This is a genomic window from Pseudomonas sp. (assembly GCF_035277045.1).
GTDB lineage: Bacteria > Pseudomonadota > Gammaproteobacteria > Pseudomonadales > Pseudomonadaceae > Aquipseudomonas.
Genome location: NZ_DATELE010000275.1, coordinates 55,926 through 113,596 on the forward strand (window position 1 = coordinate 55,926; position 57,671 = coordinate 113,596).

Below are 57,671 nucleotides of genomic sequence, written 5' to 3' on the forward strand. Positions count from 1 at the left end.
GCGGCACCTCCACGCCGGGGGTGAACCAGCGGATACGAAAGCCTTGCGCCTCGCGCACCACGAACGCGGTTTCGGACAGATTGTGCTCGGCGGCGATCTGCTGCATCAAGGCGTCGTCGAGCCAGGCTTGCAAGCGATAGATGATGGCGGGGTTGCCGGCGAAGGGGCGCTGGGTGAACGCGTCGACCTGGTGGAATTCAAGCTGCATGGCAATTCTCTTGTGTTGTGAATCGCCAGCATGCCCGCAACAGGGTTTCGTAAAACAGTGACAGAAGCTGTCTATTTCAACCGGTACAGCGCTCAGCCCCTGCCAATGCTGGCAAACTTGCCTTGCGTATTGGCCGCCAATACCTCGGCGGCCAGCTCGACCTCCAGGCCGCGCCGCCCGGCACTCACATGTATGGTCTCGAAAGTGTGCGCGGACTGATCGATAAAGGTGCGCAGGCGCTTTTTCTGTCCCAGGGGACTGATCCCGCCGACCAGATACCCGGTCGCGCGCTGCGCCACGGCCGGATCCGCCATCTCGCATTTCTTGACCCCCGCTGCCTGGGCCAGGGCCTTCAGATCAAGGGTCCCGACCACGGGCACCACGGCCACCAGCAGCTCACCCTTCTCACTGCTGGCAAGCAGCGTCTTGTAGACCCGCAGAGGGTCAAGCCCAAGCTTCTCAGCGGCCTCGAGGCCATAGGAGGCAACTTTCGGGTCATGCTCGTAACTGTGGACACGATGTTCGGCGCGAACTTTTTTCAACAGGTCCAGTGCGGGCGTCATGCAAAGGCTTCCTTCATCGGCAGGCCAGGATTTGCAGGTACTGTAGGACAAAATACTTTGGCCGGACAGTCAGCAACCGCTACGCCAAGTAGCGAATGAAGTCACTTTGCCATCCAATAGTCAGAATATGGCCCGCGGTTCACTTTCGACCTTTGACATAAGCGTTTCTTGTCTATATTTTTTCGTTTCTGAAGAAAGACTGCCCTGATAGGGTGCATTCTTTATAAACTGCCCGGCCTCAGTGGGGACGATGCCGGGTCTTGCTGTCGAGCGCACACGCGCCTCACAACAACAAGAAACCGAGGTCATAAATGACGACTGCACTACGACAACCCACACTTTCCAGCCAATGCATCGCCGAATTCTTCGGCACCGCCTTGCTTATCTTCTTCGGCACGGGCTGCGTCGCCGCGCTCAAGGTCGCCGGGGCCAGCTTCGGCCTGTGGGAGATCAGCATCATCTGGGGCATTGGCGTGAGCATGGCGATCTACCTGACCGCTGGCGTATCGGGCGCGCACCTGAGCCCGGCCGTCAGCATCGCGCTGTGCGTGTTCGGCGGCTTCGAACGGCGCAAGCTGCCCTTCTACATCATTGCCCAGATCGCAGGCGCGTTCTGCGGCGCGGCGCTGGTCTATACCCTGTACAGCAGCCTTTTCTTCGATTACGAACAGGCGCACGCCATGGTTCGCGGCAGCCAGGAGAGCCTCGAGCTTGCCTCGGTGTTCTCGACCTACCCGCATGCGGCGCTTTCCACCGGCCAGGCGTTCATGGTCGAAATGGTCATCACCGCGATTCTGATGGCGGTGATCATGGCACTGACCGACGACAACAACGGCCTGCCGCGCGGCCCCATGGCGCCGCTGCTGATCGGCCTGCTGATTGCCGTGATCGGCAGCGCCATGGGCCCGCTCACCGGCTTTGCGATGAACCCGGCGCGCGACCTGGGCCCCAAGCTGATGACCTTCGTGGCCGGCTGGGGCGAGATCGCCATGACCGGCGGCCGCGATATTCCCTACTTCCTGATTCCGGTGTTCGCGCCGATCACCGGGGCGTGCCTGGGCGCGGCCCTGTACCGCCTGGTGATCGCCCGCAACCTGCCCGATGCCGCGGCAGCGAACACCCAGACCGACGATAATCCTCAGGGCAAGACCCAGGCTTCCTGATGCGGCGCTGAGCCATCGGCTCGCCCATGCCCTGATCTACTCCTTATTTTGTGCAAGGCCAACGACATGACAGACACCCAGAACAAGAACTACATCATTGCCCTGGACCAGGGCACGACCAGTTCGCGGGCCATCATTTTCGATCGTGACGCCAATGTGGTCGGCACCTCCCAGCGCGAGTTCGTCCAGCACTACCCACAGCCTGGATGGGTCGAGCACGACCCCATGGAAATCTTCGCCACGCAAAGCGCGACCATGGTCGAAGCCCTGGCCCAGGCCGGTCTGAGCCATGCCCAGGTCGCCGCCATTGGCATCACCAACCAGCGCGAGACCACCGTGGTGTGGGACAAGGAGACCGGCCGCCCGGTCTACAACGCCATCGTCTGGCAGTGCCGACGCAGCACCGAGATCTGCGAGCAGCTCAAGCGCGACGGCCACCAGGACTACATCCGCGAGACCACGGGCCTGGTCACCGACCCGTACTTCTCGGGCACCAAGCTCAAGTGGATCCTGGACAACGTCGAGGGCGTGCGCGAACGCGCCGAGCGTGGCGAACTGTTGTTCGGCACCATCGATACCTGGCTGATCTGGAAATTCACCGGCGGCAAGGTGCACGTCACCGACTACACCAACGCCTCGCGCACCATGCTCTTCAACATCCACACCCTGGAGTGGGACGAGAAGATGCTCCAGGTGCTGGACATCCCGCGTCAGATGCTGCCACCGGTGCGCCCGTCTTCCGAGGTCTACGGTCACACCAAGAGCGGCATCGCCATCGCCGGTATCGCCGGCGACCAGCAGTCCGCGCTGTTCGGCCAGATGTGCGTCGAGCCAGGCCAGGCCAAGAACACCTACGGCACCGGCTGCTTCCTGTTGATGAACACCGGCGACAAGGCCGTCACCTCCTCCCATGGCCTGCTGACCACCATCGCCTGCGGTCCGCGCGGTGAAGTCGCCTACGCCCTGGAGGGCGCGGTGTTCAACGGCGGTTCCACGGTGCAGTGGCTGCGCGACGAGTTGAAGATCGTCAACGACGCCCACGACACCGAGTACTTCGCCAGCAAGGTCAAGGACAGCAACGGCGTCTACCTGGTGCCAGCCTTCACCGGCCTGGGCGCGCCCTACTGGGACCCGTATGCCCGCGGCGCGCTGTTTGGCCTGACCCGTGGGGTCAAGGTCGACCACATCATCCGCGCCGCGCTCGAGTCGATCGCCTACCAGACCCGCGACGTGCTCGACGCCATGCAGCAGGACTGCGGCCAGCGCCTGAGCGAGCTGCGGGTGGATGGTGGCGCGGTGGCCAACAACTTCCTCATGCAGTTCCAGGCCGACATCCTCGGCACTTGCGTCGAGCGTCCGCAGATGCGCGAGACCACCGCGCTGGGCGCTGCCTACCTGGCTGGCCTGGCGTGCGGTTTCTGGAGCAGCCTGGACGAGTTGCGCGACAAGGCGGTGATCGAGCGCGAGTTCAGCCCGCAGCTCGACGAGGCGCAGAAAGAGAAGCTGTATGCCGGCTGGTTGAAAGCGGTGGACCGCACCCGTGACTGGGAACCGCACGAGGAATAAGCAGGCGCGGAGAGTGGGCAGGTACGGTCAGGTCTTGCAGACGCTGGCCGTCAGCCCCGTCCTACGGCATCATTGCGGCATTTGTCCGGCAGCCTGAAGGACCACCCATGAATCTGCCCCCCCGCCAACAACAAATTCTCGAACTCGTACGCGACCGCGGTTACGTCAGTATCGAGGAAATGGCGCAACTGTTCGTCGTTACCCCGCAAACCATTCGCCGGGACATCAACCTGCTTGCCGAAGTCAACCTGCTACGCCGATACCACGGTGGCGCGGCGTATGACTCGAGCATCGAGAACACCGCCTACGCCATGCGCGCCGACCAGATGCGCGACGAAAAGCAGCGCATCGCCGACGCCGTTGCCAGGCAGATCCCGGATCACGCCTCACTGTTCATCAACATCGGCACCACCACCGAGTCGATTGCCCGCGCCCTGCTCAACCACAATCACCTCAAGGTCATCACCAACAACCTGCACGTAGCGTCGATCCTCAGCGCCAAGGACGATTTCGATGTGCAGCTGGCGGGCGGAACCGTGCGCCGCGATGGCGGCGTGGTGGGCCAGGCCAGCGTCGATTTCATCAATCAGTTCAAGGTGGATTTCGCACTGGTGGGCATCAGTGGGATCGACGAAGACGGCAGCCTGCTGGACTTCGACTACCAGGAGGTGCGCGTGTCCCAGGCGATCATCGCCAATGCCCGCCAGGTGATCCTTGCCGCCGACTCCAGCAAGTTCGGCCGCAATGCCATGGTACGCCTGGGCTCGATCGGCCTGGTCGACTGCCTGGTGACCGACCATGCCCCCTCTCCTGCCCTCGCCGAACGGCTCGCCCAGCACAAGATCCGCCTCGAGGTGGTCTGAGCCTTTTCTCCCGCGCCACCTTCAGCGGTGGCGCTGCTTCATGTTCGTTAATGTTCACTTCAGGTCATCCGATCAATATTTTCTATGGGAACGGACTGGCTACCGCCTGGGCATTGCGCTAATATTTTCGGAAACGAACATTGATGTTCATATTCGATGTGAAATGCCTCAGGAGGCCTTGCCGTGTCCCAGCCTGTTTCGTCCCTGCCGCCCCTTGCTGACTGCTATGACCTTGCCGTGATCGGCGGGGGCATCAATGGCGTGGGTATTGCCGCTGACGCAGCCGGGCGCGGCCTGTCGGTCTTTCTTTGCGAAAAGGACGACCTGGCCAGCCACACGTCCTCGGCCAGCAGCAAGCTGATCCACGGTGGCCTGCGTTACCTGGAGCACTACGAATTCCGCCTGGTGCGTGAGGCGCTTGCCGAGCGCGAAGTGTTGCTCGCCAAGGCCCCGCACATCGTCAGGCCGATGCGCTTCGTGCTGCCCCACCGCCCGCATCTGCGTCCGGGCTGGATGATCCGCGCCGGCCTGTTCCTCTATGACCACCTTGGCAAGCGCAAGCAGCTCGGTGCCTCGCGCGGCCTGCGCTTCGGCCCGGGCAACCCGCTCAAGCCGGCCATCACCCATGGCTTCGAATATGCCGACTGCGCCGTCGATGACGCCCGCCTGGTGGTGGTCAACGCCATGGCCGCCCGCGAACACGGCGCGCATGTCCGTACCCGCACCCGCTGCCTGAGCGCCAGGCGCGTCGATGGTCTGTGGCAGGTGGAGCTCGAGCATGCCGACGGCAGCCGCCAGAGCATTCGTGCCCGCGCCCTGGTCAACGCGGCCGGCCCATGGGTGGCCAGCTTCATCAAGGATGACCTGCAGCTCGATGCCCCGTACGGCATCCGCCTGATCCAAGGCAGCCACCTGATCGTGCCGCGCCTGTACGAGGGTGAACATGCCTACATCCTGCAGAACGAAGACCAGCGCATCGTCTTCGCGATTCCGTACCTCGATCGTTTCACCCTGATCGGCACCACTGACCGCGAGTACAAAGGCGACCCGGCGAAGGTGGCGATCACCGAGCAGGAAACCGACTACATCCTCAAGGTGGTCAACGAGCATTTCAATCACCAGCTCAGCCGCGCCGATATCCTGCACACCTACTCCGGCGTCCGCCCGCTGTGCAACGACGAGTCGGACAACCCCTCGGCAGTGACTCGCGACTACACCCTCGCGCTGTCCGCAAGCCAGGGCCAGGCGCCGTTGCTGTCGGTATTCGGCGGAAAGCTGACCACCTACCGCAAGCTGGCCGAGTCGGCGATGGGCGAGCTCAAGCCGTTCTTCACCCAGATGCGTGGCAGCTGGACCGCCAGCGCAACCTTGCCTGGCGGCGAGCAGATGACCAGCGTGCAAGCCCTGGTCGATGCCATCCTGGCCCGCTACGGCTGGCTACCGGTGGATATCGCCGGGCGCTGGGCGCGCACGTACGGCAGCCGTGTGTGGCGCTTGCTGGAAGGCGTGAACGGTCCGGATGACCTGGGCCAGGCGATCGGTGGCGGGCTGTTCGCCCGCGAGGTGGATTACCTGCGCGCCGAGGAATGGGCCGTGGGCGCTGACGATATCCTGTGGCGCCGCAGCAAGCTTGGGCTGTTCATGAGCGAGGCCGAGCAGCAAGTGCTGCGTGACTACCTGCAGCAGGTCGAGCACAAGAAGGCCGGTATTCAGGCGGCCTGATACCGTCTGTTCGCAGAAATACCTGTGGGAATTGCATGGTTCGATTGAAACCATGGAGCTGCTGTGCCTCTGACGGCCTCTTCGCTGGCAAGCCAGCTCCCACGGGTACAGCGCCAGCCCATTGATTCACCGCTGGCCTGTGAGGGTTTCCCCCGACACTCCAGACGCCTCCATTCGGATTCCCGAATGACTCCACCCTATTCGTTCGGTGCCCCGGACACTTCCCCTCCCCGCAAATCCTTCAAAAAACCTTGATCCCCAGACTTTTCACGGCGTTATGATCCATGGCGGAGCTTGGCACGAGTCATGCTCTACACTCTGTACCCGAATACATCGCTCGCAGAGATGGGTTCGTTGAACGAAAGAGTCCGCCAACGGCTCCATAAAAAAAATAACCGTCGAGGAAAATTAGATGCGTATCGTTCGTCACCTGTTGGGCGCCGCCATCGCGGCAGCTGTCATCAGCTCGCCAGTCATGGCCGAAGAGCTGACCGGCACCCTCAAGAAGGTCAAGGATTCTGGCACCATCACCCTGGGCCACCGGGATTCTTCCATTCCGTTCTCCTACATCGCCGATGCGTCTGGCAAGCCCGTGGGCTACTCCCACGACATCCAGGTCGCCATCGTCGAGCACCTGAAAAAGCAGCTCGACGCGCCTGACCTTAAGGTCCGCTACAACCTGGTCACCTCGCAGACGCGTATCCCACTGGTGCAGAACGGCACCGTCGACGTGGAGTGTGGCTCGACCACCAACAACGTCGAGCGTCAGCAGCAGGTCGACTTCTCGGTCGGCATTTTCGAAGTGGGTACCCGCCTGCTGGCCAAGAAGGATTCCAAGTACAAGGACTTCCCCGACCTGGCCGGCAAGAACGTGGTGACCACCGCTGGCACCACCTCCGAGCGCCTGCTCAAGGCCATGAACGCCGACAAGCAGATGAAGATGAACGTCATCTCGGCCAAGGACCACGGCGAGTCGTTCCAGATGCTCGAGTCCGGCCGCGCCGTGGCCTTCATGATGGACGACGCCCTGCTCGCCGGCGAAATGGCCAAGGCCAAGAAACCCACCGACTGGGAAGTGACCGGTACCCCGCAGTCCTATGAGATCTATGGCTGCATGGTGCGCAAGGGTGACGCACCCTTCAAGAAGGCGGTCGATGACGCCATCGTCGCGCTGTACAAGTCGGGCGAGATCAACAAGATCTACGACAAGTGGTTCACCCAGCCTGTGCCGCCAAAAGGCCTGAACCTCAACTTCCCGATGAGCGACGAGCTCAAGGAACTGATCGCCAATCCCACCGACAAAGCCGCTGACGAAAAGAAGTCCTGACCCGCAGCTAGTTAGTGTCTAACCTTTCATCCGAGGGCGCCAGGCGCCCTTGGATGCTCGAAGGTGCCCGTGAAGCAACCGATCTGAGGGGAAATCCCGATGAATTACAACTGGGACTGGGGCGTGTTCTTCAAGTCCACCGGCGTCGGCAGCGAGACCTATCTGGACTGGTACATCACCGGCCTCGGATGGACCATCGCCATCGCCATCTGCGCCTGGATCATTGCCCTTGCGCTGGGCTCGGTACTGGGTGTCATGCGCACCGTGCCGAATCGCCTGGTATCGGGCATCGCCACCGCCTATGTGGAGCTGTTCCGCAACGTGCCGCTGCTGGTGCAGCTATTCATCTGGTACTTCCTGGTGCCCGACCTGCTGCCCGAAGGCCTGCAGGAGTGGTTCAAGCAAGACCTCAACCCGACCACCTCGGCGCTGATCAGCGTGGTCATCTGCCTGGGCCTGTTCACCGCGGCCCGCGTCTGCGAACAGGTGCGCACCGGCATCCAGGCATTGCCACGTGGCCAGGAGGCCGCCGCCCGCGCCATGGGCTTCAGCCTGCCGCAGATCTACACCAACGTGCTGCTGCCGCAAGCCTACCGGATCATCATTCCGCCGCTCACCTCCGAGTTTCTCAACGTCTTCAAGAACTCCTCGGTCGCCTCCCTGATCGGCCTGATGGAGCTGCTGGCGCAGACCAAGCAGACCGCCGAATTCTCCGCCAACCTGTTCGAGGCCTTCACCCTGGCCACGCTGATCTACTTCACTCTGAACATGGGCCTGATGCTGCTGATGCGCATGGTCGAGAAGAAGGTCGCGGTACCGGGCCTGATCTCCGTGGGAGGTAAATGATGGAAATGGACTTCACTGGCATCGTCCCCGCCCTGCCCGCCCTGTGGAACGGCATGGTGATGACCCTGCAGCTGATGGTGATGGGCGTGGTCGGCGGCATCGTGCTCGGTACGATCCTGGCGCTGATGCGCCTGTCCTCGAGCAAGCTGATGTCGCGGATCGCTGGCGCCTACGTCAACTACTTCCGCTCGATCCCGCTGCTGCTGGTCATCACCTGGTTCTACCTGGCGGTGCCGTTCGTGCTGCGCTGGATCACCGGCGAGGACACGCCGGTCGGGGCCTTCACGTCCTGCGTGGTCGCCTTCATGATGTTCGAGGCCGCGTACTTCTGCGAGATCGTCCGTGCGGGCGTGCAGTCGATCTCCAAGGGCCAGATGGGCGCCGCCCAGGCGCTCGGCATGACCTACGGCCAGACCATGCGCCTGATCATCCTGCCCCAGGCGTTTCGCAAGATGACCCCGCTGCTGCTGCAGCAGAGCATCATCCTGTTCCAGGACACCTCGCTGGTCTACACCGTGGGCCTGGTCGACTTCCTCAACTCGGCACGTGCCAGTGGCGACATCATCGGGCGCTCGAACGAGTTCCTGATCTTCGCGGGTCTCGTGTACTTCCTCGTCAGCTTCTCCGCTTCGTGGCTGGTCAAGCGTCTGCAGAAAAGGATCACCGTATGATTTCCATCAAGAACGTCAACAAATGGTACGGCGACTTCCAGGTGCTGACCGACTGCAACACCGAGGTGAAGAAGGGTGAAGTGGTGGTGGTCTGCGGCCCGTCCGGTTCGGGCAAGTCGACGCTGATCAAGTGCGTCAACGCGCTGGAGCCGTTCCAGAAGGGCGATATCGCGGTCGATGGCACCTCGATCGCCGACCCGAAGACCAACCTGCCCAAGCTGCGCTCGCGCGTGGGCATGGTGTTCCAGCATTTCGAGCTGTTCCCGCACCTGACCATCACCGAGAACCTGACCATCGCCCAGCGCAAGGTGCTGGGCCGCAGCGAGGCCGAGGCGACCAAGAAGGGCCTGGCCCTGCTGGAGCGCGTCGGCCTGAGCAGCCAGGCGAAGAAACACCCCGGCCAGCTGTCCGGCGGCCAGCAGCAACGTGTGGCCATCGCTCGCGCGCTGTCGATGGACCCGATCGTCATGCTGTTCGACGAACCGACCTCGGCGCTCGACCCCGAGATGGTCAGCGAGGTACTGGACGTGATGGTCGAGCTGGCCCACGAGGGCATGACCATGATGTGCGTGACCCACGAGATGGGCTTTGCGCGCAAGGTGGCCAACCGGGTGATCTTCATGGACAAGGGCCATATCATCGAGGACTGCACCAAGGAACAGTTCTTTGGTGACCAGAACGCCCGTGACCCGCGCACCCAGCACTTCCTCAGCAAGATCCTGCAACACTAGAACACGGCCCCGGTCCGTTGCCAGGCAATTGCCAGGCAGCGGGCGCTGGCCGGGACAAGGCCACTGTGATGAAATGCGACCCCGCACTTTTTCGCCCAGCCCAGCCTGCCCTTGCCGTGAAGCCCCGTCTGATCCGCCAACTGCTGCTACCGCCCCTGATCATCCTGCTGATGATCGGATTGGGCGTGGCCGGGTTCCTGATCAGCGAGGGCAACGGCATCCGCACCCTGAGCGAGACCGGCGAGCGCCAGCTCGAGCTGCACGCGCGCACGGTCGAAAGCGAGATCAGCAAGTACACCTACCTGCCGAGCCTGCTCGAACTCGAAGACAGCGTCTCCAGCCTGCTCACCCGCAGCGATGACGCCCACCGCCAGGCGGTCAACGAATACCTCGAAGGCCTGAACCGGCGCAGCCGCAGCCGGGCCATCTTCGTGCTCGACACCAGTGGCCGGGTACAGGCCACCAGCAATTGGCGCGACGCCGACTCCTTCCTCGGCGAAGACCTGTCGTTCCGCGCCTATTTCCAGGATGCCGTGCGCGGCGAGCCGGGGCGCTTCTATGGCATCGGCAGCACCACCGGCGAGGCCGGCTACTTCCTGGCCCACGGCCTCGAAGAGCACGGCAAGATCATCGGCGTGGCGGTGATCAAGGTACGCCTAGATACGCTTGAAGAGCGTTGGCAACGGGCTCGCCTGGAGGCCTTCGTCAGCGACGAGAACGGCATCATCATCCTCTCCAGCGACCCGGCCCGCCGCCTCAAGTCGGTCCGCCCGCTGACCCCGCAGACCAAGGAGCGCCTGGCGCGCAGCCTGCAGTACTACTGGTGGCCGCTCAACGAGCTGCAACCCCTGGCGCGTGAAACCCTGGCCGATGGGGTCGAGAAGCTCACCTTCCCGGCCAACAGCGAGACGGACAAGGGCCGGCACCACGAGGTCGCCTACCTGGCGCAGACCCGTCGCCTGGCCGATACCCCCTGGCATTTCACCCTGCTCACGCCGCTGCAGGACCTGCGCCGCGAAGCGATGGTGCAAGGGGTGCTGGCGGGGGTCGCCTTTGCCTTGCTGGCCATTCTGCTGATTGCCTGGAACGAGCGGCGCAAGGTGCTCGCCACGCGCCTGGCCGCCCGTGAAGCCTTGCAGGAAGCCAACAGCCAGCTGGAGCGCAAGATCGCCGAGCGGACCGCCGACCTGCGCGCCAGCAACGATCGCCTCAAGGGCCAGATCCGCGAGCGCCGGCATGCCGAGCAGACCTTGCGCCATGCCCAGGACGAGCTGGTGCAGGCCGGCAAGCTGGCGGCCATCGGGCAGATGTCCACCAGCATCGCCCACGAACTCAACCAGCCCCTGGCAGCGCTGCGCACCCTGTCGGGCAACACCGTGCGGTTTCTCGAACGTGGCGCCCTGGAGACCGCCAGCACCAACCTGCGCACCATGAACGCGCTGATCGACCGCATGGGCCGGATCACCGCCAGCCTGCGCTCGTTCGCCCGGCGCGGCGACGACCGCGGCCAGGCCTCGCTGGCCAAGGCCGTGGAGGCCAGCCTGCAGGTGCTGGGCAGCCGCATCGCCAGCTGCCACCTGCAGCTGCACAGCCAGTTCGACGACCCACAGCTGGCAATCGACCAGACCCGCCTGGAACAGATCCTGGTCAACCTGATCGGAAATGCCCTGGATGCCATGGCCACCCAGCCACAGCCCGCGCTCTGGCTCGAAGGCGAGGCCCAGGGTGACAAATACCGCCTGCGGGTGCGCGACAACGGCCACGGCATCGATGTCGAGACCCGCAAGCACCTGTTCGAACCTTTTTTCACCACCAAGCCGGGCGAGCATGGCCTGGGCCTGGGCCTGACCCTGTCGGCCAGCCTGGCCGCCGCCGCCAAGGGCACCCTGAACGTCGAGCACCCTGCCGCTGGCGGCACTGCCTTCGTCCTCGCCCTGCCCCTGGCAGCGCGCCCCCCGTCAGACGCGGATGAACGCCCATGAGCAGAGACCCTCTATGAACCAAGCGCCCCTCACCGTCCTGATCGTGGAAGACGACCCGCATGTGCTGCTCGGCTGCCAGCAGGCGCTGGCCCTGGAAGACATCGCCTGCGAGGGCGTGGGCAGTGCCGAGCAGGCACTTGAGCGGATCGGCGATGATTTCGCCGGCATCGTCGTCAGTGATATCCGCCTCCCGGGCATCGACGGCCTCGAGCTGCTCAATCGCCTCAAGGCGCGCGACCGCAGCCTGCCCGTGGTGCTGATCACCGGCCACGGCGACATCGACATGGCCGTCGGTGCCATGCGCAGCGGCGCCTACGATTTCATGGAAAAACCCTTTTCCCCCGAGCGCCTGGTCGAGGTGGTACGCCGCGCCCTTGAGCAACGCGGGCTGTCGCGCGAGGTGTTCGCGCTGCGCCGGCAGCTGGCGGGCCAAAGCACCCTTGAAGGGCGGATCATCGGACGCTCGCCCGCCATGCAGGACCTGCGCGAACTGATCGCCAATGTCGCCGACACCTCGGCGAACGTGCTGATCGAAGGCGAGACCGGGACCGGCAAGGAGCTGGTCGCCCGCTGCCTGCATGACTTCAGCCGTCGCCAGGGCGGGCCTTTCGTCGCGCTCAACTGTGGCGGCCTGCCCGAAAACCTGTTTGAAAGCGAGATCTTTGGCCACGAAGCCAATGCCTTCACCGGTGCCGGCAAGCGGCGTATCGGCAAGATCGAACACGCCAATGGCGGCACGCTGTTTCTCGACGAGGTCGAGAGCATGCCGCTCAACCTGCAGATCAAGCTGCTACGGGTGCTGCAGGAGCGCACCCTGGAGCGTCTGGGCTCGAACCAGAGCATTGCCGTGGATTGCCGGGTGATCGCCGCGACCAAGTCCGATCTCGATGCGCTGGGCCAGAACGGACAGTTTCGCAGCGACCTGTACTACCGCCTCAACGTCGTCACCCTCGAGCTGCCACCGCTCAGGGAGCGTCGCGAAGACATCCTGCAGCTGTTCGAGCATTTCCTGCAGCAATCGGCGCTGCGCTTCGACCGCCAGGCACCCGAGCTCGACAGCCAGACCCTCTCGCGGCTGATGGCCCACGACTGGCCGGGCAACGTGCGCGAGCTGCGCAACGTTGCCGAACGCCATGCCCTGGGCTTGCCTGCGTTCAAGAAGACCGGCGCCGGCGCCAGCCAGGGCCTGGCGTTCGCCGAAGCGGTGGAGGCGTTCGAACGCAACCTGCTCAGCGATGCCCTGCAACGCACGGGTGGCAACCTGAGCCAGGCCAGTCAGGAGCTGGGCATGGCCAAGACCACCCTGTTCGACAAAGTGAAAAAATACGGCCTGGCCTGAGCGCAGGCCAGTCACACCGTTAGACCTGATATTCAGCGGATGGCCCTACAAGGGGCCATGCTGCTCCGGTCCTGCAAGGCCCGCCAACTGGCGAGGCGACTCACGGTGGTCCTTCAGGTAGGGCAACACCACCCCAAGCAACGGCCCCTTGAACGGCGCCTGAAACCGATGCGCCAGCCCCGGTATCAGCCGCAGCTGGCTGCCCTGCACGTGCGCCGCCAGGTGCACCCCGTGCATCACCGGCAGCAGCGGGTCGGCCGTGCCGTGCACCACCAGCGTCGGCAGGCGCAGCTGATTGAGCAGCTCGACCCGGCTCGGCTCGGCAAGGATCGCCATGATCTGGCGCTTGGCGCCCTCGGGACTGAACGCCCGGTCGTAGGCCTCGGCGGCCTCCTGTAGCAACTGGGCGCGGTCATCGCGGACCTGCGGACTGCCCAGCGCGGCCAGCATGTCGGCCTGCTGCTCGATGGCCATCTCGCGGTTCGGCGCGCCGCGCCGCGCCAGCAACCGCACCAGCGCAGGGCTTGGCGCCGGCAGGCCTGCCGCGCCGGAGCTGGACATCACCAGGGTCAGGCTGCTCACCCGCTGGGGCACCATCGCCGCCAGGTGCTGGGCAATCATGCCGCCCATGCTCACGCCCAGCACATGAAACCGCCGGACCTTGAGCGCATCCATCAGGTGCAAGGCATCGCCGGCCATGTCCGTCAGGGTATAGGGCGCCGCCACGGGGAGGCCGAGCTTGTAGCGCAACAGCTCGATCGTCAGGCTCGCCGTGGGCGGCGCCTGGTTCCAGCGTGACAGCCCGACGTCACGGTTGTCGTAGCGGATCACCCGGAAACCTTGCTGGCACAAAGCCTCGACCACGTCACCGGGCCAGTGGATCAGCTGCCCACCTAGCCCCATGACCAGCAGCAGGACCGGATCAGCCGGGTCCCCGACGCTCTGGTAGACCAGGCTCAGCTCACCCAGCTCGGCCCGCAGGACCGGCGCCGAGAGGTCGCAGCGCGGGGCGGCGAACACCCCCGAAGTACTTATCAGGAAACAGAAAACAATCAGAAAAGCCCGCATGAACGAAACACCAGAACGCAGATCCCCAGTAATGCGCGAGTGTGATGAATGGCGTGCGAGCGCGCTGCCACAGTTGCGTGACATTTTGATGACGGCCGCTCAACGGTATCCGCCGTAACTATCTACCGCTGCACCTGCCCCGCCACCAAGCCCAATGTGCCACGCCATTCCTGGCAACGACCCATTGGAGAACGTGCATGAACGACCACCCCCTGGACACCTTGTCAGGCCTGCTTCACCTCACAGGTGCAGGCCCTGCCGAAACGGATGCGCTGCACCACGCCATCACACAGTGCACCCTGCACAGCGCGGCCTTTCACCAGCTCTTGCGAGCGGCCCCGACCCTGCCTGGGGAGCCTTGGGCCGAGTACTGGCGGGAGCGCGCCCAGGGCACCCCGCTGAGCCGGCGCGCCGCTGCCCTGGAGCACTTCACCGGTCACGTGCATGCCAGCCACGATCACGCACTGCACGGCGGCATGCTCGAACGGGGCCAGTTGCGGGCGGTCTCCGGGGTGCTGGCGAACCCCGAATGGCTGCGCTTCGAGGGCAGGCAACTGACGATCGAGACGCCGCTCCTGGCAGGCCGCGCGCTGCCCGGCGCCTTGATCTTCACGATCGAGGGGCAGCCGCAGGCGGCACTCTACCTTCCAGGGCGCCAGCCTGCCTTCAGTGTCCACGCCTCGCGCGAGGCGCTCGAGGTGCAACTGCTGGCGGACACTGAAACCGAGGGGCAGATCAGCTACCAAACGGTGGATTCGCTCACTGCAGGCTTCGACACGCTGATGGATCACCTGGGCCGAACGCCTCCTGACCCCGCGCGTGAAAGCCCGACGGTACTTGCCGCACCGATGCCCCTTGATGCCCCACTGGACGAGCCCAACCCGCCATCACTGCATGATTTCGGCAGCCTGGCCGTGGATGTGCCCCCCTCCATCGCATCCCGGCAAGTGCGACGCCAGCTCGACCTGCTGCAGCCATTCGCCGAAACCCCTGACGCCCTCGACGTGCACCGGGTCGCCGTGCACAGCGCCCGCGCCAGCGCCGGCCAAGCCATCGACCGCTTGCTGCACGACGCCGCCTGGCGGGTGGCCCCTGTCAGCACCGCCGCCCTTGCCGAACTGGCCAACGCCCAGCATGACGGCTTGCGTGCCCATGCCCGCTTCCAGCAGCTGCTTGGAGAAATCAGCGCCCAGGAGCTGGGCTGGATCGAATCGCTGATCGCCCAAGACGACACCTTTCCGGGGCCGGAGGCGCTGATCATTGCGGCGCATCCGCTGCTGTACCGCCCATCGGTCGAGGGACAGGACACCAGCGCGGACCGCCAGCTGATCGAAGAGGCGCTGGTCATCACCCACCGTGCCGCGCTGGACCGTTCCAACACCGACCACGCACTGTTGTTGTACTGGCCTGGCGAGCAAGGCGGGCTGCTGCGCTGCGCCAACCGCGGCGTGCTGGAGCAGTGCCTGGGTGCCGACCCACAGGCCGGTACCGCGGTTGGCCTGAGCCCGGTGCATGGTGATGTGCTCAAGGGCATCCTGGCCCTTCACCTGGATCGCGCGCGCGAGGCCACCGCGGCGGCGCCTGCTGACAACGATGCACTGGCCGCGCACGAAGACACGCTGCGCCACCGCCTGCAGGTACCGCAACACGCAGCTCGCGAAGTCGCACTGGATACCTTGCGCCATGAGCAGGACAGCGCCAGCCTGGCTGAAGTGCTGCCCGATTGGCTCGCCAGGACCCCGCAGGCCACCCGTCTCGTCCTGCGCGAGGTGCTCGACCGGTACACGACGGCGATGCGCCAGGCCCAGGCCTTGCTCGCCCGCGACCTGCCCCACCGCGAGCTGTTCTGCTGGCAACGCATCAACCGGCGTCTGCAGCAGGATTTCGACGGCTACGACGGTGCCCCGGTCAGTCTGGAGCTGCCCCGCAGCACCTCGCGGCGCAGGGACCCCATCGCCGGCAGCGGCGCGCCAGGCGTGCCGTTCCGGGAAGTGCTGGTGCCCAGCGCCGAGCGCGAGCTGCTCTCCATTACGGACGTGTTGCTGGAAAACCTCGACGAGACGATGACCGAACGCCTCAGGTTTCTGACCGTGCACTGCCCGACCGCCGATGACAGCGTGCGCCAGGCACTCGCCACCGGCATCGACAAGGACTACCTGCAGGCATTGGCCACCGAGCTCGACCTGCCTCAAGCCTACGAGGACTGCATACTGGCCAGTTACCGTGGCCTGGACGAGGCCCCCTACGCCGCGCAGTATCGCCGGGAGTGCCTGGTCGAGCCCTGGCGCCTGATGCTTGAGCTGCAAGGCCTGCTGGGCCTGGCCCAGGGCAAGCTGGATGCCGCGGGCCAAGCGATCCTGCGCATTGCCGTCGATGCGGACAGCCCCACGCGCTATCGCACCGAGCACCACGATATCCGCCTTGTCGGCGCGATGCTGTCCACTGGCGGAGAAGACACCGCCCACCAGCCTTCGACACTGGCAGGGGTGACCTTCATCAATGACCAGCGCAGCGGTATCACCCTGCTCTGCCTGCCCGAGCACCCTGACCAGCCGCTCACTCAGCACGCCAGCTTCGAAGCCGCACGGCTGGCGCTCCATGACCTGACAAGGGAAAGCGACGGGCGCAGCTACCTGGCCAGCCGCGCCTTGCAGGGCGACCCCGAGGCCCATGCCTCGCGCATGCTGCAGGCCCTGGAGCATCGATTCGACGGGATCATCGCCCTGGGAAGCGTCTGGCCTGGAGATGTATCGCTGGCTCATCACCTGCTCGATGCGCAAATGGGGCGGGTGGTCGTGGCCCATCGGGCGACATCCCGTTCGAACAGCGACCTGCGCCTGGAGCACTACGCCTACCAGAGCGGCATGGTCTTCAACTACCTGAAGATGGTGCTGGGTTTCGTCCCGGTGGTGGGCACGGTCATTGGTGTCTACGATTTCTTCGCGGCCAGCTGGAACGCGGCCAAAGCCTTGGTGGAGGGACAGGGCTCGCGCGCGCTGGACGAGCTGGAACAGGCATTGCTCGCGCTCATCGATGCCGCCATGGACCTGGCGCCCGGCGTCGGTGTCGCGGTCAATGCTGGCTCGGCGCGACGCCTGGCCCGGCAACGTCCCGTCATCCGCCGCTCGATCAGCGCAGCGCCAGGCCGTGAGCGGTTGTCGCGCTTCTCGGGCTATGAATATCCTGAGCCGCTTTCGCTCAGCGGGGTGCAGCCCGGGACCCAAGGCCGCTTCAAGGGTATCTATCAGCATGGCGAAGGTGATTTCATCCTGGTCGATGATCGCCCGTGCCAGGTGCGGTGGGATGCCACGGCGCATACCTGGCGCCTGGCCGGCACGCCGCGAAAAGGCTGGCAGCGAGCCGTCGCGCTGGACGCGCAGGGCCGCTGGGATACCCACTTCGCGCTCTTCGGCACCCACCTGCAGGGCGGCGGTGCCGGTGGCGGGCAAGTGCTGGGCCATCTGGCCGACCAATTGGACCCTTACTGGCCCGCCGCGATTCGCGACCGGCTGCCGCGCTTCTGGGTCGATCGCCTTTTCCGCCATCAACATACGCTGCATAGCCGGGCTTTGGCAGAGGAGCGTCAGTTGCAGGCGTCCCTGGCTCGGAGCAACGAGCTGTTCGCACGCTTCGACCTCGCCAGCGACAGCAACAAGCTGGACATGGTCGCCGAACTCGAACGGCGCTGCCAGGCGGACGTGGACCACGGCAAGCAACTGTACGAGACCTGGCACGCCTACCAGCAGGTCAGCACCGGGCGCAACCGCCAGGTACCCTTGCGCCAGAAGGCCCGCGTGGCGACGGTGGTCGGTGACCGGCTGGTGCACCTGATGGAGCTCAAGGCACGCCGCAGCCGCCAGCGCCTGGCGGAGATGGGCGTCATACGCGGTCAGATCACGCAGATTCCCGACTTTGCGCAGCAGCTTCCCTGGTGGCGGCAATTGCGCCAGCGGGCCATCGAGCACCTCGACGAGCGCGAGCGGATCTACAGTGCGATCGACCAGCTCGAGATCTGGCACAGCCGCGCGGAAAGTGCCTCAACCCTTAGCCGGGTCCGCGACCGTTATCGCCGGGCCTTCAGTTCCGAGAGTCGCGAGTTCTTCAGCACCCAGCACTTGATGTACGCGGCCAGGCGGTTCGAGGATTCAAGCACCAGCGCGGCGTTTTTCGATCATCGGCTGGAAGAAGTCCTGGAGGCCACCTCCCGCGCCTGCAATACCCTGATCGACGTGCACGACGTCCCCGTCAGCGCTGCGCAACGCACGCAGATCCATGAACAGGTCCGGCAGGCCTACCTGAGCAACAAGCGCCTGTTGCAGAGCACCCAGGCGAGCCTGCCTACGCTGTTCGATGCTGTATATCTCGAGCAGTTGCACAAGAACCTCGACGCCTTGATCGCCCGCGCCGACCGAACGATCCGCCGCGCCACCAGCGAGGTTCGCCCGCCACGCGGCCCCAGCAAAGCGAGGCTGTTCGAGACGGTGGAGGGCCAGCTGTACATCGGTGACTACCTGCCCGCGACATCCGGCCGCCCCGGTCTGATCGTCATGCGCGGTGAGGACGGGACCGAAATCGGCCGGTATGTCAGCGCGGGCGAGCGCTGGCAGCGGCAGGCCGCCAGCCGCGCGGCCCGGCCCCATGAGGTGCGCGACCTGAAAAACACCGCGGGCCGCCTGGTCGCCGACCTGGACAGCTATCGCGCACGCATCGAGGCTTACCAGCGCCAGGGCATGCTGCCGGCCGACCTCGAGCACATGATGGTGATCAAGGCCGAGGACCTGGAAAGCTGTGCCCATCGGTTGCGTGAACTCGACAGCGCCGCGGCCGAGCCCGCGCAACTGCTCACCCATGCGCGTGCACTACGCGCCCAGGGCACCGCGATGCGCGTGGCGCAGGTCAAGCGTGGCGCGCAGCCCAACGAGGGGCATCTGGCCTACCTGGTGGAACAGCAGCAGGTCGAGCTGCGGCGCCTGCCAGGGCGGCGTCAGCTCAAGGCGGGGGATTACCTTGAGGAGTACGTGATCCTCGACAGCCTCGATCCGCAGGGCGCACCGCTGTGGTATGCGCATTTCCACTACCGCGATCCGCAGGCGCCCTTCGACCAGTACACCGCGGCGCACCTGAAGCTTGCCGCGGACCGTCTGCGCGGGCCTGAGACGCAGCAGGGGCAAGCGGGCGCGGCGCCGGTGTGGCGCGGGACGATCAGCCGGCCGGCTGCCAGTCGTTACTTCGCCGGCCTGTAAGCAATGCAATGGCAGGCCCCTGGCCTGCCATTGTCGACAAGGGTTGCCTGCATGAGCGAAACTCACTCCCATCCCTGTTTGTATCAAATGTTGTTCATGGAGCCCGTAGTGCTGGAAATCCGTCACCTGAAAACCCTGCATGCCCTGCGCGAAGCCGACAGCCTGGTCGAGGCCGCTGAGCGCCTGCACCTGACGCAATCGGCACTGTCCCACCAGTTCAAGGAGCTTGAGGAGCGCGTGGGCATGCAACTGTTCGTGCGCAAGAGCAAGCCGATCCGCTTCACCAGCGCCGGCCTGCGCCTGCTGCAACTGGCCGACGCCACCCTGCCACTGCTGCGCGGCGCCGAGCGCGACATCGCCCGGCTGGCGGGCGGCACGGCGGGCCGCCTGCATATGGCCATCGAATGCCATAGCTGCTTCCAGTGGCTGATGCCGACCATCGACCAGTTCCGCGACGCCTGGCCTGAAGTCGAGCTGGACCTGGCCTCGGGCTTCGCCTTCGCGCCCCTGCCCGCCCTGGCCCGAGGCGATCTCGACCTGGTGGTGACGTCCGATCCGCTGGACCTGGCCGGGATCACCTACGTGCCCCTGTTCACCTACGAAGCCATGCTTGCCGTGGCCAACCAGCACCCGTTGGCCAGCAAGCCCTACATCGTGCCCCAGGACCTGCTCGACCAGACCCTGATCACCTACCCGGTCGAACGTGACCGCCTGGATATCTTCACCCGCTTCCTGGAGCCGGCCGACATCGAGCCCGCCGCCGTACGCACCTCTGAACTGACCGTGATGATGATGCAGCTGGTGGCCAGCGGCCGCGGCGTCTGCGGCATGCCGCACTGGGCCTTGCACGAGTACAGCTCGCGTGGCTACGTCAAGGGCAAGCGCCTGGGCGAAAAAGGCCTGTTCGCCACTCTCTACGCCGCGGTGCGCACCGACATGCTCGATGCTCCGTACATGCGCGATTTCCTGCTGACCGCCAAGGACACCTCGTTCGCCACGCTGGATGGGGTGAGCGCGGTACGCTAGACAAGGGCAGGTAGACAAGGGGGCCGTTGCAGCGCCCGACAAACGCCCCTTGCCATTCTCGGCGGCGCCCCCCATAAACAACGGATGAACCTCCCCGCCAGGCATCACCCGGTCCTTGAGCTGTTCCATCCCGCCGTCAGCGACTGGTTCGGCCAGCATTTCGCCACGGTCACTGGCGCGCAGGCGCAGGCCTGGCCGCTGATCCAGCGCGGCGAGTCGATGCTGCTCGCCGCGCCTACAGGCTCGGGCAAGACCTTGAGCGCCTTCCTGGCGGTGCTCGACGAGCTGTTTCGCCAAGGGCTGGACCAGGGCGGCGAACTGCCGGCGCAGACGCTGGTGGTGTATGTCTCGCCGCTCAAGGCACTGTCCAACGACATCCGCCTGAACCTGCAGGCCCCGCTGGACGGGATCAGCGAGGCGCTCGCCGCGCGTGGCCTGAAGGCGCCACGCATCACCACCGCGGTGCGCAGCGGCGACACACCGCAAAAGGAGCGCGCGGCCATGCGCCGCCACGCGCCGCACATCCTGGTGACCACGCCTGAATCGCTGTATGTGCTGCTGGGTTCCGCCTCCGGGCGCCAGGGGCTGGCCCACGTGCACACGGTGATCGTCGACGAGATCCATGCGCTTGCCGGCAACAAGCGCGGCTGCCACCTGGCACTGAGCCTCGAGCGGCTGCAGGTGCTGTCCGGCCAGCCTTTGCGCCGCATCGGCCTGTCGGCGACCCAGCGCCCGGTGGAGCGGGTGGCGCAATTTCTGGTCGGCCATGGCCGGCCCTGCGCCATCGTCGACGTCGGCCACGCCCGCCAGCGTGACCTGGCCATCGAGGTGCCGCCCGTGCCGCTGGGCGCGGTGATGGCCACCGATGTCTGGTACCTGGTCTACGATCGCCTGGCCGAACTTGCCCGCGAACACCGCACCACCCTGGTGTTCGTCAACACCCGGCGCCTGGCCGAGCGCCTGACGCGTCACCTGAGCGATCGGCTGGGCAAGGACGCGGTGGCCGCCCACCACGGCAGCCTGGCCAAGGAGCACCGCCTGGACGCCGAGCAGCGGCTCAAGCGCGGTGCCTTGCAGGTCCTGGTGGCGACCGCGTCGCTGGAACTGGGTATCGATATCGGCGAGGTCGACCTGGTCTGCCAGATCGCCTCGCCGGGGTCGATCGCCGCCTTTCTGCAGCGCGTCGGGCGTTCTGGCCACCAGGTCGATGGGGTGCCCAAAGGCCGCCTGTTCGCCACCTCGCGCGATGACCTGATCGAATGCGTGGCCCTGCTCGACTGCGTGCGCCGCGGCGAGCTGGATACCTTGCGCATCCCGCGGGCGCCGCTGGACGTGGTTGCCCAGCAGATCGTCGCCGAGGTCAGCAACCAGCCCTGGCACGAGGACGCCTTGCTCGCGTGTTTTCGCAAGGCCGAGCCCTTCGCCGGGCTCGATGGGCAACATTACCAGGCCCTGCTGCGCATGCTTGCCGAGGGCTACAACGGCCGTCAGGGCCTGCGCAGCGCCTATCTCCACCGCGACGCGGTGAGCGGCATGTTGCGTGGCCGCCGTGGCAGCCAGCTGACGGCCTTGACCAGCGGCGGCACCATCCCGGAAACCGCCGACTACGCCGTGCTGCTCGAACCCCAGGGCCTGGGCATCGGCAGCGTCAATGAAGATTTCGCGGTGGAAAGCATCGCCGGGGACATTTTCCAGTTGGGCAACGCCTCGTACCGCATCCTGCGGGTGGAGGCCGGGCGGGTGCGGGTCGAGGACGCCCATGGACTGCCGCCGACCATCCCGTTCTGGCTGGGCGAGGCCCCGGCGCGCAGCGACGAACTGTCCGCGGCCGTTGCCCGGCTGCAGGGCGAAATCGATCAACACCTGAGCGCCAGTGGCGGCGGCTTCGGCCCGCTGCTGCACTGGCTGCACGAGGCCTTTGGCCTGGGCGAGGACAGCGCCAGCCAGTTGCTCGACTACCTGGGCCGCACCCGCGAGGTGCTCGGCGCCCTGCCCTCGCAGCAGACCCTGGTGATGGAGCGCTTTTTCGACGAGTCCGGCGGCACCCAGCTGATCATCCATTCGCCGTTTGGCAGCCGTATCAACCGCGCGTGGGGCCTGGCCCTGCGCAAGCGCTTTTGCCGCACCTTCAATTTCGAGCTGCAGGCCGCGGCCAGCGAGGACGCCATCGTGCTGTCGCTGTCCAGCAGCCACAGCTTCGACCTGGACGAGGTCTGGCGCTACCTGTCGAGCAAGACCGCCGAGCCGATCCTGATCCAGGCCCTGCTCGACGCGCCGCTGTTCGGCGTGCGCTGGCGCTGGAACGCGGGCGTGGCCATGGCCCTGCCGCGCTTTGTCGGCGGGCGCAAGGTGGCGCCGCAGATCCAGCGCATGAAGAGCGAGGACCTGATCGCCGCGGTATTCCCCGACCAGATCGCGTGCCTTGAGAACATCGCCGGTGAGCGGCAGATCCCCGAGCACCCGCTGGTCGAGCAGACCCTGGATGACTGTCTGCACGAGGCCATGGACAGCGAAGGCTGGCTGGCGCTGCTGCGGCGCATGGAAACCGGCGATATCCGCCTGCTCAGCCGCGACCTGCCCGCGCCCTCGCCCTTGGCCGCCGCCATTCTCAATGCGCGTCCCTACGCTTTTCTCGACGATGCACCGCTGGAAGAGCGGCGTACCCAGGCCGTGCTCAACCGCCGCTGGACCGAGGTGCGCAGCGCCGACGACCTGGGATCGCTGGATGCCGATGCCATCGCCGCCGTGCAGGCCGAGGCCTGGCCGAATCCCGTGGGCAGCGACGAGATGCACGAAGCGCTGATGAGCCTTGGCCTGATCACCCACGCCGAGGTCATGGCCAATGAGGGGTGGGAGGGCTGGCTCAAGCAACTGGCCAAGGCCGGACGCGCCAGCCGCCTGGCCGGCAAGGAGCACGTGATGTGGCTGGCGCGCGAACGGCTGAACTCGCTGCGGGTTCTGTACCCGGATGTCCCGTTGCAGCCCGCGGTCGATGTTCTGCCCGGCTTCGACCAGGTAGTGGACGCCGACGCGGCGCTGACCGAACTGCTGCGCGCGCGCCTGGGCGGTCACGGGCCGCAGACACTGGCCCAGCTCGCCACACCCCTTGGCCTGCCTGAGCGGGATGTCGAGCAGGCGCTGGCGCGGCTGGAGGGTGAAGGCTATGTGATGCGCGGGCACTTCAGTCCTGGTACCGAAGCCCTGCAGTGGTGCGAGCGGCACCTGCTCGCGCGCATCCACCGCTACACGGTCAAGCGCCTGCGCCGCGAGATCGAACCGGTGAGCCTGCAGGATTTCATGCGCTTTCTGTTCGACTGGCAGCACCTGGCCAGCGACGCGCACCTGCAAGGTCCCATGGCCGTGGCCGAGGTGCTCGGCCAGCTGCAGGGCTTTCCCTCCGCGGCCAGCGCCTGGGAGGCCGACCTGCTGCCCGCCCGGATCAAGGACTACAGCAAGCAGTGGCTGGACGATGCGTGCCGCAGTGGCCAATGGACCTGGAGCCGTCTCGCCGCCACCGCCGCCAGCAGCACCTTGCCCAGCACCCCACTGGTGCTGCTGCCACGCGAGCACCTTGGCCTGTGGCGCAGCCTGGCCAGGCTGCCGGACAGCGACAGCCTTGGCCCCCGCGCGCAGCGGGTGCATGCCGCCTTGCAAGAGCAGGGCGCGCTGTTTTTCGACGAACTAGTCCAGGAAGCCCGCCTGCTGCCCAGCGAGCTTGAAACGGCCCTGCAGGAGCTGGTGGGCGCGGGACTGGTCAGCGCGGACAGCTTCACCGGCCTGCGCAGCCTGATCACCCCGGCGGCCAAGCGCAGCCCGCGCATGAGCCGCCGGGGTCATGCGCCGCTGTCGACCAGCATGGTCCACGCCGGGCGCTGGGCCTTGCTGCGCAAGGGCAGCAGCACCCAGGACGGCGATGAACGCCTGGAGCACGTCGCCCGCAGCCTGTTGCGCCGCTATGGGGTGGTCTGCTGGCGGCTGCTTGAGCGCGAAAGCGACGTGCTGCCGTCCTGGCGCGAACTGCTGCGCTGCTACCACCGGCTCGAAGCACGCGGCGAGATTCGCGGCGGGCGCTTTATCGGCGGGCTGGCCGGCGAGCAGTTTGCCCTGCCCGAAGCCGTCGGCCTGCTGCGCCAGGTTCGCCGCCGCCCGCAGGACGGCAGCCTGGTGCTGATCAGCGCCAGCGACCCGTTGAATCTGGTGGGCACGCTGTTGCCCGGGGCCAAGGTGCCAGCCATCAGCGGCAATCGCGTGCTCTACCGGGACGGCCTTCCGGTGGCGGCGCGGGTGGCGAGCAGGGACCTGTACTGGGTTGAAGCCGATGCCACCGAACAGAATGCCTGGCGCCAGCGGTTGCTCAAGGGCTCTCTCCTGCAGGGGTCGTGATCGCCCCTCTCACGTTTTTTACAAAATTTTCACCGAACTCGGCCAACGTCTAAGCTTCAGACAAGCAAGACGATATCGTGGCCGGGCTGAAGACTATGGGCGTACTGTGGCAATCGGAACCAACCAGAAAGGAAGCACCCGAAGCACCCCAGGCTGACACTCCAATGCCGAAGACACCTCGTCAGCGCCGCCTGTGGTGGCGGCTGTTCTGGCTGATCCTGCTCGTTGGTGCCGTGCTCACGGGCCTGGCGGTGACCGAGGAGGTGCGTTCCTCACGCCTGCAGTCCCGCGAGTTCAGCCGCTTTGCCGCTACCCTGAGCTACTCGATGCAGCCCGGGCCGAGTGATGCGATCGTGTATCCCGGCGAAGGGCCGTTCGACAAGCGCCTGGGCTACAGCTCGCTTGGCGAGTTCCTGCCGCGTCTGCTCAAGCGCGACTACCTGATCAGCGAACAGGTGCAATTCTCGCCCGCGCTGATGCGCTACACCGATCAGGGCCTGTTCGTGCCCTTCATCGAAAAAGGCCAGGCCGGGCTGTCGATCACCGACTGCCGCGGCGCGCCCTTGTACCAGTACAAATACCCGCAGTACCTGTACCCGGAATTCGCCTCGATCCCGCCGGTGATGGTCCATAGCCTGCTGTTCATCGAGAACCGCGAACTGCTCGACCCCAAGGACCCGCAGAGCAACCCCGCGGTCGACTGGCCGCGCTTCGCCAAGGCCGCCTACAGCCAGGTCGCCAAGTACTTCGCGCTACCCGGCCAGTCGGCCGGCGGCAGCACCCTGGCCACCCAGCTTGAAAAATACCGCCACTCACCGGACGGCCTCACCGTGTCGGGCGCCGAGAAGATCCGCCAGATGATTTCGGCCAGCGTGCGCGCCTACCAGGGCGGCCCGGACACGCTGGAGGCCCGCCAGCGCATCGTGCGTGACTACCTCAACAGCGTGCCGCTGTCGGCCGTGCCCGGCCACGGTGAGGTCCACGGCATGGCCGAGGGGCTGCGTGTGTGGTACGGCGCGGACTTCGACCAGGTCAACCAGGCGCTGGCCTCGACCGCCACCGACAAGGACAGCCTGGCTGCCCGCGGCCTCGCGCTGCGCCAGGTGCTGTCGCTGATGATCGCCCAGCGCCGCCCATCGCACTACCTGTCCAAGGGCCGCACCGAGCTGGCGCTGCTGACCGACAGTCATGTCCGCGTGCTGGCCGCCAACAACGTGATCGACCGCCCGCTGGCCGACGCCGCGCTGGCCAGCAAAGCCGTGTTCCGCGACTGGGTGGCGCAGCCGACCATCCAGCCAATCATCACCAACAAGGGCATCAGCCTGGCGCGCAACCGCCTGGCGGCCATGCTCAATCGCCCGCTATACGACCTCGACCGTCTCGATCTGTCGGCGACCAGCACCCTGCAGGGCGATCTGCAGATGCAGGTCAGCCAGTACCTGAAGAACCTCTCCGACCCAGCCTATGCCGCCGAGGTGGGGCTGATCGGCGAGCGGCTGCTCACCCCCAGGACCACCGACCAGGTGCGCTACAGCTTCACCCTGTTCGAGCGTACCGCCGACGGCTCTCGGGTGCGGGTGCAGACCGACAGCACCGACCAGCCGTTCGACATCAACGAAGGCAGCAAGCTGGAACTGGGCTCGACGGCCAAGCTGCGGGTGCTGACCACCTACCTGGAGATCGTCGCCGAGCTGCACCAGCAATACGCCGGCAAGCCTGTCGCGGAACTGAAGAAGGTCGAGGTTGCGGAGCTGGACTTCATCAGCCGCTGGTCGCTGGACTGGCTCATGCAGAACAAGCAGCGGGACCTCGCCGCGATGCTCGATGCAGCGCTCGAGCGCAAGTATTCGGCAAGCCCCGGCGAGTCGTTCTTCACCGGCGGCGGCATGCACTCGTTCAACAACTTCCGCAAGGAAGACAACGGCCGCATCCCGACCCTCAAGGAAGCCCTGCGCGAATCGATCAACCTGCCGTTCATCCGCCTGATGCGCGATGTGGTGCGCTATGTCACCTACCAGTCTCCGTTCAACCGCGAGCCATTGCTCAAGGACGACGCCGACCCGCGCCGCCAGGAATACCTGGCCCGCTTCGCCGATCGCGAAGGCACCAACTACCTGATGCGCTTCTGGAAGAAGTACCAGCGCAAGACTTCGCAGCAGCGCCTGGACACCTTCCTCGACAGCATGCGCGTCACCCCCCAGCGCTTGGCCGCGGTGCACCGCTACCTGTTCCCCGAGGCCAGCCAGGAAATCTTCAACGCCTTCGTGCGGGCCCACCTTGGCAAAGGCTCCCCCGCGGCGGCCAAGCTCACCGACACGCGCCTGGTGGAAATGTACGGCAGCTACGGTCCTGGCAAGTACGACCTGCCTGACCAGGGCTATATCGCCAAGGTCCATCCGCTGGACCTGTGGCTGCTGGGCTATCTGCTGAAAAACCCCAGCGCCCAGCTCAAGGACGCGGTCAGCGCCAGTCACTTCGAGCGCCAGGAAGTCTACGGCTGGCTGTTCAAGAGCCGCCACAAGGGCGCGCGCGACAGCCGCGTGCGCACCATGGTGGAGATCGAGGCGTTCCTGGACATCCACCAGCGCTGGAAGCGCGTGGGCTATCCCTTCGATCACCTGGTGCCATCGCTGGCAACCGCCATCGGCAGCTCGGGTGACCGGCCTGCGGCCTTGTCGGAGCTGGTCGGCATCATCCAGAACGACGGCGTCCGCCTGCCCACCCTGCGTATCGACACCCTGCATTTCGCCGCCGATACGCCTTACGAGACACGCCTGGTCAGCGACCCGGACCGGGGCCAGCGAATTCTCCCGGTCGAGGTGGCCCAGGCCCTGCGCGGGGCGCTTTCGCAGGTGGTCGACGCGGGGACCGCGCGGCGCGTCTCGGGCAGTTTCAAGCTGCAGGACGGCACCTCGCTGGTGATGGGTGGCAAGACCGGGACCGGGGACAACCGCATCGAGAGCTTCGGCGCCGGCGGACGCCTGATCGGCTCGCGCTCGCTGAACCGCACCGCGACCTTCGTGTTCTTCCTCGGCGACAACCACTTCGGCACGCTCACCGCCTTTGTCCCAGGGCGCGCGGCCGAGACGTTCAAGTTCACCTCGGCCCTGCCTGTGCAGGTGCTCAAGGGCATGGCGCCGATCCTCATGCCCTACCTGGAGCCCGGCAGCGCAACCCAATGCACGGCCCCGCAGGTAGCGGCGCATTGACCCGGCGGCGGACCCATCGAATCATTCGATGATAACCATTATCATTTTAGGGCTTGTCTTGAGATATATCTTGAGTAATATCTTACGATATATCGAAACAGACGGAGCACCCTTATGCGCGACCACCCTCCCCCCCATCGCGAGCGCCATGACGCGTTCGAACGTCGCCCGGTCCGTGGCGAGCGCGGCCCCCGTGTATTCGCCCCCGGCGATCTCAAGCTGCTGCTGCTGGCCATGCTCGCCGAGCAACCTGGGCACGGCTACGACCTGATCCGCCAGATCGAGAGCCTGTTCGACGGCAACTACAGCCCGGGTCCCGGCGTCATTTACCCCACCCTGAATTTTCTCGAGGAAGCCGAGTTGATCAGCGGCGAGGCTCAGGGCAGCAAGCGCCTCTACGTGATCACCGAGGCGGGGCGCCAGTCGCTGACCGACCAGGCCGTCGCGCTGGACGGCGTGCGCATGCGCATTGAGGTCAGCAAGCGCGCCCTGCGCGGCCATGACCGTCCGCCCGAGATCCATGAGGCGGTCGGCAACCTGCGCCACGCCCTGCACATGCACAGCGGCCGCTGGAGCCGCGAGGAAATCGACCGGGTCCGCGACCTGCTCAACGAGACCGCCAAGGCCATCGCCGACCGGCCCGCCCCATCCGTCCAGGAGAACGATCAATGACCGACCACACCCCCGTCATTCACCGCGTCAACCATGAGATCAAGCAGCGCCGCCTTGAGGTGCTGCGCGTCATCGAGCTCACCCCGCGCATGCGCCGCATCACCCTCGGCGGGCCCGAGCTTGCCGGCTTCAACAGCCTGGGCAGCGACGATCACGTCAAGCTGCTGTTCGGCTGCACGCCAGAAGAGCAGCAGACCATCGACCAACGCAGCATGGGCCGTGACGGCGGCGCCCGTCCGACCATGCGCGAATACACACCGCGCCGCATCGACCTGGACGCGAGCGAAATGGACATCGACTTCGTCCTGCACGGCGATGGCCCTGCCTCGACCTGGGCCGAACAGGCAGCGCCGGGTCAGGTGCTGAACATTGCCGGTCCGCGCGCGTCGCTGGTGGTGCCGGACATCTTCGACAGCTACCTGCTGATCGGCGACGAAACGGCGATCCCGGCGATCGCCCGGCGCCTGGAAGCACTGCCCGCAGGCCGCAATGTCCTGGCGGTTATCGAGATCGAGGATGAGCAGGAGCGCCAGCCGCTCAACAGCCTGGCCAACGTCGAGGTGATCTGGGTGCAGCGCCACCGCCAGGCGCTGCTGGCGGTGCTCGAAGACCTGGCCCTGCCCGAGGGCACGCTGTACAGCTGGATTGCTCTGGAAAAAAGCCTGACCCGCCAAGCCAAAGCCTTGCTGCTGGGCAAAGGCGTCAGCGAAGAGGCGCTCAAGGCGGCCGCTTACTGGCGCCTGGACAGCAGTGACGAAGACGCGTGATGCCCGTCAGGGCCGCGCCTGGGCCAACGCCTGGCGTCGGCCTTGCCAGCGGTCCAGGCCCAGCACCAGCAGGCCGATGGCCCAGAACCCGGCCAGCACGCCCATGGCATTGAGCGTCGCCTGCCCATATCCGAGCGCGGCGACATCGATGAAGGGATAGGGATACACCCCGATCACGTGCCCGCGCCACAGCGCGAAGGCAAAATACCCGGCCGGGTACAACGCCCAGGCCAGCACATGCCACACGCGCAGGTTGCCTTTCGGCACGCAGCGCCACCAGTACAGGACGAACAGCAGCGGCATGACATCGTGCAGCAGCTCGTCCGCCAGCCGCTGCCAGCCCTCGGGATGCCAGAGATGGCGCAGCAACAGGCTATAGGCTAGCGCCACCAGGACAATGCTGGTCGCCACCGCCGAACTGACCGGCGCCGACAGGAACCACCGCCGGGCGCGTCCCTCTCGGCCAAACGCCGCGTAGCTCAACACGGTGGCCGCCAAGGTATTGCTCAGCACCGTGAAATAACTGAACACGTTCACCAGGCCCCCAATCAGGCTGGCCTGCTCCTGCCAACGCATCAGCAATACCAGGTACAGCTGCACGGCGAGCCCGCCCCAGCCCAGCACCGCGGCCAGGGTCAGCCAGGGACGGCGCGGCATTCAGCCAGACCGCTGCAGCTTCACGTACAGCTGCTCGACCTTTTCCCGCGCCCAGGGCGTCTTGCGCAGGAAGGTCAGGCTCGACTTGATGCTCGGGTCGCTCTTGAAGCAGCGGATATCGATGCGCTCGGCCAGGCCCTGCCACTGGTAGTGGGCCACCAGCGCGGTAAGGATCTGCTCCAGGGTCACGCCATGCAGCGCATTGTGTTGACCGGTGCTCATCGGGGTACTCCCTAGCTGAAAAGCGGCACATTACCAAATCCGGCATTGCTTATCCCAGAGATCCATCGACGGTGTGGGAGATTGCATGGCGCATGGCGACTTCTGGGGAAGCAACTGTCTTTGTCCCTCCTCCTCCCTTTGAGTCTAACCATACAAGCAGGCCTTGTGTCGCGACCGGCGAATTTAATGTTATGTTATAACAACAACATCAGCATCGCCAAGGAAGCTCCCCGCTCATGCGCACCACGCCCCACCACCTTTCACCGCTGGCCATCGCCCTCTGGCTGGCCGCCTCACCCAGCCACGCCGTGGAACTGCAGCCCCAGGTCATCACCGCCAACCCCCTGGGCGCCAGCCAGCTGGCGGCGCCCACCACCGTGCTCGAAGGCGACGACCTGCTGCGCAACCAGCAGGGCAGTCTCGGTGAAACCCTCAACAAACAGCCCGGAGTCGCCTCGACCTGGTTCGGCCCCGGCGCAAGCCGTCCGGTGATTCGCGGGCTGGACGGCGACCGCATCCGCATCCTGCGCAATGGCGTTGGCGCCCTTGACGCCTCTTCATTGTCCTACGACCACGCCGTGCCGCTGGACCCGGCCACCGTCGAGCGCATCGAAATCGTCCGGGGGCCGGCCGCGCTGCTCTATGGCGGCAATGCGATCGGTGGGGTAGTCAACAGCTTCGACAACCGCATCCCCACCTCGCCCATCGAGGGCATTCATGGCGCGGGCGAGCTGCGCTACGGCGGCGCGGACACTACCCGCAGCAGCGCGGGCAAGCTTGAAGCCGGCGACGGCAGCTTCGCGCTGCACCTGGACGCCAATAGCCGTCAGTTCAACGACCTGCGCATTCCCGGTCACGCACGCAGCTCGAAGGTCCGTGACGCCGACGAGCCAGGCAGCCGCCATCGCCTGGAGAACAGCGACGGGCGCCAGGACGGCGGCGCCGTGGGCGGTTCGTACCAGTGGGAGCATGGCTACGCGGGCCTGTCCTACAGCCGCTACGACAGCAACTACGGCTCGGTCGCTGAACCCGGCGTGCGCCTGGACATGCAGCAAGACCACTACGCCTTCGCCTCGGAACTGCGCGACCTTGCAGGCCCCTTCAGCTCGGTCAAATTCGATGCCGGCTACACCGACTACGAGCACCGCGAGATCGAAGGCGGCGAGGTGCACACCACCTTCCGCAACAAGGGCTACGAGGCGCGTGTCGAGGCGCGGCACCAGCCACTGGGGCCCGTGGAGGGGGTGATCGGGGCGCAGGTGAACCGCAACGAATTCTCCGCGCTGGGCGAGGAAGCCTTCGTTCCGCAGACCGATACCAACAGCCTGGCGCTGTTCATGCTTGAGCAGTGGCAGGCCAGTGAACGCCTGAACCTGAGCCTGGGCGCGCGCTTGGAGCACACCCGGGTCGAGCCGGATGCCAAGGGCGACGAACGCTTCGCCGCTGCCGACAGCACCAGCAGCTTTACCGCCGCCAGCCTGTCGTCAGGCGCGGTGTACCAGCTCACGCCGGTCTGGTCGCTGGCCGCGAGCCTTGGCTACACCGAGCGCGCACCGACCTTCTACGAGCTGTATGCCAACGGCGCGCACGTCGCCACCGGGGCCTACGAGGTCGGCGACGCCGACCTGAACAAGGAAAAAGCCCTCTCCGGCGACCTGGCGCTGCGCTTTGACAACGGCACGCACAAAGGCAGCGTTGGCGTGTTCTACAGCCATTTCCGCAACTACATCGGCCTGATCGGCAGCGGCAACCTGCGTGAAGGCCATGATCATGGCGATGAAGACCACGACCACGACCATGATCATGACGACGGCGGTATCCCCGAATACCTCTACCAGGGCGTGCGTGCCCGCTTCTATGGCGTCGAGGCACAGGACCGCTGGCAACTCGTGGAAAACCGCTATGGCCGCTTTGCCCTGGAACTCTCTGGCGACTACACCCGCGCGAAAAACCTCGACACCGGCGAAGACCTGCCGCGCATCGCACCGCTGCGTCTGAACAGCGGCCTGGTCTGGGACCTGGACCGCTGGCAGGCGCGCGTCGACGTGCAGCACGCGGCGGCCCAGCGCCGCAAGCCGGCCAATGAAACCCGCACCGATGGCTACACCACGCTGGGTGCTAGCCTGGGGTACCGCTTCGACATTGGCCAGAGCGAGTGGCTGGCGTTCGTGCGAGGTGAGAACCTGACCGATCAGACCGTCCGCTACGCCAGCTCCATTCTGCGGGATATCGCGCCCGCACCGGGACGCAGCGTCGAAGTCGGCCTGCGCACGACCTTCTAAGGGTCGACACCGGCCTGCAAACGGCTCTTCAGGCGCCCCGTTGCCGGATTGTTACCGATCCGGCAACGATCCCCTGCGACAATTTGTCTTTTTTTCTTTGTATTTCAACGATATCCTGCCGTCGCCAGCTGAACCGATTCAGTCTGCACTCCCCCTCGACATCACCATTGAAGGACACCGTTCTTCAATGCGCTGCCGTTTTTTCGATTATCAGAAGATAGCGCTATCTCATGCACCGATTCTCTCCGCTCCATGTCCCGGCGCTCGCCTGCGCCGCGCTTTGCACATCCATGACCACCGCCCAGGCTGCCGACGCGTTTGCCAGCGACTCACCGTGGATGTTCGGCGACTGGGGCGGAACCCGCAGCGAGCTGCTCAGGCAGGGTTACGACTTTACCTTGGGCTACACCGGCGAGATGGGCAGCAACCTGCATGGCGGCTTCGATCACGACCGCACCGCGCGCTACAGCGACCAGTTCACCTTTGGCAGTCACCTGGACCTGGAAAAGATCCTCGGCTGGCAGGATGCCGAGTTCCAGTTGACCGTCACCGAGCGCCACGGCGCCAACATCAGCAACGACCGCATCAACGATCCGCGTGTCGGGGGCTTTACCTCCGCCCAGGAAGTCTGGGGCCGGGGCCAGACCTGGCGGCTGACGCAGCTTTGGGTCAAACAGAAATACTTCGACGGCGCCCTGGATGTGAAATTCGGCCGCTTTGGCGAAGGCGAAGACTTCAACAGCTTCCCGTGCGACTTCCAGAACCTGGCGTTCTGCGGCTCGCAGGTCGGCAACTGGGTGGGCGGCATCTGGTACAACTGGCCGGTCAGCCAGTGGGCCCTGCGGGTCAGATACAACCTCAATGAAGACCTCTACGCCCAGGTCGGCGTCTACGAGCAGAACCCCTCGAACCTTGAGACGGGCAACGGTTTCAAGCTCAGCACCAGCGGCACCCAAGGTGCCCTGATGCCGATCGAACTGGTGTGGACGCCGCGGGTCAATGGCTTGAAAGGGGAATATCGCGCCGGGTACTACTACAGTAATGCCGATGCACAAGATGTTTACAAGGACAGCAACGGCCAACCGGCGGCGCTTAGCGGCCAGGCGTACCGCAGCAGCTCCAGCAAGCACGGCTTCTGGCTCGGTGCCCAGCAGCAAGTGACCTCCCAGGCGTCCGACGCTTCGCGCGGCCTGAGCGTGTTCGCCAATGCCACGATGCATGACAAGAAGACCAATGCCATCGACAACTATGTTCAAGCGGGTCTGGTGTACAAGGGGCTCTTCGACGCCCGGGTCAAGGACGACATCGGTTTCGCCCTGGCGCGCGTGCACGTCAACCCCGCCTACCGCAAGAACGCCCGCCTGGCCAACCAGGCATCCAATCTTGCCGACTACGACAATCCCGCCTTCCTCCCGGTCCAGGACACCGAGTACAGCGCCGAGCTGTACTACGGCATCCACCTGGCCGATTGGCTCACCGTGCGTCCGAACCTGCAGTACATCCGCCATCCGGGCGGCGTGTCGCAGGTCGATGACGCCTTGATCGGCGGGCTCAAGATCCAGAGTTCCTTCTGACCCTTTTCTACACCCATGGAGACTTTACGATGAGCACTGAAGGTGCCAAGACCGGAACCCGCTGGCCGCCGCGCCTGATCGGCGCGCTGCTGTTGCTGGCGGGCCTGGTCCTGCTGGCTGGCGGCATCACGCTGAGCCAGCTTGGCGGTTCGCTTTACTACCTGATCGCCGGTATCGGCTTCGCCGTGTCTGGCATCCTGCTGCTGGCCAGACGCCGTCTCGGCCTTGGCCTGTATGGCCTGGTGCTGATTGGCAGCACCGTCTGGGCCTTGTGGGAAGTGGGCCTGGACTGGTGGCAGCTGGTGCCTCGACTGGCCATCTGGTTCGCCATTGGCGTGGTCCTGCTGCTGCCTTGGGCGACCCGCTCGCTGATCGGTCCGTCTTCGCGCGCCAACCTGGGCTTGCTGGGCCTGGGCGTGGTGATGTCCGGTGCCACCGCGATCGCCAGCCAGTTCACCTCCCCAGGCGAGATCCAGGGCGAGCTGGGCCGCGACAGCAGCGAAATGGCCAGTGCCGCCCCATCCATGCCAGATGGCGAGTGGCAGGCCTATGGCCGTACCGAGCACGGTGACCGTTATTCGCCGCTGCGCCAGATCACCCCGCAGAACGCCTATCGCCTCGAAGAGGCCTGGCGCATCCGCACCGGTGACATGCCAAGCGACAATGACCCGGTCGAGCTGACCAACCAGAACACCCCGCTCAAGGTCAACGGCATGCTCTATGCCTGCACCGCCCACAGCAAGGTGCTGGCGCTGAACCCGGACACCGGCGAGGAAATCTGGCGCTACGACCCGCAGATCAAGAGCCCGGTCGGCTTCAAGGGCTTTGCCCACATGACCTGCCGCGGTGTCTCGTACTATGACGAGAACAACTACGTCAGCCGCGACGGCAGCCCCGCGCCGAAGATCTCCCAGGCCGGCCAGGCCGTGGCCCAGAGCTGCCCGCGCCGCCTGTACCTGCCGACCGCCGACGCCCGCCTGATCGTGCTCAACGCCGACAACGGCAAGGTCTGCGAAGGCTTCGCCAACCAGGGCGTGATCGACCTCACCACCGGCATCGGCCCGTTCACCGCGGGCGGCTATTACTCCACCTCGCCCGCGGCGATCACCCGTGACCTGGTGATCATTGGCGGCCATGTGACCGACAACGAGTCGACCAACGAGCCGTCCGGCGTGATCCGCGCCTATGACGTGCACGACGGTCACCTGGTGTGGAACTGGGACAGCAACAACCCGGACGATACCGCTCCCCTCGCCCCAGGCAAGACCTACAGCCGCAACTCGGCCAACATGTGGTCGCTGGCCAGCGTCGACGAAGACCTGGGCATGGTCTACCTGCCGCTGGGCAACCAGACTCCCGACCAGTGGGGCGCCGACCGCACCCCGGGCGCCGAGAAGTTCAGCGCGGGCATCGTCGCCTTGGACCTGGCCACCGGCAAGGTGCGCTGGAACTACCAGTTCACCCACCACGACCTGTGGGACATGGACGTTGGCAGCCAGCCGACCCTGGTCCACCTGAAGACCGAGGACGGTATCAAGCCCGCGCTGATCGCCCCGACCAAGCAGGGCAGCCTGTACGTGCTCGACCGTCGTGACGGCACCCCGATCGTGCCGATCCGCGAGATCCCGACGCCACAAGGCGCGGTCAAGGGCGACCACACCGCGCCTAGCCAGGCCCGCTCGGACCTCAATCTACTGGGCCCGGACCTGACCGAGCAAGCCATGTGGGGTGCCACGCCGTTCGACCAGCTGATGTGCCGGATCGAGTTCCGCAAGCTGCGCTACGAAGGCCAGTACACCCCGCCGTCCGAGCAAGGCAGCCTGATCTACCCGGGCAACGTCGGCGTGTTCAACTGGGGCAGCGTCTCGGTCGACCCGGTCCGCCAGCTGCTGTTCACCTCGCCCAACTACATGGCCTTCGTCTCGAAGATGGTCCCGCGTGAACAGGTTGCCGCCGGCAGCAAGCGCGAAAGCGAGACCAGCGGCGTGCAGCCCAACACCGGCGCGCCGTATGCCGTGACCATGCACCCGTTCATGTCGCCGCTGGGCGTGCCGTGCCAGGCACCGGCCTGGGGCTATGTGGCCGCGATCGACCTGTTCACCAACAAGGTGGTGTGGAAGCACAAGAACGGTACTACCCGTGACAGCACCCCGGTGCCGATCGGCCTGCCGGTTGGCGTGCCAAGCATGGGCGGCTCGATCGTCACCGCAGGTGGCGTAGGCTTCCTGAGCGGCACCCTCGACCAGTACCTGCGTGCCTATGACACCAACAACGGCAAGGAGCTGTGGAAGTCGCGCCTGCCGGCCGGCGGCCAGGCCACGCCGATGACCTACACCGGCAAGGACGGCAAGCAGTACGTGCTCGTCACCGCCGGCGGCCACGGCTCGCTGGGCACCAAGATGGGCGACTACATCATTGCCTACAAGCTGGCGCAGTAAGTGCCAGGGTGGCGTCAGATTCCGCTGACGCCACCGCCATCTCCTCGCCTCCATTGAAACCTGTGCCCTCCTGCCCCATCTAAGCACCATAGTCATTTGCCTAGGTGCCCCATGAGCGACCAGCAGGATCCTGCGGACCATACCGACGAACATCCGGAAGTCGAACACCTCGAAGCCCAGGCCGTGCCGGGCCATCACCTTGCCCTGCCGGGCCAGCAACTGCCGGACAAGGTCTATGTGATCCCGATCCACAATCGGCCGTTCTTCCCCGCGCAGGTGCTGCCGGTGATGGTCAACGAAGAGCCGTGGGCGGAAACCCTCGACCTGGTGGCCAAGGACCCGCACCAGGCCCTGGCCCTGTTCTTCATGGACACCCCGCCCGAAGACCACCGTCATTTCGACACCTCGGCCTTGCCGCTGTATGGCACGCTGGTCAAGGTGCACCACGCCAGCCGCGAGAACGGCAAGCTGCAGTTCGTGGCCCAAGGCCTGACACGGGTGCGCATCCGCACCTGGCTCAAGCACCACCGCCCACCGTACCTGGTCGAAGTCGAGTACCCGCGCCAGCCGCCCGACCCGACGGACGAGGTCAAGGCCTATGGCATGGCCCTGATCAACGCGATCAAGGAACTGCTGCCGCTCAACCCGCTGTACAGCGAAGAGCTGAAGAACTACCTCAACCGCTTCAGCCCCAACGACCCCTCCCCGCTCACCGACTTCGCCGCCGCGCTGACCTCGGCCACCGGCAACCAGCTGCAGGAAGTGCTCGACTGCGTGCCCATGCTCAAGCGCATGGAAAAGGTCCTGCCGATGCTGCGCAAGGAGGTCGAGGTCGCGCGCCTGCAGAACGAAATTTCCGCCGAGGTGAACCGGCAGATCGGCGAGCATCAGCGCGAGTTCTTCCTCAAGGAACAGCTCAAGGTGATCCAGCAGGAGCTGGGGCTGACCAAGGACGACCGCAGCGCCGACCTCGAGCAGTTCGAACAGCGCCTGCAGGGCAAGACGCTGCCGCCCGCCGCGCAGAAGCGCATCCAGGAAGAAATGGGCAAGCTGGCGATCCTCGAGACCGGCTCGCCCGAATACGCCGTGACCCGCAACTACCTCGAATGGGCCACCGCCCTGCCGTGGGGCGTGTATGGCGAAGACAAGCTCAACCTCAAGCATGCGCGCAAGGTGCTCGACCAGCACCACGCCGGGCTCGATGACATCAAGGAGCGAATCCTCGAGTTTCTGGCTGTCGGCGCCTGGAAGGGCGAGATCAGCGGCTCGATCGTCCTGCTGGTCGGCCCGCCCGGCGTGGGCAAGACCAGTATCGGCAAGTCCATCGCCGAGTCGCTGGGGCGGCCGTTCTATCGTTTCAGCGTCGGCGGCATGCGCGACGAGGCCGAGATCAAGGGCCACCGGCGGACCTACATTGGCGCCCAGCCCGGCAAGCTGGTGCAGGCGCTGAAGGACGTCGAGGTGATGAACCCGGTGATCATGCTCGACGAGATCGACAAGATGGGCCAGAGCTACCAGGGCGATCCCGCCTCGGCGCTGCTCGAGACCCTCGATCCGGAGCAGAACGTCGACTTCCTCGACCACTACCTGGACCTGCGCCTGGACCTGTCCAAGGTGCTGTTCGTCTGCACCGCCAACACCCTGGATTCGATCCCGGGCCCGTTGCTCGACCGCATGGAAGTGATTCGCCTGTCGGGGTATATCACCGAAGAGAAGCTGGCCATCGCCAAGCGCCACCTCTGGCCGAAACTCCTGAAGAAGGCCGGCGTGTCCAGGACCAGCCTGAGCATCACCGACAGCGCGCTGCGCCTGGTGATCGACGGTTACGCCCGCGAGGCCGGCGTGCGCCAGCTGGAGAAGCAGCTGGGCAAGCTGATCCGCAAGGCGGTGATCAAGCTGCTCGACAACCCGCAGGCGCAATTGAAGATCGGCCCCAAGGACCTGGAGTCGGCCTTGGGCATTCCGGTGTTCCGCAGCGAGCAGGTGCTGGCGGGCAAGGGCATCATCACCGGTCTTGCCTGGACCAGCATGGGCGGTGCGACCCTGCCGATCGAGGCCACGCGCATTCACAACCTCACCCGCGGTCTCAAGCTCACCGGCAAGCTGGGCGACGTGATGAAGGAATCCGCTGAAATCGCCTACAGCTATGTCAGCGCCAACCTCAAGCAATACGGTGGAGAGCCTGGATTCTTCAACGAAGCCTTCATCCATCTGCATGTGCCAGAGGGCGCCACGCCCAAGGATGGACCGAGTGCCGGGGTAACCATGGCCAGTGCCCTGCTGTCGCTGGCGCGTGACCAGGTGCCGAAGAAAGGCGTGGCCATGACCGGCGAGCTGACGCTGACCGGGCAGGTGCTGCCGATTGGCGGGGTGCGGGAGAAAGTGATCGCGGCCAAGCGGCAGAAGATCTTCGAGCTGATCCTGCCCGAGGCGAACCGGGGTGATTTCGAGGAGTTGCCGGATTACCTGAAGGACGGGCTGACGGTGCATTTCGCCAGGCGGTTCAGTGATGTGGCGAAGGTGTTGTTCTAGGCATTGTTGAGCCACAGGTCCGGCCGATAGCCGATAGCCGATCGCCTGGCCGGCGCAGCCGAACATTGTGGGAGCGGCCTCGTGCCGCGATCGGCTGCGAAGCGGCCGTGAAATCAGCAACCGCGTTCAGCCAGGCACACCGCATGCGAGGGTTCTGCGACGGCTTTGCCGCCGATCGCGGGACCAGCCCGCTCCCACAGGGCCCGGCTACGCCGGGCCGGGGACTGTGATTGCTTCGGTACAAGACAGTTGCTCCCACAGGGTGGAGACGCAGTGTGGTTGACCTGCACCATGAATTCTCCCATGGGGTGAGCGCCTATGGCTGCTATCGAAGGATCCCGAACACTACTCACACCCCATCGGTTATGCTCCAGCTTTTCCCTCCGGAGCCAACATGACCGCTGCCCGTCTGCTTGTTCCCCTGAGCCTCACCCTGCTGACCGCCTGCGCCGGGAAACCCGCGCACAACATCGACCTCGACGCCCAGTCCGACTGCCCGATGCAGTTGCGCGCCGGCCAGACGCTCACCCTGACCCTGCCCAGCAACCCCAGCACCGGCTATCGCTGGCTACTGCAGAACCCGGCGTCGAGCACCCTGCGCAGCCTCGGGCCGGAGGTCTACAGCCATCCGGAGGACGCCGGTATCGTCGGCAGCGCCGGGCAGTCGATGTGGCGCTTCCAGGCGCAGCAGGCCGGCGAAGGCCACCTGATCCTGGTCTACCAGCAACCCTGGGCCCCCGAAGTACGCCCGGTGCAGACCTTCGATTGCGCCATCAGCGTGAAATAAACGCCCCGCGCTGGTCAGCGGATCATGCAGTGACGGCGCGCTTTGGCTAAAATGCCGCCCTTTTCCATCGCCCGTCTTCTGGAATGCCCGTGACCAAAGAGCCCGACCGCCTATTCGCCCAGCCCTTGGACCAGGTGCCCGACTTCGCCTTCAACGAGGATGTGGTGCGGGTGTTCCCGGACATGATCAAGCGCTCGGTGCCGGGCTACCCGACCATCGTCGAGAACCTCGGCGTGCTGGCCGCCCGATTCGCCCAGCCGGGCACTGCCTTGTACGACCTGGGCAGCTCCTTGGGCGCGGTCACCCAGTCGCTGCGCCGTCACGTGCGCAGCGATGGCTGCCACGTCATCGCCGTGGACAACTCCGCGGCCATGGTCGAGCGTTGCCGCCAGTACCTCACCGCGCAGGATTCGATGTTCCAGGAACTGTTGCCGGTGCAGGTGCTCGAGGCCGACATCCTCACCCTGCCCTTCGAGCCTGCCTCGGTCGTGGCGATGAACTTCACCTTGCAGTTCATCGCCCCCGAGCAGCGCGAGGGCCTGCTCGCCCGTATCCGCCAGGCCTTGCTGCCGGGCGGCGCGCTGATCCTTTCCGAAAAACTGTGCTTCGAGGATGAGGCGCAACAGGCGCTGCTCACCGAGCTGCACCTGGGCTTCAAACGCGCCAACGGCTACAGCGAGCTGGAAATTGCCCAGAAACGCAGCGCCATCGAGAACGTGATGAAACCCGATACCCTCGAAACCCACCGCCAACGCTTGCACGCCGCCGGTTTTTCCAAGGTCGTGCCGTGGTTCCAATGCCTGAACTTTGCCTCGCTGATAGCCCTGCCATGATCGATCTGTCTCCCTTGGTCCGCCGCCTGGCGGGCACTCCCCTGGCCACCTGGTCGCAAGGCCTGCAGGCCCAACTCGACGCCAAGCTGGAAAAAGGCCATGGCGATCTCGAACGCTGGCAGAGCGCGCTGGACGCGTTGCCCCCGGTGCAGGCCACCCAGGTCGACCTCGTCGACGGCCTGAGCCTGGACTGCGCCTGCGACGACGCCACGCGCGCGCGGATGCGCGACGCCCTGATGGGCCTCTCGCCGTGGCGCAAGGGCCCGTTCGACCTGTTCGGGGTGCATGTCGACACCGAATGGCGCTCGGACTGGAAATGGTCGCGTGTCGCCCCCCACCTGGACCTTGTGGGCAAACGCGTGCTGGATGTCGGCTGCGGCAACGGCTACTACCAGTGGCGGATGCTCGGCGCGGGCGCGGAGATGGTGGTCGGGGTTGACCCGAACTGGCTGTTCTTCTGCCAGTTCCAGGCGGTGCAGCGCTACCTGCCTGAGCTGCCGGCCTGGCACCTGCCGTTTGCCCTCGAGGACCTGCCGGCCAATCTGGAAGGCTTCGACACGGTATTTTCGATGGGCGTGTTCTATCACCGCCGCTCGCCCATCGAGCATTTGCTGGCGCTCAAGGACTGCCTGGTCAAGGGGGGCGAGCTGGTGCTGGAAACGCTGGTGATCGAAGGTGACGAGCACCAGGTGCTGGTGCCCGAGGATCGCTACGCGCAGATGCGCAATGTGTGGTTCCTGCCCTCGGTGCCCGCGCTGGAGCGCTGGTTGCGGCGGGCCGGGTTCAGCGATGTGCGCTGCGTGGATGTCAGCGTGACCAGCGTCGAGGAGCAGCGCAGCACCGAGTGGATGCGCTATCAGTCGCTGGGCGATTTCCTCGATCCCGCGGACCACAGCCGCACCATCGAAGGATTGCCTGCGCCGCGCCGCGCGACGATCGTGGCGCGCAAGTAGGCGGGGCAACGGGGCCGCTTTGCGGCCCCAGGCATCAGCGGCTGCTGGCCGCCAGGATCAGTGCCTTCATTTCCGCCACGGCGGCCTTGAAGCCGACGAACAACGCATGCGCCACCAGCGCATGACCGATGTTCAGCTCGTTGATCCCCTTGATCGCCGCGATCGCGTCGACGTTGTGATAATGCAACCCGTGCCCGGCATTGACGATCAACCCTTGCCCCACCCCAAACGCCACGCCATCGGCGATGCGCTTGAGCTCCTCGGCCACCTCGGCCGGTGTGTGGGCATCGGCGTAACGGCCGGTATGCAGTTCGATGGCCGGCGCACCCACGCGCCGCGAGGCCTCGATCTGGCGCTCGTCGGCGTCGATGAACAGCGACACCTCGGCGCCCGTGCGCGACAGGCGCTCGACCGCCGCCTTGATCCGCGCTTCCTGGCCCGCCACGTCCAGGCCGCCTTCGGTGGTCAGCTCCTGGCGGGTTTCAGGCACCAGGCAGATGTGCGCCGGACGAATGTGCTCGGCGAACACCATCATTTCCTCGGTGACGCCCATCTCGAAATTCATGCGCGTCTGCAGCACGTCCTTGAGCAGCAGCACATCGCGCTCCTGAATATGCCGGCGGTCTTCACGCAGGTGCACGGTGATGCCGTCGGCACCCGCTTCCTCGGCGTCGAGAGCGGCCTTGACCGGGTCGGGATAGCGCGTGCCGCGGGCCTGGCGCAGGGTCGCCACGTGGTCGATGTTGACGCCGAGAAGCATGCGGTTGCTGTGAGTCACGGAAAAGGCTCTCCTGAAGATTGAGCCCCACAGCATACGTCGTGCTCAGCGCTTGCGAAACAGTTCCCGGCTGACCAGTGGCTTGCCGCCCAGGTGCACGGCCAAGGCCTGGCGCATCAGGCGCTTGGCCGCTAACAGCGCGCCAGGGGCTTCCCAATCCGCTTCGGCCAGGGCCAGCAGCTCGGCACCGCTGAACAGGCCAGGCTGCAGCAGCTCCACCCGCTCAAGCCCCGCGTCGACCTGCAAGCGATACAGTCCGTTGGCGACCACCGGCTCATCGTTGACGTCGCGGTCCAGGGCAAAGGCATAACCCAGGCCATCGAGCAGCCGCCACTCGAATGCCCTCAGCAAGGGCTCCAGCGGACGGCCGGCGGCCAGTGCCTGCAAGGTCAGGGCATAGTGTTCGAACAGCGCCGGATGTGGGTCTTCGGCGGGCAGCAGGCGCATCAGCAGCTCGTTCAGGTACAGTCCGCTGAACAATGCATCGCCCACCAGCCACGCCGCGATGCCCACGGTCTCCAGACGCCCGACGTTCTTCAGCTCGCCGCGCCCGCGCAGCTCGACCTCCAGCGGCACGAACGGCCGCACCAGGCTGCCGCCCTTGCCCCGCGCGCGTCGCAGCACGGCGCGCACACGGCCTTGCGGCGTCAGGAAGTCCACCAAGGCGCTGGTCTCGCGATAGGCGCGGCTGTGCAGCACGTAGGCAGGCTGGCCGACGGGTTGTTCCATGGGGATCGCCTGAAGGCAGAAGCGGCCCGCGCAAGGGCGGGCCGCAGGGGGTTACAGGTCGCCGTAGCCCAGCGAACGCAGGGCGCGCTCGTCATCGGACCAGCCGCCCTTGACCTTGACCCAGAGGTTGAGCATGACCTTGGCGTCGAACAGCAGCTCCATGTCCTTGCGCGCCTCGGAGCCGATGCGCTTGATGCGCTCGCCCTTGTCGCCAATGATGATCTTTTTCTGGCCGTCACGCTCGACCAGGATCAGCGCATGGATGTGCAGCACCGCGCCTTGCTGCTTGAACTCTTCGATCTCGACGGTGATCTGGTACGGAAGCTCGGCACCGAGCTGGCGCATGATCTTCTCGCGAACCAGTTCCGCGGCCAGGAAACGGCTGCTGCGGTCGGTGATCTGGTCTTCCGGGAAGAAGTGGTCGTTCTCGGGCAGGTGCTTGGCGATCAGGCCCTCGAGTGCTTCAAGGTTGTGCCCCTGCTGCGCGGAAACCGGCACGATCTCGGCGTTCGGCAGTTGCTCCTGTAGCCACTTGAGGTGCGGAATCAGCTCGGCCTTCTCCTCCACGCGGTCGGTCTTGTTGACCGCCAGGATCACCGGGCCCTGCACGTACTGCACGCGTTCGAGCACCAGCTGGTCCTCGTCGGTCCAGCGGGTGCGGTCGACCACGAAGATGACCACGTCGACATCCTTGAGGGCGGCCGAGGCGGTGCGGTTCATGTAGCGGTTCAGGGCTTTCTCGTTGCCCTTGTGCATGCCAGGGGTATCAACGTAGATCGCCTGCACATCACCCTCGGTCTTGATGCCGAGCATGTTGTGGCGGGTGGTCTGCGGCTTGCGCGAGGTGATCGCGAGCTTCTGGCCGAGGATATGGTTGAGCAAGGTCGACTTGCCCACGTTCGGACGGCCAACGATGGCCACATAACCGCAACGGGTCGAATTGTTCTCAGTCATTGCCATTCTCCACGCCCAGGGCGATCAATGCAGCAGCAGCGGCGACTTGCTCGGCGATACGCCGGCTAACGCCTTGGCCGCGGCTTTTCTTGTTCAGCAGGGTCACTTCGCACTCGACGAAGAAGGTCCGGCAATGAGGTTCGCCCTGGATGTCCACCACTTCGTAGCGAGGCAGCTCACAGGCGCGCGACTGCAAGAACTCTTGCAGGCGGGTCTTGGGGTCTTTGTTGGTATCGACCAGGGTCAGGCTCTGGAACTCGCCGGCCAGCCAGTCAAGCACGCGCTCGCGGGCGGTCTGCATGTCGGCGTCCTGGTAGATCGCGCCGATCAGCGCCTCGAGGGCGTCGGCCAGGATCGACTCGCGACGGAAACCGCCGCTTTTCAGCTCGCCCGATCCCAGGCGCAGGTACTCGCCCAGGTCGAAGCCACGGGCCAGGACGGCAAGTGTCTCACCCTTCACCAGGCGCGCGCGCAGACGCGACAGCTGGCCTTCGCGGGCCTGGGGGAAGCGCTCGAACAGCGCCTCGCCGACCACGAAGTTGAGGATCGCATCGCCGAGGAACTCCAGCCGTTCGTTGTTGCGGCTGGCATAGCTGCGGTGCGACAGGGCGAGCAGCATCAGGTCCTTGTTCTTGAAGGTATAGCCCAGCTTGCGCTCGAGGCGGCTCAGGGAATCGCTCACAATGCCCCCGCCCGTTCATCACGCTTGGCCAGTTGGCTTGGCGCCCCGCAAGGGACTGCCATCGAAATCAACGCTGTATTCAAAACAAAATCCTGAAAGACGGTGTGGCTGTGCTGCATGGGCGGAAAAGGGGCGCGATCGCTCGCACCCCCTGAATACACAGCCTATGTCAGAAATGCATTCGGCGCTGCCTGGCGGGCAGCGCCGTTGGGTATCACTGGATCAGACCGACCCGCGACAGGTTCGGGAAGTGGCTGAGCTTGGGCTCGGGCCAGCTCATCCATACCGCGAACGCCTTGCCGACGATATTGCGGTCCGGAACCATGCCATGCAGCTCCTTGGGAATGTTCGGGTCATCCCAGTAGCGGCTGTCGTTGGAGTTGTCGCGGTTGTCACCCATCATGAAGTAATGGCCGGCCGGCACGGTCCACTGCTGGTCCGGAGGCATGCGGTAGCGGCTCATTTCCTTACGGATCAGGTGCTCGGCGGCACCGAGTTTTTCCTTGTACAGCTGCGCGCTGCCCAGGGTACCCGGCTCGGCACCGATCAGTTGCTCGGCAACCGGCTCGCCATTGACCAGCAGACGCTTGTCATTGGTGTAGCTGATCCGGTCGCCCGGCAGGCCGACCACCCGCTTGATGTAGTTGACGTTGGGGTCGCTCGGGTAGCGGAACACCATGACGTCCCCGCGCTGCGGGTCACCGACCTCGATGATCTTCTTGTCGATCACCGGCAGGCGGATACCGTACGAGAACTTGTTCACCAGGATGAAATCGCCCACTTCCAGGGTCGGTTTCATCGACCCCGACGGAATCTGGAACGGCTCCACCAGGAACGAGCGCAGCACCAGCACGATGAACAGCACCGGGAAGAACGACTTGCCGTACTCGACGAGCAGCGGCTCCTTGTTCAGGCGCTCGACCACGGCCCCTTCGGGCTGGGTGACGCTGCCCTGGTAGTTGGCGATTGCCGTGCGCCGGCGCGGAGCCAGGAACAGCAGGTCGATCAGTGCCAACAGACCGCAGACAGCGACGGCGATGACTAGCAACAGCGGGAAATTTAGCGACATAGGACCTAACTATCCAACCTGAGCACGGCGAGGAAGGCTTCCTGCGGGATCTCCACATTACCGACCTGCTTCATGCGTTTCTTACCGGCCTTCTGCTTCTCGAGCAGCTTGCGCTTACGGCTCACGTCGCCACCGTAGCATTTAGCCAGTACGTTCTTTCTGAGTGCCTTGACAGTCGTGCGTGCGACGATCTGCCCGCCAATGGCGGCCTGGATCGCCACATCGAACATCTGGCGAGGAATCAGCTCCTTCATCTTCTCGGTCAACGCGCGGCCTTTGTAGTGCGCGTTGTCACGATGCACGATCAGTGCCAGGGCATCGACCTTGTCGCCGTTGATCAGTACATCGAGCTTGACCAGGTTGGCCGACTGATAACGGTCGAAATGATAGTCCAGCGACGCGTAACCGCGACTGGTGGACTTCAGACGGTCGAAGAAGTCGAGCACCACCTCGTTCATCGGCAGGTCATAACGCACCTGCACCTGCGAGCCCAGGAACTGCATGTCGCGCTGGACGCCACGCTTCTCGATGCACAGGGTGATGACGTTGCCCAGGTGTTCCTGGGGAACGAGGATGTTGGCCGAGACGATCGGCTCGCGGAAATCTTCCACCGAGGAGACATCCGGAAGCTTGGACGGGTTGTCGACGTAGATGGTTTCGCCGGTCTTGAGCTTGACCTCGAAGATCACGCTCGGCGCCGTGGTGATCAGGTCCAGGTCGTATTCGCGCTCAAGGCGCTCCTGGATGATCTCCATGTGCAGCATGCCGAGGAAGCCACAGCGGAAGCCGAAGCCCAGGGCGTCGGAGCTTTCAGGCAGGTACTGCAGCGACGAGTCGTTGAGGGTGAGCTTCTGCAGGGCGTCGCGGAAGTCCTCGAAATCCTCGGAGCTGACCGGGAACAGGCCTGCGTAGACCTGCGGCTGGATCTTCTTGAAGCCCGACAGCACCTCGACCTCGGGGGTCGAGCTCAGGGTCAGGGTGTCACCGACCGGGGCACCATGGATGTCCTTGATGCTGGCGATGATGAAGCCCACTTCGCCTGCCTTGAGGTCGGTGGTCTGGGTGTGCTTGGGGGTGAACACGCCCACGCTGTCGACCAGGTGCACCTTGCCGGTGGACTTGACGAGGATCTTGTCGCCCTTCTTGACGCGGCCGTGGCGCACACGCACCAGCGAGACCACGCCCAGGTAGTTGTCGAACCAGGAGTCGATGATCAGCGCCTGCAGGGGCGCATCGATATCACCGGTTGGCGCGGGGATGGTGTGCACCAGACGCTCGAGCACCTCGTCCACGCCCATGCCGCTCTTGGCACTGCAGGCCACGGCGTCGGTGGCGTCGATGCCGATGATCTTCTCGATCTCGTCCTTGACGCGGTCTGGATCGGCCTGGGGCAGGTCCATCTTGTTCAGCACCGGCATGACCTCGAGGCCCTGCTCGATGGCGGTATAGCAGTTGGCCACCGACTGGGCCTCGACGCCCTGGCCGGCATCGACCACCAGCAGCGCGCCTTCGCACGCGGCCAGGGAGCGGCTGACTTCATAGGTGAAGTCGACGTGGCCTGGGGTGTCGATGAAGTTCAGCTGGTAGGTCTTGCCGTCCTGGGCCTTGTAGTGCAGCGTGACGCTGTGGGCCTTGATGGTGATACCGCGCTCGCGCTCCAGGTCCATGGAGTCCAGGACCTGGGCTTCCATTTCGCGCGCCGACAGGCCGCCGCACATCTGGATGAAACGGTCGGCCAGGGTCGACTTGCCATGGTCGATGTGGGCGATGATGGAGAAATTGCGGATATGACTCAAATCACTCACGGGTCAACACTCGAAAAGGCTGCGAGCCTGACGCCCGCCGAAAAATAGCCGGGAATTGTACCTTAAGCAGACAGCTTATGGGAGATTCCTGATCGGCTGCAGGGGCAGTTTCATGGACCGGCCCTCCCCTTGCAAGGCAGGCCTGGTGCCGTTTTCAAAGGCAAGTAGGCGCGCCAGGCATGAAAAAGGGCAGCCTTCGCCGCCCTTTTCCTACCTTGGCTGTTGCTTACTCAGCAAGCTTGAAGGTGATGAAGCTCGCACGCCCCTGGCGCAGCACGCGCATGGACACCGAACGGTTCTTCGGCAGCTCCTTGGCGATCTCGGTGAACTGCTTGGCCGAGAGGATGGCCTGGTTGTTCAGGTGGCTGATGACATCGCCCGGACGCAGGCCGATCAGCGCGGCCGGACCGTCCTGGACCTCCTTGATCACCACGCCGCCCTTGAGCTCGAGGCTCTTTTTCTGCTCGGCGGTCAGGTCGGAGACCGACACTCCCAGGCGGTTGCTGCTGCGCTCGGCACCGCCGTCGCTGCCCACGCCGACTTCCTGGTCTTCATCAGGCAGCGCGCCGATGGTGATGTCGAGGTTCTGGCGCTTGCCGTTGCGGATGATCTCGAGCTTGGCCTTGTCACCGTCCTTGAGGCTGCCCACCAGGTGTGGCAGGTCGGCCGACATGACGATCGGCTGGCCATTCATGCTCAGGATCACGTCACCCACCTGCAGGCCGCCCTTGGCCGCCGGACCTTCCTCGAGCACCTGGGCGACCAGGGCACCGGCCGGCTTGTCCAGGCCGAAGGACTCGGCGAGGTCCTTGTTGACCTCCTGGATGACCACGCCGAGCCAGCCGCGGCTGACCTTGCCGTCTTTTTTCAGCTGGTTGGATACATCCAGCGCCACGTCGATCGGGATCGCGAAGGACAGGCCCATGAAGCCGCCCGAGCGGGTGAATATCTGCGAGTTGATGCCCACCACCTCGCCGTTCATGTTGAACAGCGGGCCGCCGGAGTTGCCCGGGTTGATCGCCACGTCGGTCTGGATGAACGGCACGTAGGTGTCATTGGGCAAGGTACGCCCCTTGGCGCTGACGATACCCTTGGTCACCGAATGATCGAAGCCGAACGGCGAGCCGATCGCCAGTACCCACTCGCCGACCTTGAGTTTCTCGGAGTCGCCCAGCTTGACGATCGGCAGGTCCTTGCCCTCGACCTTGAGCAGCGCCACGTCGGTACGCGGATCGGTGCCGACCAGCTTGGCCTGCAGCTCGCTGCGGTCGGACAGGCGCACGATGATCTCGTCGGCGTCGGCGACCACATGGTTGTTGGTCAGCACGTAACCATCGGCGGAGATGATGAACCCCGAACCCAGGGACTGGGCCTCGCGCTGGCGGTCGCCGCGGGGCGAGCGCGGCTGCTGCGGCATGTTGCGCTCGAAGAACTCGCGGAACATCGGCGGCAGGCCTTCGAGGTCGGGCATCTGCCCGGCCATGCGGCGATCAGGGAGCTTCTGCTTGGTACTGATGTTCACCACGGCGGGCGAGGCCTGCTCGACCAGGGTGGTGAAGTCCGGCAGGGCTTCCTGCGCCTGGGCGGTGACCACCTGACCGAGCATCAGCACGGCGGCGCATAACGATAAGTAGGATTTCAAGCGTGGTATTGACATACGGCTCCCGTCACAACGAGCGTAATTGGCAGTAAGGCCCTGCAGACGCAGGAAAGGCCAGAACCTGTGAGGCCTGACCTATAGAAAATTTCCAGGGATTTTGCAAATGACAATGCTTTAATTTCATTTCAGCCGGGCAACCTGTGCACTGAACCGACGGAAAAATGCACCGTCACTGACTGGCTTGCGTGTCCTGCGCGCGCATGGACAACGCGATCCGCTCGGCGGTGCCCAAGGGGATCTCGCCGACCACGGTGATCATGACCTTGCCCTTGGGCGTGTTCAGGTGACGCGACACGGCCACGGTGGGGCCCAACTGAGCCCGGGTGTCAGCCCCGGCGTTGTCCTTGACGGGTTCAAGGAACACCGAGAACCGCGCCAGGCCATCGTCGTACATCAGGCTGCTGACGGTGCTCTGGCGCGCCGGATCCCGGCGCACCGAGCTGTTGATCAGCTCGAACCCAGGGGGCAGCCAGTCGGAACGCCAGCCCACCACGGCTTCGCCGGCCCGCACGGACACCGGCTCGACCGGCTTGCAGGCAGCGCTGGCCTGAAGGTCGGCGTCGCTGGGCAGGTCGGTGGTATCAAGCCGGGTCATCTGGAAGCGCTCGAGCAACTGGCCCTTGTCGTTGAGCATCAGCGAGCGCAGCGGCAGGCCGGTGCGCTTGTCGAGGTGCAACTCGAACCCATAACGGTGCTGGTCTCGCGGACTGAGCGTGACGATCACGGCGTCGCGGTCCGCGACCCGTGACTTGCCCGTGACGCTCAAGTCATACCAGCTGATCAGTTTCAAAGGATCAAGCACACGCGGGGCGGAATCAGGCGCAGGCCCGACTTCGCTTACCAAAGGGCCGCTGACGCAACGCAGCTTGCCATCCACGCGCACGACTTCCTGGGCGGCGCCGTCGAGCTGCAACAGCCGCTCGCTGACCTTGCCGTCCTGGACGCGATGCCAGATATCGTGGGTTGAGAAGCTGCCGTTACGCTCGTAGACGAAGGAACCCTGGTAGCTCTGTCCTCGCTCGGCCTGTGCCAGCTTGTTCAGCCACTGCGTCGCCTCGGGCGACGAGTTGGCTGCCAGTGCCGGCACCGCCAGGCAACCGCCCAGCAGGAGCGGCAGGAGAGGTAGCGCGCGCATGATCCTCCTTACTTAACGGTTTTCGAGGCTGGCCGCACGTGCATAGGGCAGAGCGCTTTCGGAGCCCTTGAGCGCCGATTCCTGTGCATGCTGGCGCAGGTAGCCCGGCAGGCGCTGGTCCCAGCCGGCCTGGTTCTGCAGCACACCATTGGCCATCGGGCCGGTGGTCTGCTCGCTGCCTTCGGTATAGCCTGCCAGCACAGCCGGACCCTGGACCTGCGGAACGCTGAGGTTCTGCTGGGCAGCAGGCTGCTGGGCGGCAAGTTCCACACCGGTGATTTCGTCCTGGTTGTACATACGCACACCTGCCAGCACGGCAACGGTCACCGAGGCGGCTACCGCCAGACGGCCAAGGCTGCGCCATGGACCGCTCTTGACCTTGGCCGGAACGGCCTCGTCGGCGAGGGCTGCCGATACCGCCGAAGCGATATCTAGCTTGGGCAGCAACAGCTCCTTGTGCATCGCTGCGCGGGCTACCTGGTAACGCGACCAGGTGGCACGTGTTTCGGAATCGTCGGCGTTCAGCACCCGACGCAGTTCCAGTTCGTCCGCTTCGTTATCCATCACCGCGGACAGCGATTCCTGCAAAGCTTCACGACTCATGGCGGTTCCTCTCTTGGCTGTCGCCGCTGTCTCAGGTTTCCTGCAACAGAGGCTGCAGGGCTTTATCTATGGCCTCCCGAGCGCGGAAGATTCGAGAGCGCACGGTACCCACCGGACACTGCATGACGCTGGCAATGTCTTCATAACTCAGACCATCGAATTCGCGCAAAGTTAACGCCGTGCGCAGATCTTCTGGCAGCTGCTGGATGGTTCGATGGACAGTGCCTTCGATTTCATCGCGCAACAACGAGCGCTCTGGGGACTCGAGATCCTTGAGGCCATGATCGCCGTCGTAAAATTCCGCATCCTCGGAACTCACATCGCTGTCTGGCGGCCGCCGACCGCGGGACACCAGATAGTTTTTTGCCGTGTTGATGGCAATGCGGTAAAGCCACGTGTAGAACGCACTGTCACCGCGAAAATTTCCAAGCGCACGGTAGGCCTTGATAAAGGCTTCCTGCGCCACATCCTGGGCTTCATGGGTGTCGTGGACGAATCGCACGATCAACCCGAGAATCTTGTGCTGATACTTCAGCACCAACAGATCAAACGCTCGCCTGTCACCGCGCTGCACGCGCTCGACAAGCTGCTGATCCTCTTCCTGGGTTAGCATGAACACTCCTCAGTGGACTCGAAGGAGCGTTGCCACAGCCATCGTTCAGGCTTGCAAACATAGACTCGGGCTTTGAGCAAAAGTTCTCCCCTCCAAGCAAGTTTCCTGCGCCCCATGATCGGCTCGCACGAAATGCGCAGCACGGACATCGCCGGCTGCGTCGATAATCTGGTCTCGAATACGCAGGTGACAGCCCTAAACAGCCGCCGCCCACGTCGCCACGGCAATTGTGCGTACGGGCAGCCTTCTATGGATTACCCCCGTTTACGGAAAGTTCCCACAAAGATTGCCTCGCTGCGTAAGCGCTATTGGAAATCAAGGCCCGGGGGCTGCTATAAAGACAGCCGGTCAAGATTCACAGTAGTTTCACAATGCCATCTGCGCATGACTATTGTGCCGCTCACCTCCCCAAGATTACTAGTGTCCGACATGAGCCTACAATTCCAACATGATGTCCTGGTGATCGGCAGCGGCGCCGCCGGCCTCAGCCTGGCACTGAACCTCCCCGGCCACCTGCGCATCGCGGTGCTGAGCAAGGGCGACCTGTCCAACGGTTCGACGTTCTGGGCCCAGGGCGGCGTCGCCGCCGTGCTCGATGATGCCGATACCGTGCAATCGCACGTCGAGGACACGCTCAATGCCGGCGGCGGCCTGTGCAACGAAGACGCCGTGCGGTTCACCGTCGAGCACAGCCGCGAGGCCATCCAGTGGCTGATCGACCAGGGCGTGCCGTTTACCCGTGACGAACATCACGGCGTCGACGACGGCGGCTTCGAGTTTCATCTCACCCGTGAAGGCGGACACAGCCACCGGCGCATCATCCATGCCGCCGATGCCACCGGCGCCGCCATCTTCACCACCTTGCTGGAGCAGGCGCGCAAGCGCAGCAATATCCAGCTGCTCGAACAGCGGGTCGCCGTCGACCTGATCACCGAGCGCCGCCTGGGCCAGCCGGGCGACCGTTGCCTCGGGGCCTACGTGCTCAACCGCGCCAGCGGCGAAGTCGACACCTTTGGCGCACGCTTCACGGTGCTGGCCACCGGCGGCGCGGCCAAGGTCTACCTCTATACCAGCAATCCCGACGGCGCCTGTGGCGATGGCATCGCCATGGCCTGGCGCGCCGGTTGCCGGGTGGCCAACCTGGAGTTCAACCAGTTCCACCCCACCTGCCTGTACCACCCGCAGGCCAAGAGCTTCCTGGTGACCGAGGCCCTGCGCGGCGAAGGTGCCCTGCTGCGCCTGCCCAATGGCGAGCGTTTCATGCCCCGCTTCGACCCGCGCGAAGAGCTTGCCCCGCGCGACATCGTGGCCCGTGCCATCGACCATGAGATGAAGCGCCTGGGCGTGGACTGCGTGTATCTCGACATCAGCCACAAGCCGGCCGACTTCATCAAGAGCCATTTCCCCACGGTGTACGAGCGCTGCCTGACCTTCGGCATCGACATCACCCGCCAGCCCATCCCGGTGGTCCCCGCGGCCCACTACACCTGCGGCGGCGTCATGGTCGACGACCGCGGCCATACCGATGTGCCCGGCCTCTACGCCATAGGCGAGACCAGTTTCACCGGGCTGCACGGCGCCAACCGCATGGCCAGCAACTCGCTGCTTGAATGCTTTGTCTATGGCCGCGCCGCCGCCGCCGACATCGAGGCGCACCTGGACCAGGTCCCCATGCCGCTCGCCCTGCCCTGCTGGGACGCCAGCCAGGTGACCGATTCGGACGAGGACGTGATCATCGCCCACAACTGGGACGAGCTGCGGCGCTTCATGTGGGACTACGTCGGCATCGTGCGCACCAGCAAGCGCCTGCAGCGTGCCCAGCACCGGGTGCGCCTGCTGCTGGACGAAATCGACGAGTTCTACAGCAACTACAAGGTCAGCCGCGACCTGATCGAGCTGCGCAACCTGGCGCAGGTGGCCGAACTGATGATCCGCTCGGCCATGCAGCGCAAGGAGAGCCGCGGGCTGCACTACACCCTCGACTACCCAGGCATGCTGCCCGAGGCCCACGATACTATTCTGCGGCCGCCCACCTACGCCGACTGAACTTCAGCCGCAGGCGCAAGCGCCGGTGCTGCTCGGGCGCCAGTGCATCAGGGGCGATGTACTGGGCCTGGCTCCATCGTTGCCCCTGACGGACAAACCGAAGCACCACCACTCCCGGCAAGGCCATGCTGTCGCGGCACAGGCGCGCCGGCTCCCAGCCACGGGCACGGCTGAACAGCCGCCAGCCGAGAGGGTCGCGGCGCAGGCCGGTGACGGCATGCGGATGGGTCAGCAGGATACGGCGGGGAATGGCCCAGGCCGCGTGGGCGAGGCATGCAACGAAGAGGATGCCCGCCAGCCAGCCAGGCACCGCGCTTGCCAGCAACGCCAGGCTCGCGAGGGCCTGGCAGGCCAGGTATGCCGTCAGCAGATGGCGCGAGCCCTGCCAGCGGCATTCGAAGTGCTCACTTGGGCTGGACACGGTCCAGGATGATGCGGACCATGCGCTGCAGCTCGGGGTCTTCGGACTCGGAGCGCTCCATGAACCAGCCGAACATGTCCTGGTCCTCGCAGCTCAGCAGGCGGACGTAGAGTTCGCGGTCCTTCTCGCCGAGGGTCGAGTAGACCTCCTGGGTGAACGGTACCAGCAGCACGTCCAGCTCCAGCATGCCGCGGCGGCTATGCCAGAAAAGCCGGTTGATTTCAGTTTGTTCGACCATGGGGCCCTCCTCGAATGGCCGGCCAGTATACCGCGCGGCTTCCCACCCGGCATCGGGCGATCGTCTAGTCACCTACCTATTTTGTTACCACCGTTCTATGATGTGCCCCAGTCTCTACCACCTGCGATGACCCATGGCCGATACCGCTTTCTTCTGCTCCTTGTCCCACGAGGGCATCCTCGCCGTTCGCGGCTCCGACGCCGGCAAGTTCCTGCAGGGTCAGCTGACCTGCAACATCAGCTATCTCAGCCTTGAGCACGCCAGCCTCGGCGCCCGCTGCATGGTCAAGGGGCGCATGCAGTCCAGCTTCCGCATCCTGCCCGAGGGCGACGGCTACCTGCTGGCCATGGCCAGCGAGCTGCTCGAGGCGCAACAGGCGGACCTGAAGAAATACGCAGTGTTCTCCAAGGCCGTGCTCACGGACGAAAGCCAGGCATGGTGCCGCTTCGGGCTTCAGGATGGCGATGGTGCCCTGCGGGCGCTGGGCTTCGAGGTGCCGGAAGACGCCGGCGCCACGCAGCGCGCCGAAGGGCTGATTGCCGTACGCGTGTCCGCCGGCCGGGCGGAGCTCTGGGCGCCCGCCAGCCAGGCTGACACCGTGCGCGCCGCCCTGGCCGCGCAGCTGCCCGAAGGCACGCTCGACGCCTGGCTGCTTGGCCAGATCCGCGCGGGCATCGGCCAGGTCACCGGCCCGACGCGCGAGCTGTTCATCCCGCAGATGATCAACCTGCAGGCCGTTGGCGGCGTCAGCTTCAAGAAAGGCTGCTACACCGGCCAGGAAATCGTCGCGCGCATGCAGTACCTGGGCAAGCTCAAGCGTCGCCAGTACCGCCTGGCCCTTGCCGGGGCCGACCTGCCCGCGCCTGGCAGCGAGATCTTCTCGCCGACCCACGGCTCCTCGGTCGGCGAGGTGGTGATTGCCGCTCACGCCGGGCAAGGCTGCGAGCTGCTCGCGGTGCTGACCGCCGACGCGGTCGCGGACGACAACCTGCACCTGGGCAGCCCTGAAGGGCCTCGCCTGGAACTGCTGACGCTGCCCTACGAACTGGACCGCGACCGGGAAATCCAGCGCTGAACCGCCCGCGCCGCCTGCCTGGCGGGGGCGCCCAATCACTGCGGTGGAGAAGCCCATGAACAAGCTGGCCGAGATGGTTCAAGCAGAGTTGCTCGAAGCCATCGAGAACGACGACCTGGTCCTGCCGACGCTGCCGGAAGTCGCCCTGAGCATCCGCGAGGCCGCCGAGGACAGCGAGATCAGCGTCGGCGCCCTGAGCAAGGTCATCGGCCGTGACGCGGCCCTCTCCGCGCGCCTGATCAAGGTGGTCAACAGTCCGCTGCTGCGCGCCTCGGTGGAAGTCACCGAGCTGCATACCGCGATCACCCGCCTGGGCATCAACTACAGCTGCAACCTGGCGATCGGCCTGGTGATCGAGCAGATCTTCCATGCCCGCTCTCCGGCGGTGGAGCAGAAGCTGCGTGACATCTGGACCAACAGCCTGGAAGTGGCGGGCATCAGCTATGAAATCAGCCGTCGCTACACCCGCCTCAAGCCTGACCAGGCGGCGCTTGGCGGCCTGGTTCACCAGATCGGCGCCCTGCCGGTGCTCATCTACGCCGAAGAGCACAACGAGCTGCTCGCCGATCCCGTCTGCCTGCACCACGTGATCGAGCAGATCCAGCCCGTGCTGGGCGACAAGATCCTCAAGTCCTGGGAGTTTCCGGAGCAGTTCACCCAGCTACCGACCCAGGTGAAGCAGCTGGAACGGCGTACCGACCGCATGGACTACATCGACATCGTGCAGCTGGCCTGCGCGTTGAACAACAAGCACCCCGAGCGCCCGCTCGCCGACCTGCCGGCCTATGTCCACCTGAACCTGCCCCAGGGCAGCGAGTTGCAAGCGGCCGACCTGCTGGTGGCCCGAGGCATGCTGCGCTAGGCGGAATCAGGATTGAAGCTGACGCGCACCTTCAGGCCGCCACCGGCGCCGTCGTGCAGGCTGATCTGCGCCAGGTGCGCCCGACAGATCTCGCCCACGATGGCCAGTCCCAGGCCGGTGCCTTGGGCGCTGCGCCGGTAAAAGCGCTCGAATACCCGCTCACGCTCCTGCTCGGGGATTCCCGGGCCGTCGTCCTCGACCTCCAGCACCGCCGGCGCCAGCACACGCAAGACCACATTGCCGCCCTTGGGCGTGTGCGCCAGGGCATTGTCCACCAGGTTGCTGAGCAGTTCGTTGAGCAAGGTCGGCTCGCCCTTTAGCCAGACCGGCGCCTCGGCCTCCAGGGCCAGGGCGACGCCGTGGGCATGGGCCAGGGGAGCCATGGCCAGGCCCAGCTCACGCGCCAGCTGGGTCAGGTCCAGGCGCTGCGCCCCGCCCTCGGCGATGGCCCGCGCCCCGTTTTCGACCCGCGCCAGGGACAGCAGCTGGTTGGCCAGGTGGGTCAGGCGATCGGTGCCCTGAGCCGCGGACTCCAGTGTCTGGCGCCACTCCTGCGCCTCCCCCGACCGCAGCCCCAGCTCGACCCTGGCCTTGAGCGCCGCCAAGGGCGTGCGCAGCTCATGGGCCGCATCGGCGATGAACTGCGCCTGGCGCTCGAACTGCCCGCGCAGCCGCTCGGTGAAGTGGTTGAGGGCGCGCACCAAGGGTCCAAGCTCATGCTGTACCTGGACCACCGGCAAGGCGCGCAGGTCGTCGGGCTGGCGCTCTTCCACCGCCGTGCGCAGCTGCTCAAGCGGGCGCAGCGCGGCGCTGACCGCGAACCACACCAGCATCAGCGCCCCCAGCGCCAGCATGCCCAGGCGCAGCAAGGTATCGGCCATCAGGCCACGGGCCATGGCCACCCGCGCCTCTTCGGTCTCGGCCACGCGAATTTCCGCCATGCCGTTCATGTTCGGCTCGCTCACCGGCTTGAGCAGGCTGACCACGCGCACGTCCTGGCCAAGATACGTGGCGTTGTAGAAGCGCGCGAGGGCGGGATAGTCATCGGTCCGCGGCGTGCCCGGCGGTGGTGCTGGCAGGTTTTCGTAGCCGGAGATCAGCCGCTGATGGATGTCGTTGACCTGGTAGAAGATCCGCCCGGCGCTGTCGTAGGCAAAGGTGTCGAGGGCGACGTAGGGCACATCGGCGCTCAGGGTGCCGTCGCGCTGCGACAGCCCCGCGGCGATGGTCCGCGCCGACGCCAGCAGGGTGCGGTCGTAGGCGGTGTCGGCGGCCTCGCGGCCATTCCAGTAGGCACTCAGTCCGCTGGCCAGCATCAGCATCACCAGCAACACCGCCAGGTTCCACAGCAGGCGCCCGCGAAGGCTGCCCGCG

At 65.3% G+C, this 57,671-nt stretch carries 44 protein-coding genes (2 of these 44 cut by a window edge); 26 read left to right on the forward strand and 18 right to left on the reverse strand.

Annotation, left to right across the window (positions count from 1 at the left end):
* Together VJS90_RS15570 and ybaK are read right to left on the reverse strand one after the other, a co-directional pair.
* Positions 1-208 carry the beginning of a PhzF family phenazine biosynthesis protein gene (locus VJS90_RS15570; RefSeq protein ID WP_324122541.1) on the reverse strand. 575 nt of this gene lie to the left of the window's left edge, so the window shows 208 of its 783 coding nt (coding positions 1-208); its start codon is at positions 206-208; the stop codon falls past the left edge of the window.
* A gap of 92 nt (positions 209-300) precedes the next feature.
* On the reverse strand, positions 301-771 hold the full coding sequence (ybaK, locus tag VJS90_RS15575; protein ID WP_324122542.1) for a Cys-tRNA(Pro) deacylase: 471 nt from the start codon (positions 769-771) through the stop codon (positions 301-303).
* Between the two features lie 311 nt (positions 772-1,082).
* On the opposite strand from ybaK, the gene VJS90_RS15580 reads away from it, so the two are divergent.
* The 10 genes from VJS90_RS15580 (at position 1,083) to VJS90_RS15625 (ending at position 12,981) form a co-directional block, all read left to right on the forward strand.
* Complete coding sequence (locus VJS90_RS15580) at positions 1,083-1,934, forward strand: MIP/aquaporin family protein (protein ID WP_324122543.1); 852 nt, start codon at positions 1,083-1,085, stop codon at positions 1,932-1,934.
* 66 nt (positions 1,935-2,000) lie between these two features.
* Positions 2,001-3,500 (forward strand): glycerol kinase GlpK, encoded by a 1,500-nt coding sequence (gene glpK, locus VJS90_RS15585; protein WP_324122544.1) that lies wholly within the window; start codon positions 2,001-2,003, stop codon positions 3,498-3,500.
* Positions 3,501-3,607: 107 nt separating this feature from the next.
* Positions 3,608-4,363, forward strand: a complete 756-nt coding sequence (locus VJS90_RS15590; protein WP_324122545.1) for a DeoR family transcriptional regulator — start codon at positions 3,608-3,610, stop codon at positions 4,361-4,363.
* Positions 4,364-4,546: 183 nt separating this feature from the next.
* Positions 4,547-6,085 (forward strand): glycerol-3-phosphate dehydrogenase, encoded by a 1,539-nt coding sequence (glpD, locus tag VJS90_RS15595; RefSeq protein ID WP_324122546.1) that lies wholly within the window; start codon positions 4,547-4,549, stop codon positions 6,083-6,085.
* Positions 6,086-6,497: 412 nt separating this feature from the next.
* The gene (locus VJS90_RS15600; protein WP_324122547.1) at positions 6,498-7,412 is read left to right on the forward strand and encodes a glutamate/aspartate ABC transporter substrate-binding protein; all 915 of its coding nucleotides are present in this window, start codon (positions 6,498-6,500) and stop codon (positions 7,410-7,412) included.
* Positions 7,413-7,511: 99 nt separating this feature from the next.
* Positions 7,512-8,258, forward strand: coding sequence for an amino acid ABC transporter permease (locus VJS90_RS15605; RefSeq protein ID WP_324122548.1), 747 nt, complete (start codon positions 7,512-7,514; stop codon positions 8,256-8,258).
* A complete protein-coding gene (locus VJS90_RS15610; RefSeq protein ID WP_324122549.1) occupies positions 8,258-8,929 on the forward strand; it encodes an ABC transporter permease subunit in 672 nt (223 codons plus the stop codon). The genes VJS90_RS15605 and VJS90_RS15610 overlap by 1 nt, the downstream gene beginning before the upstream one ends.
* Positions 8,926-9,660: an amino acid ABC transporter ATP-binding protein gene (locus tag VJS90_RS15615; RefSeq protein ID WP_324122550.1), complete on the forward strand. Its 735-nt coding sequence runs from the start codon at positions 8,926-8,928 to the stop codon at positions 9,658-9,660. Before VJS90_RS15610 ends, VJS90_RS15615 begins: the two co-directional genes overlap by 4 nt.
* A 68-nt stretch (positions 9,661-9,728) precedes the next feature.
* The gene (locus tag VJS90_RS15620) at positions 9,729-11,642 is read left to right on the forward strand and encodes a sensor histidine kinase (RefSeq protein ID WP_324122551.1); all 1,914 of its coding nucleotides are present in this window, start codon (positions 9,729-9,731) and stop codon (positions 11,640-11,642) included.
* Positions 11,643-11,655: 13 nt separating this feature from the next.
* Positions 11,656-12,981, forward strand: coding sequence for a sigma-54 dependent transcriptional regulator (locus VJS90_RS15625; protein WP_324122552.1), 1,326 nt, complete (start codon positions 11,656-11,658; stop codon positions 12,979-12,981).
* A 45-nt stretch (positions 12,982-13,026) separates the two neighbouring features.
* Here the strand turns inward: VJS90_RS15625 and VJS90_RS15630 are convergent, their stop codons facing one another.
* Entirely contained in the window at positions 13,027-14,049 is a 1,023-nt protein-coding gene (locus VJS90_RS15630) for an alpha/beta hydrolase (protein WP_324122553.1), read from the reverse strand.
* Between the two features lie 197 nt (positions 14,050-14,246).
* Between VJS90_RS15630 and VJS90_RS15635 the strand changes: the two genes are divergently transcribed.
* From VJS90_RS15635 to VJS90_RS15660, 6 genes are all read left to right on the forward strand, one after another.
* Positions 14,247-19,292, forward strand: a complete 5,046-nt coding sequence (locus VJS90_RS15635) for a dermonecrotic toxin domain-containing protein (RefSeq protein ID WP_324122554.1) — start codon at positions 14,247-14,249, stop codon at positions 19,290-19,292.
* 108 nt (positions 19,293-19,400) lie between these two features.
* Positions 19,401-20,318, forward strand: a complete 918-nt coding sequence (gene metR, locus VJS90_RS15640) for a transcriptional regulator MetR (RefSeq protein WP_324122555.1) — start codon at positions 19,401-19,403, stop codon at positions 20,316-20,318.
* A gap of 84 nt (positions 20,319-20,402) precedes the next feature.
* On the forward strand, positions 20,403-24,701 hold the full coding sequence (locus tag VJS90_RS15645; protein ID WP_324122556.1) for a DEAD/DEAH box helicase: 4,299 nt from the start codon (positions 20,403-20,405) through the stop codon (positions 24,699-24,701).
* A gap of 95 nt (positions 24,702-24,796) precedes the next feature.
* Positions 24,797-27,910 carry a transglycosylase domain-containing protein gene (locus VJS90_RS15650; protein ID WP_324122632.1) on the forward strand — a complete coding sequence of 1,038 codons (3,114 nt, stop codon included), beginning with the start codon at positions 24,797-24,799 and terminating at the stop codon, positions 27,908-27,910.
* Between the two features lie 114 nt (positions 27,911-28,024).
* A complete protein-coding gene (locus tag VJS90_RS15655; RefSeq protein ID WP_324122557.1) occupies positions 28,025-28,582 on the forward strand; it encodes a PadR family transcriptional regulator in 558 nt (185 codons plus the stop codon).
* The gene (locus tag VJS90_RS15660) at positions 28,579-29,349 is read left to right on the forward strand and encodes a siderophore-interacting protein (protein ID WP_324122558.1); all 771 of its coding nucleotides are present in this window, start codon (positions 28,579-28,581) and stop codon (positions 29,347-29,349) included. Before VJS90_RS15655 ends, VJS90_RS15660 begins: the two co-directional genes overlap by 4 nt.
* A 6-nt stretch (positions 29,350-29,355) precedes the next feature.
* Here VJS90_RS15660 and VJS90_RS15665 read toward each other — a convergent pair whose 3' ends face one another.
* A complete protein-coding gene (locus VJS90_RS15665; protein ID WP_324122559.1) occupies positions 29,356-30,006 on the reverse strand; it encodes a Pr6Pr family membrane protein in 651 nt (216 codons plus the stop codon).
* The gene (locus VJS90_RS15670) at positions 30,007-30,228 is read right to left on the reverse strand and encodes a VF530 family DNA-binding protein (RefSeq protein WP_158459744.1); all 222 of its coding nucleotides are present in this window, start codon (positions 30,226-30,228) and stop codon (positions 30,007-30,009) included.
* A 236-nt stretch (positions 30,229-30,464) separates the two neighbouring features.
* On the opposite strand from VJS90_RS15670, the gene VJS90_RS15675 reads away from it, so the two are divergent.
* The 7 genes from VJS90_RS15675 to cmoB all read left to right on the forward strand — a co-directional run bounded on the left by VJS90_RS15675 (position 30,465) and on the right by cmoB (position 41,627).
* A complete protein-coding gene (locus VJS90_RS15675; protein ID WP_324122560.1) occupies positions 30,465-32,510 on the forward strand; it encodes a TonB-dependent receptor in 2,046 nt (681 codons plus the stop codon).
* A gap of 290 nt (positions 32,511-32,800) precedes the next feature.
* Entirely contained in the window at positions 32,801-34,084 is a 1,284-nt protein-coding gene (locus VJS90_RS15680; protein ID WP_324122561.1) for a carbohydrate porin, read from the forward strand.
* A 29-nt stretch (positions 34,085-34,113) separates the two neighbouring features.
* On the forward strand, positions 34,114-36,522 hold the full coding sequence (locus tag VJS90_RS15685) for a glucose/quinate/shikimate family membrane-bound PQQ-dependent dehydrogenase (RefSeq protein ID WP_324122562.1): 2,409 nt from the start codon (positions 34,114-34,116) through the stop codon (positions 36,520-36,522).
* A 111-nt stretch (positions 36,523-36,633) separates the two neighbouring features.
* Complete coding sequence (gene lon / locus VJS90_RS15690; RefSeq protein ID WP_324122563.1) at positions 36,634-39,054, forward strand: endopeptidase La; 2,421 nt, start codon at positions 36,634-36,636, stop codon at positions 39,052-39,054.
* Positions 39,055-39,448: 394 nt separating this feature from the next.
* Complete coding sequence (locus VJS90_RS15695) at positions 39,449-39,841, forward strand: protease inhibitor I42 family protein (RefSeq protein WP_324122564.1); 393 nt, start codon at positions 39,449-39,451, stop codon at positions 39,839-39,841.
* A gap of 89 nt (positions 39,842-39,930) precedes the next feature.
* A complete protein-coding gene (gene cmoA / locus VJS90_RS15700) occupies positions 39,931-40,674 on the forward strand; it encodes a carboxy-S-adenosyl-L-methionine synthase CmoA (protein WP_324122565.1) in 744 nt (247 codons plus the stop codon).
* Positions 40,671-41,627, forward strand: a complete 957-nt coding sequence (cmoB, locus tag VJS90_RS15705; protein ID WP_324122566.1) for a tRNA 5-methoxyuridine(34)/uridine 5-oxyacetic acid(34) synthase CmoB — start codon at positions 40,671-40,673, stop codon at positions 41,625-41,627. The genes cmoA and cmoB overlap by 4 nt, the downstream gene beginning before the upstream one ends.
* 34 nt (positions 41,628-41,661) lie before the next feature.
* Here cmoB and pdxJ read toward each other — a convergent pair whose 3' ends face one another.
* The 10 genes from pdxJ to rpoE all read right to left on the reverse strand — a co-directional run bounded on the left by pdxJ (position 41,662) and on the right by rpoE (position 51,655).
* Positions 41,662-42,387, reverse strand: a complete 726-nt coding sequence (gene pdxJ / locus VJS90_RS15710) for a pyridoxine 5'-phosphate synthase (protein ID WP_414704949.1) — start codon at positions 42,385-42,387, stop codon at positions 41,662-41,664.
* Positions 42,388-42,450: 63 nt separating this feature from the next.
* Positions 42,451-43,134 (reverse strand): DNA repair protein RecO, encoded by a 684-nt coding sequence (gene recO, locus VJS90_RS15715; protein WP_324122568.1) that lies wholly within the window; start codon positions 43,132-43,134, stop codon positions 42,451-42,453.
* Between the two features lie 51 nt (positions 43,135-43,185).
* Positions 43,186-44,088, reverse strand: coding sequence for a GTPase Era (era, locus tag VJS90_RS15720; protein WP_324122569.1), 903 nt, complete (start codon positions 44,086-44,088; stop codon positions 43,186-43,188).
* On the reverse strand, positions 44,081-44,770 hold the full coding sequence (gene rnc, locus VJS90_RS15725; protein WP_324122570.1) for a ribonuclease III: 690 nt from the start codon (positions 44,768-44,770) through the stop codon (positions 44,081-44,083). The genes era and rnc overlap by 8 nt, the downstream gene beginning before the upstream one ends.
* 214 nt (positions 44,771-44,984) lie before the next feature.
* Entirely contained in the window at positions 44,985-45,839 is an 855-nt protein-coding gene (gene lepB / locus VJS90_RS15730) for a signal peptidase I (protein WP_324122571.1), read from the reverse strand.
* Positions 45,840-45,844: 5 nt separating this feature from the next.
* The gene (lepA, locus tag VJS90_RS15735; RefSeq protein ID WP_324122572.1) at positions 45,845-47,644 is read right to left on the reverse strand and encodes a translation elongation factor 4; all 1,800 of its coding nucleotides are present in this window, start codon (positions 47,642-47,644) and stop codon (positions 45,845-45,847) included.
* A 226-nt stretch (positions 47,645-47,870) separates the two neighbouring features.
* Positions 47,871-49,250, reverse strand: coding sequence for a DegQ family serine endoprotease (locus VJS90_RS15740; RefSeq protein WP_414704950.1), 1,380 nt, complete (start codon positions 49,248-49,250; stop codon positions 47,871-47,873).
* Between the two features lie 223 nt (positions 49,251-49,473).
* On the reverse strand, positions 49,474-50,439 hold the full coding sequence (locus VJS90_RS15745; RefSeq protein ID WP_324122574.1) for a MucB/RseB C-terminal domain-containing protein: 966 nt from the start codon (positions 50,437-50,439) through the stop codon (positions 49,474-49,476).
* Between the two features lie 12 nt (positions 50,440-50,451).
* Positions 50,452-51,042, reverse strand: coding sequence for a sigma-E factor negative regulatory protein (locus VJS90_RS15750; RefSeq protein WP_324122575.1), 591 nt, complete (start codon positions 51,040-51,042; stop codon positions 50,452-50,454).
* Positions 51,043-51,073: 31 nt separating this feature from the next.
* Positions 51,074-51,655, reverse strand: a complete 582-nt coding sequence (gene rpoE / locus VJS90_RS15755; RefSeq protein ID WP_003252049.1) for an RNA polymerase sigma factor RpoE — start codon at positions 51,653-51,655, stop codon at positions 51,074-51,076.
* Between the two features lie 429 nt (positions 51,656-52,084).
* On the opposite strand from rpoE, the gene nadB reads away from it, so the two are divergent.
* Positions 52,085-53,701, forward strand: a complete 1,617-nt coding sequence (nadB, locus tag VJS90_RS15760; protein WP_324122576.1) for an L-aspartate oxidase — start codon at positions 52,085-52,087, stop codon at positions 53,699-53,701.
* Here the strand turns inward: nadB and VJS90_RS15765 are convergent.
* Together VJS90_RS15765 and VJS90_RS15770 are read right to left on the reverse strand one after the other, a co-directional pair.
* Positions 53,670-54,122, reverse strand: coding sequence for a protein YgfX (locus VJS90_RS15765; RefSeq protein ID WP_324122577.1), 453 nt, complete (start codon positions 54,120-54,122; stop codon positions 53,670-53,672). The two genes, nadB and VJS90_RS15765, sit on opposite strands and share 32 nt — an antisense overlap.
* Positions 54,106-54,360, reverse strand: coding sequence for a succinate dehydrogenase assembly factor 2 (locus tag VJS90_RS15770; protein ID WP_324122578.1), 255 nt, complete (start codon positions 54,358-54,360; stop codon positions 54,106-54,108). Before VJS90_RS15770 ends, VJS90_RS15765 begins: the two co-directional genes overlap by 17 nt.
* 133 nt (positions 54,361-54,493) lie before the next feature.
* Here VJS90_RS15770 and VJS90_RS15775 point away from each other — a divergent pair, with 133 nt between their 5' ends.
* The gene (locus tag VJS90_RS15775; RefSeq protein WP_324122579.1) at positions 54,494-55,435 is read left to right on the forward strand and encodes a folate-binding protein YgfZ; all 942 of its coding nucleotides are present in this window, start codon (positions 54,494-54,496) and stop codon (positions 55,433-55,435) included.
* A 55-nt stretch (positions 55,436-55,490) separates the two neighbouring features.
* A complete protein-coding gene (locus VJS90_RS15780; RefSeq protein WP_324122580.1) occupies positions 55,491-56,297 on the forward strand; it encodes an HDOD domain-containing protein in 807 nt (268 codons plus the stop codon).
* Here the strand turns inward: VJS90_RS15780 and VJS90_RS15785 are convergent.
* A protein-coding gene (locus VJS90_RS15785) for a sensor histidine kinase (RefSeq protein ID WP_324122581.1) crosses the window boundary here: on the reverse strand, positions 56,294-57,671 show its 3' portion. It continues 8 nt past the right edge of the window; the window shows 1,378 of its 1,386 coding nt (coding positions 9-1,386); its start codon lies off the right edge, out of view — the gene reads right to left on this strand; it ends in the stop codon at positions 56,294-56,296. The two genes, VJS90_RS15780 and VJS90_RS15785, sit on opposite strands and share 4 nt — an antisense overlap.

Bases quoted from the DNA above. Each gene is read 5' to 3' on its own strand.
- VJS90_RS15650 (WP_324122632.1), top strand. From the start codon at position 24,797: ATGGGCGTACTGTGGCAATCGGAACCAACCAGAAAGGAAGCACCCGAA.
- cmoB (WP_324122566.1), top strand. From the start codon at position 40,671: ATGATCGATCTGTCTCCCTTGGTCCGCCGCCTGGCGGGCACTCCCCTG.
- VJS90_RS15685 (WP_324122562.1), top strand. From the start codon at position 34,114: ATGAGCACTGAAGGTGCCAAGACCGGAACCCGCTGGCCGCCGCGCCTG.
- VJS90_RS15770 (WP_324122578.1), bottom strand. From the start codon at position 54,360: ATGGTCGAACAAACTGAAATCAACCGGCTTTTCTGGCATAGCCGCCGC.
- VJS90_RS15675 (WP_324122560.1), top strand. From the start codon at position 30,465: ATGCGCACCACGCCCCACCACCTTTCACCGCTGGCCATCGCCCTCTGG.
- glpK (WP_324122544.1), top strand. From the start codon at position 2,001: ATGACAGACACCCAGAACAAGAACTACATCATTGCCCTGGACCAGGGC.
- pdxJ (WP_414704949.1), bottom strand. From the start codon at position 42,387: ATGCTTCTCGGCGTCAACATCGACCACGTGGCGACCCTGCGCCAGGCC.
- nadB (WP_324122576.1), top strand. From the start codon at position 52,085: ATGAGCCTACAATTCCAACATGATGTCCTGGTGATCGGCAGCGGCGCC.
- VJS90_RS15670 (WP_158459744.1), bottom strand. From the start codon at position 30,228: ATGAGCACCGGTCAACACAATGCGCTGCATGGCGTGACCCTGGAGCAG.
- VJS90_RS15775 (WP_324122579.1), top strand. From the start codon at position 54,494: ATGGCCGATACCGCTTTCTTCTGCTCCTTGTCCCACGAGGGCATCCTC.
- VJS90_RS15665 (WP_324122559.1), bottom strand. From the start codon at position 30,006: ATGCCGCGCCGTCCCTGGCTGACCCTGGCCGCGGTGCTGGGCTGGGGC.
- VJS90_RS15630 (WP_324122553.1), bottom strand. From the start codon at position 14,049: ATGCGGGCTTTTCTGATTGTTTTCTGTTTCCTGATAAGTACTTCGGGG.
- VJS90_RS15615 (WP_324122550.1), top strand. From the start codon at position 8,926: ATGATTTCCATCAAGAACGTCAACAAATGGTACGGCGACTTCCAGGTG.
- lon (WP_324122563.1), top strand. From the start codon at position 36,634: ATGAGCGACCAGCAGGATCCTGCGGACCATACCGACGAACATCCGGAA.
- VJS90_RS15780 (WP_324122580.1), top strand. From the start codon at position 55,491: ATGAACAAGCTGGCCGAGATGGTTCAAGCAGAGTTGCTCGAAGCCATC.
- VJS90_RS15695 (WP_324122564.1), top strand. From the start codon at position 39,449: ATGACCGCTGCCCGTCTGCTTGTTCCCCTGAGCCTCACCCTGCTGACC.
- VJS90_RS15750 (WP_324122575.1), bottom strand. From the start codon at position 51,042: ATGAGTCGTGAAGCTTTGCAGGAATCGCTGTCCGCGGTGATGGATAAC.
- VJS90_RS15745 (WP_324122574.1), bottom strand. From the start codon at position 50,439: ATGCGCGCGCTACCTCTCCTGCCGCTCCTGCTGGGCGGTTGCCTGGCG.
- VJS90_RS15600 (WP_324122547.1), top strand. From the start codon at position 6,498: ATGCGTATCGTTCGTCACCTGTTGGGCGCCGCCATCGCGGCAGCTGTC.
- rpoE (WP_003252049.1), bottom strand. From the start codon at position 51,655: ATGCTAACCCAGGAAGAGGATCAGCAGCTTGTCGAGCGCGTGCAGCGC.
- era (WP_324122569.1), bottom strand. From the start codon at position 44,088: ATGACTGAGAACAATTCGACCCGTTGCGGTTATGTGGCCATCGTTGGC.
- VJS90_RS15660 (WP_324122558.1), top strand. From the start codon at position 28,579: ATGACCGACCACACCCCCGTCATTCACCGCGTCAACCATGAGATCAAG.
- VJS90_RS15625 (WP_324122552.1), top strand. From the start codon at position 11,656: ATGAACCAAGCGCCCCTCACCGTCCTGATCGTGGAAGACGACCCGCAT.
- VJS90_RS15620 (WP_324122551.1), top strand. From the start codon at position 9,729: ATGAAATGCGACCCCGCACTTTTTCGCCCAGCCCAGCCTGCCCTTGCC.
- VJS90_RS15645 (WP_324122556.1), top strand. From the start codon at position 20,403: ATGAACCTCCCCGCCAGGCATCACCCGGTCCTTGAGCTGTTCCATCCC.
- VJS90_RS15610 (WP_324122549.1), top strand. From the start codon at position 8,258: ATGGAAATGGACTTCACTGGCATCGTCCCCGCCCTGCCCGCCCTGTGG.
- VJS90_RS15740 (WP_414704950.1), bottom strand. From the start codon at position 49,250: ATGCTCGGTCAGGTGGTCACCGCCCAGGCGCAGGAAGCCCTGCCGGAC.
- VJS90_RS15590 (WP_324122545.1), top strand. From the start codon at position 3,608: ATGAATCTGCCCCCCCGCCAACAACAAATTCTCGAACTCGTACGCGAC.
- recO (WP_324122568.1), bottom strand. From the start codon at position 43,134: ATGGAACAACCCGTCGGCCAGCCTGCCTACGTGCTGCACAGCCGCGCC.
- lepB (WP_324122571.1), bottom strand. From the start codon at position 45,839: ATGTCGCTAAATTTCCCGCTGTTGCTAGTCATCGCCGTCGCTGTCTGC.
- VJS90_RS15580 (WP_324122543.1), top strand. From the start codon at position 1,083: ATGACGACTGCACTACGACAACCCACACTTTCCAGCCAATGCATCGCC.
- VJS90_RS15655 (WP_324122557.1), top strand. From the start codon at position 28,025: ATGCGCGACCACCCTCCCCCCCATCGCGAGCGCCATGACGCGTTCGAA.
- VJS90_RS15605 (WP_324122548.1), top strand. From the start codon at position 7,512: ATGAATTACAACTGGGACTGGGGCGTGTTCTTCAAGTCCACCGGCGTC.
- VJS90_RS15635 (WP_324122554.1), top strand. From the start codon at position 14,247: ATGAACGACCACCCCCTGGACACCTTGTCAGGCCTGCTTCACCTCACA.
- VJS90_RS15680 (WP_324122561.1), top strand. From the start codon at position 32,801: ATGACCACCGCCCAGGCTGCCGACGCGTTTGCCAGCGACTCACCGTGG.
- ybaK (WP_324122542.1), bottom strand. From the start codon at position 771: ATGACGCCCGCACTGGACCTGTTGAAAAAAGTTCGCGCCGAACATCGT.